Annotated in this window: 53 protein-coding genes and 3 pseudogenes (2 of these 56 cut by a window edge); 25 read left to right on the plus strand and 31 right to left on the minus strand. The window is 72.7% G+C overall.

Annotated features, from left to right (window positions below; translation table 11 throughout):
• A protein-coding gene (locus tag ABZY20_RS05855) for a phospho-sugar mutase (RefSeq protein ID WP_356437090.1) crosses the window boundary here: on the plus strand, positions 1–907 show its 3' portion. The gene continues 725 nt to the left of window position 1, outside the view; 907 of the gene's 1632 nt are visible here — the last part of the coding sequence; its start codon lies off the left edge, out of view; its stop codon occupies positions 905–907.
• Positions 908–1181: 274 nt separating this feature from the next.
• Here ABZY20_RS05855 and ABZY20_RS05860 read toward each other — a convergent pair whose 3' ends face one another.
• On the minus strand, positions 1182–1886 hold the full coding sequence (locus ABZY20_RS05860) for a PH domain-containing protein (protein ID WP_356437093.1): 705 nt from the start codon (positions 1884–1886) through the stop codon (positions 1182–1184).
• A gap of 100 nt (positions 1887–1986) precedes the next feature.
• Here ABZY20_RS05860 and deoC point away from each other — a divergent pair, with 100 nt between their 5' ends.
• From deoC to ABZY20_RS05875, 3 genes are read left to right on the plus strand one after another with little or no spacing between them, the layout of a single operon-like run.
• Positions 1987–2949, plus strand: a complete 963-nt coding sequence (deoC, locus tag ABZY20_RS05865) for a deoxyribose-phosphate aldolase (protein WP_356437096.1) — start codon at positions 1987–1989, stop codon at positions 2947–2949.
• Between the two features lie 5 nt (positions 2950–2954).
• Positions 2955–4412 carry an aldehyde dehydrogenase family protein gene (locus ABZY20_RS05870; RefSeq protein ID WP_356437099.1) on the plus strand — a complete coding sequence of 486 codons (1458 nt, stop codon included), beginning with the start codon at positions 2955–2957 and terminating at the stop codon, positions 4410–4412.
• A complete protein-coding gene (locus ABZY20_RS05875) occupies positions 4413–5303 on the plus strand; it encodes an aldehyde dehydrogenase family protein (RefSeq protein WP_356437102.1) in 891 nt (296 codons plus the stop codon). It begins immediately after the preceding gene.
• A 70-nt stretch (positions 5304–5373) separates the two neighbouring features.
• Here the strand turns inward: ABZY20_RS05875 and ABZY20_RS05880 are convergent, their stop codons facing one another.
• On the minus strand, positions 5374–5784 hold the full coding sequence (locus ABZY20_RS05880) for a hypothetical protein (protein ID WP_356437104.1): 411 nt from the start codon (positions 5782–5784) through the stop codon (positions 5374–5376).
• Positions 5785–5909: 125 nt separating this feature from the next.
• Here ABZY20_RS05880 and ABZY20_RS05885 point away from each other — a divergent pair, with 125 nt between their 5' ends.
• Together ABZY20_RS05885 and ABZY20_RS05890 are read left to right on the plus strand one after the other, a co-directional pair.
• Positions 5910–6545 (plus strand): uridine kinase, encoded by a 636-nt coding sequence (locus ABZY20_RS05885; protein ID WP_356437106.1) that lies wholly within the window; start codon positions 5910–5912, stop codon positions 6543–6545.
• 17 nt (positions 6546–6562) lie between these two features.
• Entirely contained in the window at positions 6563–7348 is a 786-nt protein-coding gene (locus tag ABZY20_RS05890; RefSeq protein WP_356437108.1) for a DUF4253 domain-containing protein, read from the plus strand.
• 185 nt (positions 7349–7533) lie between these two features.
• Here the strand turns inward: ABZY20_RS05890 and ABZY20_RS05895 are convergent, their stop codons facing one another.
• A complete protein-coding gene (locus ABZY20_RS05895) occupies positions 7534–8289 on the minus strand; it encodes a SigE family RNA polymerase sigma factor (protein WP_356437111.1) in 756 nt (251 codons plus the stop codon).
• 237 nt (positions 8290–8526) lie between these two features.
• On the opposite strand from ABZY20_RS05895, the gene afsQ1 reads away from it, so the two are divergent.
• The 5 genes from afsQ1 to ABZY20_RS05920 all read left to right on the plus strand — a co-directional run bounded on the left by afsQ1 (position 8527) and on the right by ABZY20_RS05920 (position 12378).
• Positions 8527–9204: a two-component system response regulator AfsQ1 gene (afsQ1, locus tag ABZY20_RS05900; RefSeq protein WP_037757535.1), complete on the plus strand. Its 678-nt coding sequence runs from the start codon at positions 8527–8529 to the stop codon at positions 9202–9204.
• Positions 9201–10814 carry a HAMP domain-containing sensor histidine kinase gene (locus tag ABZY20_RS05905; RefSeq protein WP_356437114.1) on the plus strand — a complete coding sequence of 538 codons (1614 nt, stop codon included), beginning with the start codon at positions 9201–9203 and terminating at the stop codon, positions 10812–10814. Before afsQ1 ends, ABZY20_RS05905 begins: the two co-directional genes overlap by 4 nt.
• Complete coding sequence (locus ABZY20_RS05910; protein WP_356437117.1) at positions 10814–11431, plus strand: hypothetical protein; 618 nt, start codon at positions 10814–10816, stop codon at positions 11429–11431. Before ABZY20_RS05905 ends, ABZY20_RS05910 begins: the two co-directional genes overlap by 1 nt.
• Positions 11432–11517: 86 nt before the next feature.
• The gene (locus ABZY20_RS05915) at positions 11518–12102 is read left to right on the plus strand and encodes a VanZ family protein (protein ID WP_356437120.1); all 585 of its coding nucleotides are present in this window, start codon (positions 11518–11520) and stop codon (positions 12100–12102) included.
• Positions 12103–12165: 63 nt separating this feature from the next.
• Positions 12166–12378 carry a PspC domain-containing protein gene (locus tag ABZY20_RS05920; protein WP_356437123.1) on the plus strand — a complete coding sequence of 71 codons (213 nt, stop codon included), beginning with the start codon at positions 12166–12168 and terminating at the stop codon, positions 12376–12378.
• Positions 12379–12462: 84 nt separating this feature from the next.
• Here the strand turns inward: ABZY20_RS05920 and ABZY20_RS05925 are convergent, their stop codons facing one another.
• Both ABZY20_RS05925 and ABZY20_RS05930 read right to left on the minus strand, forming a co-directional pair.
• Positions 12463–12816: an ATP-binding protein gene (locus ABZY20_RS05925; protein WP_356437126.1), complete on the minus strand. Its 354-nt coding sequence runs from the start codon at positions 12814–12816 to the stop codon at positions 12463–12465.
• Between the two features lie 137 nt (positions 12817–12953).
• A complete protein-coding gene (locus tag ABZY20_RS05930; protein ID WP_356437129.1) occupies positions 12954–14111 on the minus strand; it encodes an adenosine deaminase in 1158 nt (385 codons plus the stop codon).
• A gap of 123 nt (positions 14112–14234) precedes the next feature.
• On the opposite strand from ABZY20_RS05930, the gene ABZY20_RS05935 reads away from it, so the two are divergent.
• Positions 14235–14993: an alpha/beta hydrolase gene (locus ABZY20_RS05935; protein WP_356437132.1), complete on the plus strand. Its 759-nt coding sequence runs from the start codon at positions 14235–14237 to the stop codon at positions 14991–14993.
• 72 nt (positions 14994–15065) lie between these two features.
• On the opposite strand, the gene ABZY20_RS05940 is transcribed toward ABZY20_RS05935, so the two are convergent.
• Positions 15066–16028 carry a LysR family transcriptional regulator gene (locus ABZY20_RS05940; protein ID WP_356437135.1) on the minus strand — a complete coding sequence of 321 codons (963 nt, stop codon included), beginning with the start codon at positions 16026–16028 and terminating at the stop codon, positions 15066–15068.
• A gap of 63 nt (positions 16029–16091) precedes the next feature.
• Between ABZY20_RS05940 and ABZY20_RS05945 the strand changes: the two genes are divergently transcribed.
• A complete protein-coding gene (locus tag ABZY20_RS05945; protein ID WP_356437138.1) occupies positions 16092–17360 on the plus strand; it encodes an MFS transporter in 1269 nt (422 codons plus the stop codon).
• 188 nt (positions 17361–17548) lie between these two features.
• Positions 17549–18565: a sigma-70 family RNA polymerase sigma factor gene (locus tag ABZY20_RS05950; protein WP_356437141.1), complete on the plus strand. Its 1017-nt coding sequence runs from the start codon at positions 17549–17551 to the stop codon at positions 18563–18565.
• Here ABZY20_RS05950 and ABZY20_RS05955 read toward each other — a convergent pair.
• A complete protein-coding gene (locus ABZY20_RS05955) occupies positions 18449–18835 on the minus strand; it encodes an STAS domain-containing protein (protein ID WP_356437144.1) in 387 nt (128 codons plus the stop codon). The genes ABZY20_RS05950 and ABZY20_RS05955 overlap by 117 nt on opposite strands.
• Positions 18836–18971: 136 nt before the next feature.
• On the opposite strand from ABZY20_RS05955, the gene ABZY20_RS05960 reads away from it, so the two are divergent.
• A complete protein-coding gene (locus ABZY20_RS05960) occupies positions 18972–19892 on the plus strand; it encodes an AEC family transporter (RefSeq protein ID WP_356437145.1) in 921 nt (306 codons plus the stop codon).
• Between the two features lie 28 nt (positions 19893–19920).
• On the opposite strand, the gene ABZY20_RS05965 is transcribed toward ABZY20_RS05960, so the two are convergent.
• From ABZY20_RS05965 to ABZY20_RS05975, 3 genes and pseudogenes are all read right to left on the minus strand, one after another.
• Positions 19921–20388, minus strand: coding sequence for a MarR family transcriptional regulator (locus tag ABZY20_RS05965; protein ID WP_356437147.1), 468 nt, complete (start codon positions 20386–20388; stop codon positions 19921–19923).
• 104 nt (positions 20389–20492) lie between these two features.
• Positions 20493–20631: pseudogene (locus ABZY20_RS05970) on the minus strand (MarR family transcriptional regulator); the annotation flags it as partial.
• Positions 20632–20754, minus strand: a pseudogene (locus tag ABZY20_RS05975) (MarR family transcriptional regulator); the annotation flags it as partial.
• A 177-nt stretch (positions 20755–20931) separates the two neighbouring features.
• On the opposite strand from ABZY20_RS05975, the gene ABZY20_RS05980 reads away from it, so the two are divergent.
• The 3 genes from ABZY20_RS05980 to ABZY20_RS05990 are packed head-to-tail and all read left to right on the plus strand — an operon-like array spanning position 20932 to position 23368.
• The gene (locus tag ABZY20_RS05980) at positions 20932–21603 is read left to right on the plus strand and encodes a DUF4097 family beta strand repeat-containing protein (protein ID WP_356437149.1); all 672 of its coding nucleotides are present in this window, start codon (positions 20932–20934) and stop codon (positions 21601–21603) included.
• A gap of 29 nt (positions 21604–21632) precedes the next feature.
• Positions 21633–22586, plus strand: a complete 954-nt coding sequence (locus tag ABZY20_RS05985) for an ATP-binding cassette domain-containing protein (protein WP_356437151.1) — start codon at positions 21633–21635, stop codon at positions 22584–22586.
• Positions 22583–23368, plus strand: coding sequence for an ABC transporter permease (locus ABZY20_RS05990; RefSeq protein ID WP_356437153.1), 786 nt, complete (start codon positions 22583–22585; stop codon positions 23366–23368). The genes ABZY20_RS05985 and ABZY20_RS05990 overlap by 4 nt, the downstream gene beginning before the upstream one ends.
• 188 nt (positions 23369–23556) lie before the next feature.
• Here ABZY20_RS05990 and ABZY20_RS05995 read toward each other — a convergent pair whose 3' ends face one another.
• From ABZY20_RS05995 to ABZY20_RS06030, 8 genes are all read right to left on the minus strand, one after another.
• Entirely contained in the window at positions 23557–24840 is a 1284-nt protein-coding gene (locus ABZY20_RS05995; protein WP_356437155.1) for a thymidine phosphorylase, read from the minus strand.
• Between the two features lie 72 nt (positions 24841–24912).
• A complete protein-coding gene (locus ABZY20_RS06000) occupies positions 24913–25317 on the minus strand; it encodes a cytidine deaminase (RefSeq protein WP_356437157.1) in 405 nt (134 codons plus the stop codon).
• Positions 25314–26588, minus strand: coding sequence for an ABC transporter permease (locus ABZY20_RS06005; RefSeq protein WP_356437159.1), 1275 nt, complete (start codon positions 26586–26588; stop codon positions 25314–25316). The genes ABZY20_RS06000 and ABZY20_RS06005 overlap by 4 nt, the downstream gene beginning before the upstream one ends.
• Positions 26585–27703 carry an ABC transporter permease gene (locus ABZY20_RS06010; protein WP_356437162.1) on the minus strand — a complete coding sequence of 373 codons (1119 nt, stop codon included), beginning with the start codon at positions 27701–27703 and terminating at the stop codon, positions 26585–26587. The genes ABZY20_RS06005 and ABZY20_RS06010 overlap by 4 nt, the downstream gene beginning before the upstream one ends.
• On the minus strand, positions 27703–29274 hold the full coding sequence (locus ABZY20_RS06015) for an ABC transporter ATP-binding protein (protein ID WP_356437165.1): 1572 nt from the start codon (positions 29272–29274) through the stop codon (positions 27703–27705). The genes ABZY20_RS06010 and ABZY20_RS06015 overlap by 1 nt, the downstream gene beginning before the upstream one ends.
• A gap of 212 nt (positions 29275–29486) precedes the next feature.
• A complete protein-coding gene (locus tag ABZY20_RS06020) occupies positions 29487–30536 on the minus strand; it encodes a BMP family ABC transporter substrate-binding protein (RefSeq protein ID WP_356437168.1) in 1050 nt (349 codons plus the stop codon).
• Positions 30537–30870: 334 nt separating this feature from the next.
• Positions 30871–31914 (minus strand): BMP family ABC transporter substrate-binding protein, encoded by a 1044-nt coding sequence (locus ABZY20_RS06025; protein ID WP_356437171.1) that lies wholly within the window; start codon positions 31912–31914, stop codon positions 30871–30873.
• 1147 nt (positions 31915–33061) lie between these two features.
• On the minus strand, positions 33062–34294 hold the full coding sequence (locus ABZY20_RS06030; protein ID WP_356437428.1) for a M20 family metallopeptidase: 1233 nt from the start codon (positions 34292–34294) through the stop codon (positions 33062–33064).
• Between the two features lie 302 nt (positions 34295–34596).
• Between ABZY20_RS06030 and ABZY20_RS06035 the strand changes: the two genes are divergently transcribed.
• On the plus strand, positions 34597–35304 hold the full coding sequence (locus ABZY20_RS06035; protein ID WP_356437174.1) for a class I SAM-dependent methyltransferase: 708 nt from the start codon (positions 34597–34599) through the stop codon (positions 35302–35304).
• Positions 35305–35779: 475 nt separating this feature from the next.
• Here the strand turns inward: ABZY20_RS06035 and ABZY20_RS06040 are convergent.
• From ABZY20_RS06040 to ABZY20_RS06055, 4 genes and pseudogenes are all read right to left on the minus strand, one after another.
• A pseudogene (locus tag ABZY20_RS06040) lies at positions 35780–36823 on the minus strand (hypothetical protein); the annotation flags it as partial.
• A gap of 46 nt (positions 36824–36869) precedes the next feature.
• A complete protein-coding gene (locus ABZY20_RS06045; protein ID WP_356437177.1) occupies positions 36870–37808 on the minus strand; it encodes an N-acetylneuraminate synthase family protein in 939 nt (312 codons plus the stop codon).
• Positions 37809–37822: 14 nt separating this feature from the next.
• Positions 37823–39097 carry an N-acylneuraminate cytidylyltransferase gene (locus ABZY20_RS06050; RefSeq protein WP_356437180.1) on the minus strand — a complete coding sequence of 425 codons (1275 nt, stop codon included), beginning with the start codon at positions 39095–39097 and terminating at the stop codon, positions 37823–37825.
• Positions 39098–39129: 32 nt separating this feature from the next.
• Positions 39130–40500, minus strand: coding sequence for a DUF6716 putative glycosyltransferase (locus ABZY20_RS06055; protein ID WP_356437183.1), 1371 nt, complete (start codon positions 40498–40500; stop codon positions 39130–39132).
• Positions 40501–40698: 198 nt separating this feature from the next.
• Between ABZY20_RS06055 and ABZY20_RS06060 the strand changes: the two genes are divergently transcribed.
• From ABZY20_RS06060 to ABZY20_RS06075, 4 genes are all read left to right on the plus strand, one after another.
• Positions 40699–41685 (plus strand): glycosyltransferase family 2 protein, encoded by a 987-nt coding sequence (locus ABZY20_RS06060; protein WP_356437186.1) that lies wholly within the window; start codon positions 40699–40701, stop codon positions 41683–41685.
• The gene (locus ABZY20_RS06065; protein ID WP_356437189.1) at positions 41685–43016 is read left to right on the plus strand and encodes an alpha-2,8-polysialyltransferase family protein; all 1332 of its coding nucleotides are present in this window, start codon (positions 41685–41687) and stop codon (positions 43014–43016) included. Before ABZY20_RS06060 ends, ABZY20_RS06065 begins: the two co-directional genes overlap by 1 nt.
• Positions 43017–43186: 170 nt before the next feature.
• Positions 43187–44344 (plus strand): acyltransferase, encoded by a 1158-nt coding sequence (locus ABZY20_RS06070; RefSeq protein WP_356437192.1) that lies wholly within the window; start codon positions 43187–43189, stop codon positions 44342–44344.
• Between the two features lie 63 nt (positions 44345–44407).
• On the plus strand, positions 44408–45340 hold the full coding sequence (locus tag ABZY20_RS06075) for a class I SAM-dependent methyltransferase (protein WP_356437195.1): 933 nt from the start codon (positions 44408–44410) through the stop codon (positions 45338–45340).
• 13 nt (positions 45341–45353) lie between these two features.
• Here the strand turns inward: ABZY20_RS06075 and leuE are convergent, their stop codons facing one another.
• Positions 45354–46004 carry a leucine efflux protein LeuE gene (gene leuE, locus ABZY20_RS06080; RefSeq protein ID WP_356437198.1) on the minus strand — a complete coding sequence of 217 codons (651 nt, stop codon included), beginning with the start codon at positions 46002–46004 and terminating at the stop codon, positions 45354–45356.
• A gap of 54 nt (positions 46005–46058) precedes the next feature.
• Positions 46059–47639, minus strand: coding sequence for a methylmalonyl-CoA mutase family protein (locus ABZY20_RS06085; protein ID WP_356437201.1), 1581 nt, complete (start codon positions 47637–47639; stop codon positions 46059–46061).
• A gap of 136 nt (positions 47640–47775) precedes the next feature.
• Here ABZY20_RS06085 and ABZY20_RS06090 point away from each other — a divergent pair, with 136 nt between their 5' ends.
• The gene (locus ABZY20_RS06090; RefSeq protein WP_356437204.1) at positions 47776–48603 is read left to right on the plus strand and encodes a L,D-transpeptidase family protein; all 828 of its coding nucleotides are present in this window, start codon (positions 47776–47778) and stop codon (positions 48601–48603) included.
• 180 nt (positions 48604–48783) lie between these two features.
• On the opposite strand, the gene ABZY20_RS06095 is transcribed toward ABZY20_RS06090, so the two are convergent.
• The 4 genes from ABZY20_RS06095 to ABZY20_RS06110 form a co-directional block, all read right to left on the minus strand.
• Complete coding sequence (locus tag ABZY20_RS06095) at positions 48784–49914, minus strand: hypothetical protein (protein WP_356437207.1); 1131 nt, start codon at positions 49912–49914, stop codon at positions 48784–48786.
• Positions 49914–50588 carry an RNA polymerase sigma factor gene (locus ABZY20_RS06100; protein ID WP_356437431.1) on the minus strand — a complete coding sequence of 225 codons (675 nt, stop codon included), beginning with the start codon at positions 50586–50588 and terminating at the stop codon, positions 49914–49916. The genes ABZY20_RS06095 and ABZY20_RS06100 overlap by 1 nt, the downstream gene beginning before the upstream one ends.
• Positions 50589–51414: 826 nt before the next feature.
• Positions 51415–52359: a hypothetical protein gene (locus ABZY20_RS06105; RefSeq protein WP_356437209.1), complete on the minus strand. Its 945-nt coding sequence runs from the start codon at positions 52357–52359 to the stop codon at positions 51415–51417.
• A gap of 162 nt (positions 52360–52521) precedes the next feature.
• Entirely contained in the window at positions 52522–53139 is a 618-nt protein-coding gene (locus ABZY20_RS06110; protein WP_356437434.1) for an RNA polymerase sigma factor, read from the minus strand.
• 285 nt (positions 53140–53424) lie between these two features.
• Between ABZY20_RS06110 and ABZY20_RS06115 the strand changes: the two genes are divergently transcribed.
• Positions 53425–54603, plus strand: a complete 1179-nt coding sequence (locus tag ABZY20_RS06115) for an N-acetylmuramoyl-L-alanine amidase (protein WP_356437211.1) — start codon at positions 53425–53427, stop codon at positions 54601–54603.
• Between the two features lie 2 nt (positions 54604–54605).
• Here ABZY20_RS06115 and ABZY20_RS06120 read toward each other — a convergent pair whose 3' ends face one another.
• From ABZY20_RS06120 to ABZY20_RS06130, 3 genes are all read right to left on the minus strand, one after another.
• On the minus strand, positions 54606–55001 hold the full coding sequence (locus tag ABZY20_RS06120; protein ID WP_356437214.1) for a hypothetical protein: 396 nt from the start codon (positions 54999–55001) through the stop codon (positions 54606–54608).
• A 148-nt stretch (positions 55002–55149) separates the two neighbouring features.
• On the minus strand, positions 55150–55704 hold the full coding sequence (locus ABZY20_RS06125; protein ID WP_356437217.1) for a hypothetical protein: 555 nt from the start codon (positions 55702–55704) through the stop codon (positions 55150–55152).
• A gap of 107 nt (positions 55705–55811) precedes the next feature.
• Positions 55812–56069, minus strand: the 3' portion of a protein-coding gene (locus ABZY20_RS06130; protein WP_356437220.1) for a hypothetical protein. The gene runs 249 nt beyond the window's last position; only the last 258 of its 507 coding nucleotides appear in the window; its start codon lies off the right edge, out of view; the stop codon is at positions 55812–55814.

Here is a 56069-nt window from a genome sequence, read left to right on the forward strand (position 1 = left end):
CGCCGGCTTCCCGGAGCCCGCGCTCGTCGCGGAGCAGGCCGACCCCGACCCGGACTTCCCGACGGTCGCGTTCCCCAACCCGGAGGAGCCGGGCGCGATGGACCTGGCCTTCGCCAAGGCCCGCGAGACCGCCCCGGACCTGATCATCGCCAACGACCCGGACGCGGACCGCTGCGCGGTCGCCGTCCCGGACGGCGGCGACTGGCGCATGCTCCGCGGCGACGAGGTCGGCGCACTCCTCGCCGCCCACCTGGTCCGCCGCGGCGCTACCGGCACGTTCGCGGAGTCGATCGTCTCGTCCTCCCTGCTGGGCCGCATCGCCGAGAAGGCGGGCCTGCGCCACGTCGAGACGCTCACCGGCTTCAAGTGGATCGCCCGCGCGGAGGGCCTGCGCTACGGCTACGAGGAGGCCCTCGGCTACTGCGTGGACCCCGACGGCGTCCGCGACAAGGACGGCATCACGGCGGCGCTGCTGATCACGGAGCTGGCCTCGCAGCTCAAGGAGGAGGGCCGCACGCTCCTCGACCTCCTGGACGACCTTGCGGTGGAGCACGGCCTGCACGCCACGGACCAGCTCGCGGTGCGCGTGCAGGACCTCTCCCTCATCACCGACGCGATGCGCCGCCTGCGCGAGCAGCCCCCGACCCGGCTCGCCGGTCTGCCGGTCACCCGCACCGAGGACCTCACCCGGGGCACGGAGACCCTCCCGCCCACGGACGGCCTGCGCTACACGCTGGACGGCGCCCGGGTCATCGTCCGCCCGAGCGGCACGGAACCGAAGCTCAAGTGCTACCTGGAGGTCGTGATCCCGGTCGCGGCCCACGCCGACCTCCCGGCGGCCCGCGAACGCGCGACGGCCGTACTGGAGTCGGTCAAGCGCGACCTGTCGGCAGCGGCGGGCATCTGACCCGCAGGCCGCCCGGACCCTCTTCCGGGCGGCCTCGGTCCGCTGTCAGGGGCCTCACCGGGGCCGAGCAAAGCACCACAGCCCAAGGCAAACCACGGCAAGACAAACCAAGGCACGGCAGCGCCCACCCAGGCACCCACCCGGACCCGGCCCCGGCCCCGAACCGGGACGCGGCCCGAACCGGGACCCGGCCCGAACCGACTCCGGCCCCGGCCCCGGACCGGCTCCGCACCCGAACCCGCAGGTCAGCCCAGTCAGCCCAGGGCAGCCCAGGTCAGCCCACCGCCAGCAGCACCAGCACCAGCACCGCCCCGGCGACCGCCGGCCCCATCACCTCGTAGGCCCACCGCACGGTCACCGGCCCCTGCGCCGACTCCGCCCCCTGCCGCGCCTCGTGCAGCACGCGCAGGTCGTCCACGATCCGGTCGGTCTGGGCGCGCACGGGCCCGCCGGGCACCGGCCCCCGGCCGAGGGTGCCGCCGAACCCGGTGCGCGTGCCGGGCACGCCGCCGAGCCCCGCGTCCCGGCCCGGCTCCCGCTGCGCCTCCGCGGTCGCGCGCATCTCGCGCCGCGCGGCCTTCTTGCGGGCGCGCAGCGACACGGGCACGGCCCACAGCTGGTACTTCGCCCCGGACGCGGTGAGGACCTCGTTCGAGTACGCGGACCGCAGCGCGGCGACCTGCCCCCAGGGCACCACGATGACGCGGAAGGGGTTGCGCACGCGCAGCCGGTCCCGGTCCGCGTACACGGCGGGCCGCAGGGTGAAGGCGACGATCACCGGCACGACGAGGAGCATCACGGCGAGCGCCAGCCAGGGCGTACGCCCTTCGCCGGCGACGAGGGCGTCGATCCCGATCCAGCCGACGATGCCGAGCAGCAGCACACCGCCGGCGATCGCCGGAGCCGAGCGGTAGACCCGCTCCCCGGACTCGGGCTCCGAGGGCTGCGGCGCTGGTGACTGGGGTTCGGGGCTCGTCATGTCTCGATTCTGCCGGACCGCTCGGCGCGGCCGTCATCCGCCCGGGACAACCGGAGGGCTGTACAGCCGCTACGCGCGTAGATATGCTCGTCTGGTGACCATGCCCAGTTCTGCACTCACCGCAGCTCACCCTCTCAAGGACGTCACCTCGTCCGACAGCGCGCTGCGCCGCTTCCTCCACGGGCTCCCGGGCGTCGACGCGGTCGGGCTCGAGGCGCGTGCGGCCTCCCTAGGTACCCGGTCGATCAAGACGACCGCGAAGGCGTACGCGATCGACCTCGCGATCTCGATGGTCGACCTGACCACGCTGGAAGGCGCGGACACCCCGGGCAAGGTCCGGGCGCTCGGCGCGAAGGCGGTCAGGCCCGACCCGACGGACCGTACGGCGCCCTCGACGGCCGCGGTCTGCGTCTACCCCGACATGGTGGCCGTGGCCAAGGAGGCCGTCGCCGGCTCCGGCGTGAGGGTCGCCTCGGTGGCCACGGCGTTCCCGGCCGGGCGCGCCGCGCTCGAGGTGAAGCTGGCCGACGTCCGAGAGGCGATCGCCGCCGGCGCCGACGAGATCGACATGGTCATCGACCGCGGGGCGTTCCTCGCGGGCCGGTACATGAAGGTGTACGACGAGATCACCGCCGTGAAGGAGGCCTGCGGCACCTCGGCGCGCCTGAAGGTCATCTTCGAGACGGGCGAGCTCTCGACGTACGACAACATCCGCCGCGCGAGCTGGCTCGGCATGCTGGCCGGCGCGGACTTCATCAAGACCTCCACCGGGAAGGTCGCCGTCAACGCGACCCCGGCGAACACGCTGCTCATGCTGGAGGCGGTCCGCGACTTCCGGGCGCAGACCGGCATCCAGGTCGGTGTGAAGCCGGCCGGCGGCATCCGCACGTCCAAGGACGCCGTCAAGTTCCTCGTGCTGGTCAACGAGACGGCGGGCGAGGACTGGCTGGACAACCACTGGTTCCGCTTCGGTGCCTCCTCACTGCTGAACGACCTGCTGATGCAGCGCCAGAAACTGGCCACCGGCCGCTACTCCGGTCCCGACTACGTGACGGTGGACTGATCACCATGGCACCCGTATTCGCATACGCCCCGGCCCCCGAGTCGCGCGCGATCGTCGACATCGCGCCCTCCTACGGCCTGTTCATCGACGGCGAGTTCGCCGACGCGGCGGACGGCAAGGTCTTCAAGACCGTCTCCCCGTCGACCGAGGAGGTCCTCTCCGAGGTCGCCCGGGCCGGTTCCGAGGACGTCGACCGTGCGGTGAAGGCCGCGCGCAGGGCGTTCGAGAAGTGGTCGGCGCTGCCCGGGTCGGAGCGCGCCAAGTACCTGTTCCGCATCGCGCGGATCATCCAGGAGCGGTCCCGCGAGCTCGCCGTCCTCGAGACCCTCGACAACGGCAAGCCGATCAAGGAGACCCGCGACGCGGACCTCCCCCTGGTCGCGGCGCACTTCTTCTACTACGCGGGCTGGGCCGACAAGCTCGGCCACGCCGGTTTCGGCGCGAACCCGAGGCCGCTGGGTGTCGCGGGCCAGGTCATCCCCTGGAACTTCCCGCTCCTGATGCTGGCGTGGAAGATCGCCCCGGCGCTCGCGACGGGCAACACGGTCGTCCTGAAGCCCGCCGAGACGACCCCCCTGTCCGCCCTGTTCTTCGCGGACATCTGCCGCCAGGCGGGCCTGCCCAAGGGCGTCGTCAACATCCTCCCGGGCTACGGCGACGCGGGCGCGGCGCTGGTCGCCCACCCGGACGTGGACAAGGTGGCCTTCACCGGCTCCACCGCCGTCGGCAAGGAGATCGCCCGCACGGTCGCGGGCACCCGCAAGAAGCTCACCCTCGAACTCGGCGGCAAGGGCGCGAACATCGTCTTCGACGACGCGCCCGTCGACCAGGCCGTCGAGGGCATCGTCAACGGCATCTTCTTCAACCAGGGCCAGGTCTGCTGCGCCGGCAGCCGCCTGCTGGTGCAGGAGTCGATCCAGGAGGAGCTCCTGGAGTCGCTGAAGCGCCGCCTGTCCACGCTGCGCCTCGGCGACCCGCTGGACAAGAACACCGACATCGGCGCGATCAACTCCGAGGAGCAGCTCTCCCGCATCACCTCGCTCGTCGAGCAGGGCGAGGCGGAGGGCGCGGAGCGCTGGTCCCCGGCGTGCGAACTGCCGGAGAGCGGCTACTGGTTCGCCCCGACGCTCTTCACGAACGTCACCCAGGCGCACACCGTCGCCCGCGACGAGATCTTCGGCCCGGTGCTGTCGGTGCTGACGTTCCGCACGCCGGACGAGGCCGTCGCGAAGGCCAACAACACGCCGTACGGCCTGTCGGCCGGCATCTGGACGGAGAAGGGCTCGCGCATCCTGGCGGTCGCGAACAAGCTCCGCGCGGGCGTCGTGTGGTCCAACACGTTCAACAAGTTCGACCCGACCTCGCCGTTCGGCGGTTACAAGGAGTCGGGCTTCGGCCGCGAGGGCGGCCGCCACGGCCTGGAGGCGTACCTCGCCCCGTCGAGCCCGGAGGGCGAGCGTTAAATGAATGCGATTGATCGGCTCAACGTCCTGAAGACCTACAAGCTGTACGTCGGCGGGAAGTTCCCGCGTTCCGAGAGCGGCCGGGTGTACGAGGTGACCGACTCGAAGGGCAAGTGGCTGGCCAACGCGCCCCTCTCCTCCCGCAAGGACGCCAGGGACGCGGTCGTCGCGGCCCGCAAGGCGTTCGGCGGCTGGTCCGGGGCGACGGCGTACAACCGCGGCCAGGTCCTGTACCGCGTCGCCGAGATGCTGGAGGGCCGCCGGGACCAGTTCGTCCGTGAGGTGGCCGACGCGGAGGGCCTGTCGAAGTCCAAGGCCGCGGCGGTCGTGGACGCCACGATCGACCGCTGGGTCTGGTACGCGGGCTGGACCGACAAGATCGCCCAGGTGGTCGGCGGCGGCAACCCGGTCGCGGGCCCGTTCTTCAACCTGTCCTCCCCGGAGCCGACGGGCGTGGTCGCCGTGCTGGCGCCGCAGGAGTCGTCGTTCCTGGGCCTGGTGTCGGTGCTCGCCCCGGTGATCGCGACGGGCAACACGGCGGTCGTGGTGGCGAGCGAGAACGCCCCGCTGCCCGCCCTGTCCCTGGCCGAGGTGCTGGCCACCTCGGACGTCCCCGGCGGTGTGGTCAACGTCCTGTCGGGCCGTACGGCGGAGATCGCGACCCCGCTCGCGGCCCACCAGGACGTCAACGCGATCGACCTCGCGGGCGCCGACGAGGCGCTGGCGAAGGAGCTGGAGATCGCCGCGGCCGACAACCTCAAGCGCGTCCTCCGTCCACAGCCTGTGGATTACAGGGAGACGCCGGGCACCGACCGCATGACGGCGTTCCTGGAGACCAAGACGGTCTGGCACCCCACGGGTTCGCTGGGCGCGTCGGGTTCCTCCTACTAGGGGCCCCCACAGCCGAAGCCCCGGCCCTCCTCCGTCCGGGAGGGCCGGGGCTTCTCCGCGCGGGCCGCGCCTAGCGCGGCGACAGCAGCCCGGCCGCCTGCCCCACCACCGGGATGCTCCCGATCGACTGCGCCTGCGCCACCGGCCCCGTCAGCGCCTGGGACATCAGCGGCGGGAAGTCGGCGAGCTTGGTGCCGACGCCGTTGTCCAGCGGGTCGACTCCCGTGCCGGCGAGCGGGTTGGGCTTGAGCCCGGCGACCGGTCCGGTGACGTAGCCGAGGGTGCCGGTCGCGGCCTGGAGGCCGGACTGCGGGTCGATCTCGCCGAGCGAGGTCGGGCGGGTGTTGACCATGCCCAGGACCGAGTCGGTGCCCGCGGCGGCGGCCGTCGCCGTACCGGCCCCCAGCGCCATGCCCGCGGTCGCGAGAACGGCCAGCGCCCGCTGGGCGGTCGGCTGCTTGGGAGTGTCGTGTCGGGCCATGGCTGCCACCTTCTGATGCACTGGGTGATCGGGTCGGGACCGACAGTAGTTGAGGTGTGACGCGCGCATCAAAGGCGACCCGCGGGGTCGTAAGGCCCCCGGTGGATGCCTCACACTGGTGTCCCGTGAGTTCCCCTGTGCCCATACCGACGCGAGTCGTGCTGCTCTGCGGCCCCTCCGGCTCCGGCAAGTCCCTCCTCGCGGCCCGCTCCGGCCTTCCGGTGCTGCGGCTCGACGACTTCTACAAGGAGGCCGGCGACCCGACACTGCCCCTGGTGGAGGGAAGCTCCGACATCGACTGGGACCATCCGGACTCCTGGGACGCGGACACGGCCGTCGCGGCGATCACCGAGCTGTGCCGCACGGGCCGTACGGACGTTCCCGTCTACGACATCGCCCTGAGCGCCCGCACCGGCGTGGAGCCGGTCGAGATCGGCCCGACCCCGCTGTTCATCGCGGAGGGCATCTTCGCCGCGGAGATCGTCACCCGCTGCCGGGAGCTCGGTGTCCTCGCGGACGCGCTGTGCCTGAGCCGCGGCCCGGTGAAGACGTTCCGCCGCCGCTTCCTGCGCGATCTGAGGGAGGGCCGCAAGTCGGTGCCGTTCCTGCTGCGCCGCGGCTGGCGCCTGATGCGCCAGGAGCGCTCGATCGTCGCCCGTCAGACCGCGCTCGGCGCCCACGCCTGCGACCGCGACGAGGCGCTGATCCGCCTGGCGACGGCGGCGACGGGCCCCTGCGCGGGGCTGGGCACGGCCGCTTGACGCCCCGGGCACGGGCCGTGTCCGCGCTCGCGGCCGAGTCGGGCGCGAGCGCGGAGGACGTACAGCGGGTGCGCACTCCGCGTGGAGGCGACCTCTTCGGTTTCCGGTGTGCGCCGGAGGCGTGCCTGGACGTGTGGCGGCGCGCCCGTGAGCGCCACGCGGTCACGGGGATGTGGCCGTTCGTCACCCACACCCCGCCGTCGGACTGGGAGTGGGCGGACGCACCGGGCGACAGCCACCGCGGAGAAGGCCACGCGTCGTTCCTCGACGGACTGGTGGAGCTGCAGACGGAGGAAGTGCTCCAGGAGGCGGAGACGTTCCGGCCGCCGACGGGCCCCCTCCCCGTGCGCGACCTCGACGACCTGGCCCGGCGTCTCACCGGCGCCGTACCGCACCCCGGGCCGCCCCGCCCCGCTCAAGCACGCCTCGCCGCCTTCTTCGCGGGCCCCCCGGAGTGGATCTGCCTCGTCCCCACCCGGGACCCGGGCGGCCTCCCGGAACTCCTGGACGCGCCCGACACACCGAACCACACGCCCCTGCCCGGGCGGGAGGCACTCTCCTACCGGGACCACGCCCACGTCCTGCGGGAGTGGCACGACCGGTACGGGGCCGAGATCTGCTACCTCGACACCGCCGCGCTCCTGCTGTCGGTCGAGCGCCCTCCGTCGGATCCGCTCGAGGCGGCGCGGGTCGCGATCGAGCACTACGCGTACTGCCCCGACTTCGACCAGCTCATCGGCGGACTGCCGGAGATCGCCGCTCACCAGGCGCCGGCACGGTTCTGGTTCTTCTGGTGGGACTGAGCCGCCCGCGGGCCGGCAGCGCCCGCAGCGCGAAAAGCGGGACTGGACGGACCCCCCGGCCCTCCAGTCCCGCTTCTGCTCCCCCGTGGTGCTCCCCCGCGTCCCCCACTTTCCTGAAGGAGACGCCCCCCAGCGTCTCCTCAGTTCCCCCGTGGGCCCCCCTGGTGGTGCTCCCCCCCGTACCTTCAGGCGACGAGCTCGCCGAAGGCGTCCTCCTCGTCACGGCCGAAGCTGAGGACCTCGTCCTCGCGCAGCCGGCGGAGCGACCGCCAGATGCTGGACTTCACCGTGCCGACACTGATGTCGAGGATCTCCGCGATCTCCGGGTCCGTGCGGCCCTCGTAGTAGCGCAGGACCAGCATCGTGCGCTGGAGTTCGGGCAGCCGGGCCAGCGCCTGCCACAGGACCGCGCGCAGCTCGGTGCCGCGCATCGCGTCCGTGTCGCCGGGCGTCTCCGGCAGTTCCTCGGTCGGGTACTCGTTGAGCTTGCGGCGCCGCCAGGCGCTGATGTGCAGGTTGGTCATGGTGCGGCGCAGGTATCCGCCGACCGCGGCCTTGTCGCTGATCCGGTCCCACGCCCGGTAGGTCGAGAACAGCGCGCTCTGCAGCAGGTCCTCGGCCTCGAAGCGGTCACCGGTGAGGTGGTAGGCGGTTGCGTACAGGGAGGCGCGGCGCTCCCGGACGTAGGCGGTGAACTCCGCCTCCGTCAGTGAGCGGCGCTCCCCCGTGCCCTCCCCGTACGCGGCTCCCCCGTGAGCCGCCCCCGTCCCCTTGTCCTCCCCCGTGTGTGCGTCAACCACCGCCATGAACGCGGTGTGCTGACGCCCGGCGCCGCGAGCGCACCCCCGCATGCTCGCAGCACCGGACTTCTCCGGACCCCGGTGCACGTCGTGCAGACGCGTGACCACTGCGCTGGTGCTGGTGCCGTGCAGCGTGTTCATCTCGCGCCCCCCGTCGTGGACTTCCGGTCTGCGGCCCGCCTGCCGGGCGGGCTTCCTTGCTTGTGCCGAAAAGCTTGCCGCGGCACTTTCATGGCCGTGTCCGCCGACTGTCACAGACCTGTCACAGGGGCCGGACACGCGTCCGTCACGCTTCATCCACGGGCCGCGGCGGTACTCGCGCCATCGTCTCGGCCCCACAGGTCGAACCCCGAGGCACTCATGGGCCAGAATGAGCCCGTGCCTTCCCTGTTGCTGATCGAGGACGACGACGCCATCCGGACGGCCCTGGAGCTCTCTCTGACGCGCCAGGGCCACCGCGTGGCGACCGCTGCCAGTGGTGAGGACGGTCTGAAGCTGTTGCGCGAGCAGCGGCCGGATCTGATCGTGCTGGACGTGATGCTGCCCGGCATCGACGGGTTCGAGGTGTGCCGGCGCATCCGGCGCACGGACCAGTTGCCGATCATCCTGCTGACCGCGCGCAGCGACGACATCGACGTGGTGGTCGGGCTGGAGTCCGGTGCCGACGACTACGTGGTGAAGCCGGTGCAGGGTCGGGTGCTCGACGCCCGGATCCGGGCCGTGCTGCGGCGCGGCGAGCGGGAGTCGAACGACGCGGCCGCCTTCGGCAGCCTCGTCATCGACCGCTCGGCGATGACCGTGACGAAGAACGGCGAGGACCTCCAGCTCACGCCGACCGAGCTGCGGCTGCTGCTGGAGCTGAGCCGGCGGCCCGGGCAGGCGCTGTCCCGGCAGCAGCTGCTGCGGCTGGTGTGGGAGCACGACTACCTGGGCGACTCCCGGCTGGTGGACGCCTGTGTCCAGCGGCTGCGCGCCAAGGTCGAGGACGTCCCCTCGTCCCCGACGCTGATCCGTACCGTGCGGGGTGTCGGCTACCGGCTGGATCCGCCTCAGTGACCCAGCAGGACCCAGGGGGGAACCGCGGCTGGACCGCGGAACGCAAGGGAGTTCTGTCGCGGCTGCGTTTCACCAGCCTGCGGCTGAGGCTGATCCTCGTCTTCGGCCTGGTGGCCCTGACGGCGGCCGTGTCCGCGTCCGGCATCGCGTACTGGCTCAACCGCGAGGCCGTGCTCACCCGCACCCAGGACGCCGTGCTGCGCGACTTCGAGCAGGAGATGCAGAACCGGGCGGGCGCGCTGCCCGCGCGTCCCACGCAGGACGAGCTGCAGCACACCGCGGGCCAGATGGCCGGCGGCGACCAGCGCTTCAGCGTGCTGCTCGTCGCGCAGAACCCCGACGGCCGGACCGTCTACGGCAGCTCCGGCGGGCTGAGCGGCTTCTCGCTGCAGGACGTGCCGGTCTCGCTGCGCAAGGCGGTGAACAAGGCGCAGAAGGTCGACGGGCCCGACAAGCACCCGTACCACCTGTACTGGCAGCGGATAGTCGACCACGACACCCCCTACCTGGTGGCGGGGACGCGGGTGATCGGGGGCGGCCCGACCGGCTACATGCTCAAGTCGCTAAAGCCGGAGGCCAAGGACCTCAACTCGCTGGCCTGGTCGCTGGGCATCGCCACCGGGCTCGCGCTGATCGGCTCGGCGCTGCTCGCGCAGGCCGCGGCGACGACCGTGCTCAAGCCGGTGCAGCGGCTCGGGACGGCCGCGCGGCGGCTCGGCGAGGGCAGGCTGGACACCCGGCTGCGGGTGTCCGGGACCGACGAACTGGCCGATCTGTCAAGGACGTTCAACAACGCGGCCGAGGCGCTGGAGAAACGGGTCGCCGACATGGCCGCGCGTGACGAGGCGTCCCGGCGGTTCGTGGCGGACATGAGCCACGAGCTGCGTACGCCGCTCACCGCCATCACCGCCGTGACGGAGGTGCTGGAGGAGGAGCTGGAGGCCGAGACCGGCAGCATGGACCCGATGATCGAGCCCGCCGTCCGGCTGGTCGTCAGCGAGACGCGGCGGCTGAACGACCTGGTCGAGAACCTGATGGAGGTCACCCGCTTCGACGCGGGCACCGCCCGGCTCGTCCTGGACGACGTCGACATAGCCGACCAGATCACCGCCTGCATCGACGCCCGCGCCTGGCTGGACGCGGTCGAGCTGGACGCCGAGCGCGGCATCCACGCCCGGCTGGACCCGCGCCGGCTGGACGTCATCCTGGCCAACCTCATCGGCAACGCGCTCAAGCACGGCGGCTCCCCGGTGCGGGTGTCCGTGCGCGAGGAGGACGACTCGCTCGTCATCGAGGTGCAGGACCACGGCCCGGGCATCCCCGAGGACGTCCTGCCGCACGTCTTCGACCGCTTCTACAAGGCCAGCGCCTCCCGGCCGCGCTCCGAGGGCAGCGGCCTGGGGCTGTCCATCGCCCTGGAGAACGCCCACATCCACGGCGGCGAGATCACCGCGGCCAACTCGCCTGATTCAGGCGCGGTGTTCACCCTGCGCCTGCCCCGCGACAGCGCCCCGGCGGAGCAGCCCGCCGACGACCGGCGGCAGCCCGCGGACGACAGCGGCAAAGGCACCGGCCGGGGCCGGGACGACGATGCGCAGGGGGAGGCCTGATGACCGGCCGTTTCACGGGTACGTCCCGTCTGCTCGCGCTGCCCGTGCTGGCGCTGGCGCTCGCCGGCTGCGGGATCCGGGCCACCGAGGTGCCGACGAACTTCGGGCCGGCGCCCTCGCGGGTGCGGTGTTCCCTGGCCGAGCCGAACGTGTCGACGCAGGCCGCCCGGGGACTGCCGGTCCAGGTGTTCCTGCTGTGCGGCTCGCAGCTGGTGACCGTGGACCGGACCGTGCGGGTGCCGGACGGTGCCGCCGACTCCGAGCGGCGCATGCTGGTCGCGCAGGGCCTGCTGGACCAGCTCGCGCGGCAGCCGTCGCCGGCCGAGAAGGAGGCCGGGTACAGCACGGACGTCCGCGGCGGGATCGCCGTGTCCGGGCCCCGCTCCGGTGACCCGGAGGACACGCTGCGGCTGAGCACCGCGCCCGACGGCCTCACCTCGTACGCCCTGGCCCAGATCGTCTGCACGTTCTCCGACTCGGCCGCCGCCGAGGGCGACGGCTCGGTGGTCCTGGGCGGCCCCGGTGCCGGTCCCCCGCGCCGCTACGAGTGCACCGACGAGGTGCGGGCCCGCCCGGGCAGCACGGAGCCGCCGTCGAAGGACGTGGCCGCGGAGTAAGCCGGAGCGGCCTGTGGCGCATGCCTCACGGGCGTATCGGGGAGCCTCCCGGAACCGATCCCGGCGGCGGCGGCGTCTTGGGGGGCGTGCAGCGTCAAGGCTCCATCGGCGGCAGCGCCGCGTTCCGCGTCCGTGCGACAGGGGGTGTCCTCCTCGTCGCACACCTGGCGTTCGTCGCCTGGTTCACGCTGCGGCCGCTGGACGTGCCCTGGGTGATGCCCGCCAATCTGCGGCCGCTCGCCGGGGTGAGAGCCGAACTCGCCCTGGGCTGGCCCGAGGCGGCCCGCCACATCGGCGGGAAGCTGGCCCTGCTGGCCCCGCTGGGCGTGCTGCTGCCGATGGCGAGCGGCCGGCTGGTCGTCTCGCCCCTGGCGTCCCTGCTGCGCACCGTCGCGGCCGGCGCGCTGCTGTCACTGGGCATCGAGCTGCTGCAGACCGGCGTTCCCGGCCAGGTCGTCGACGTGGACTCGCTGTTCCTGAACACCGCGGGCGTGGCCCTCGCGCACCTCGCGCTGGTGCCGGCCGGCCGTTCCCGGCTGCGCCGCCGCGCCTTCGCCCGCCCGCCCCGTACGCCCCTGACCCCGGACGAGCCGGCTCAGGGTCGGACCCCGACGATTCCCAGGGTCGGGATCGCCCCGTGGAGCGACGCTTTGCCCCCTTCGTCTCCGTAGCGTGGAGCGCAGATGGGGTACTCGTCCGACGTGCCTCACACACCGACGCTGAAGGAGTCGCACATGTCCCGCCTCGCCCGCCCCACCCACGGCCGCATGATCGGCGGAGTGTGCGCCGCGCTGGCCCGGCGCTTCGGCACCTCCGCGTCCACGATGCGGGTGATCTTCCTGGTCTCGTGCCTGCTGCCCGGCCCCCAGTTCCTGCTCTACATCGCGCTGTGGATCCTCCTGCCCTCGGAGGACCGCACGCGGGGCAAGGCGCAGACCGCCTGGTGACGCCCCGCACGCGAGAACGCCGATGGGGCGCACCCCGTGTCCGGGGTGCGCCCCATCGGCGTGTGTCCGCCTCGGCGGGCGGGGTCAGCCGACCGGAACGCCGTTCACCGGCAGGCCGTGCGTGGGCAGGCCCTGCACCGGGAGCCCGCCGAGCAGCTTGGCGGCCGGGCCGGTCGGGCCCTCGGCGAGCAGCTGCTCGGCGACCGGCTGGGCGGCGGCGAGGCCGGCGCCCGCCGCCGTCTGCCCCTGACCCAGCGCCTCGCCCGAACCCGGCAGCGTCTTCGAGAGCTGCTCCGCCGGGAGGGCCGCGGTCACGGTCTCCAGCGTCTGGGCGGTGTCCGGGAGGGCCGGGGCGGCGTTGGCGGCGCCCGCACCGGCGGCGGCGAAGGCGGCACCGAGAGCGGCGGCACCGAGGGACTTGGCAGCGGACTGCTTCATGAATTACTTCCTCGAATGGGATGGCGGGGAGTGAGCGGTCCAGCGACCGTAAACACGCGGCGCCACCTGCCGCAAACATCGAAATGCGGACGGATTGTGAAAGCCGTCCGCATTCCCTGTGTGCCGGATCTTCGCGGTCAGTCAGCCGATTCGGCAGAACCGCTGGTCGAGGCGGCCTGGCGGAACAGCCATTCGGATTTCAGCTCGGCATATCCGGGCTTGATCACGTCATTGATCATGGCCAGTCGTTCATCGAAAGGAATGAACGCTGATTTCATCGCATTGACGGAGAACCACTGCATGTCGTCGAGCGTGTAACCGAAGGCCTCGACAAGGTGCTCGAATTCCCGGCTCATGCTGGTGTGGGACATCAGCCGGTTGTCCGTGTTGACCGTGGCCCGGAAGTGCAGCCGGCGCAGCAGCCCGATGGGGTGCTCGGCGTACGAGGACGCGGCCCCCGTCTGGAGGTTGGAGCTGGGGCACAGCTCCAGCGGGATGCGCTTGTCCCGGACGTACGAGGCGAGCCGGCCCAGTTCGACCCGGCCGTCCTCGTGGACCTGGATGTCGTCGATGATCCGCACCCCGTGCCCGAGCCGGTCGGCGCCGCACCACTGCAGGGCCTGCCAGATGGACGGCAGCCCGAAGGCCTCGCCGGCGTGGATGGTGAAGTGGTTGTTCTCGCGCTTGAGGTACTCGAACGCGTCCAGGTGCCGGGTGGGCGGGTAGCCGGCCTCGGCACCGGCGATGTCGAAGCCGACGACGCCCAGGTCGCGGTAGCGGTTGGCGAGTTCGGCGATCTCCAGGGCACGGGCCGCGTGCCGCATGGCGGTGAGCAGGGCGCCGACGCGGATGCGCCGGCCGTTGTCCCGGGCGCGCCGCTCGCCTTCCCGGAAGCCCTCGTTGACGGCCTCGACGACCTCCTCGAGGCTGAGCCCGCCCTCCAGGTGCTGCTCGGGGGCGTAGCGGACCTCGGCGTAGACGACGCCGTCCGCGGCGAGGTCCTCGGCGCACTCGGCGGCGACCCGGACCAGGGCGTCGCGGGTCTGCATGACGCCGACGGTGTGGGAGAAGGTCTCCAGGTACCGCTCCAGGGAACCGGAGTCGGCGGCCTCGCGGAACCAGACGCCGAGCTTCTCCGGATCGGTCTCGGGGAGCTGGGAGTAGCCGCTGTCGCGGGCGAGTTCGACGATCGTGGCGGGGCGCAGGCCGCCGTCGAGATGGTCGTGCAGCAGAACCTTGGGCGCCCGGCGGATCTGGTCCGGTGTCGGGGTGTTCGCGATGGTCTGGCTCGTCATTTCCGCACTCTAACTCCTACGCGCGTAGACGGCGCGTCCCCGGTTGCTTTACGTTTCCGTCGATACGTAACGGTGACCCCGAGGACGGGTCGTGTACACCGACCCTTCTGACACTGTTCTGTCATGGCACACCAAGCGACGCCGGCTCGCAGGGCCCGGCTGGGCAGGGCACTCGGTCCGGAGCCGACGGCGGTGAGCGGCGTGGTGCTGCTGCTCCCCGGCGGTGACGAGGTCTCCGGCCGCAGACCCTCGCCCGTGCTGGCGACCGCCTCCGTCCGTGCCCTCGGCCGCCGGCTGGCCCGCTCCGGGCGTGAAGAGGGCCTGGCAGTGCACGTGGTGCACTACCACTGCCGCGGCTGGAACGGCGGCGAGGCGAACCTGGCGCGGGACGCGACGTGGGCGGCGGACGAGGTCGTACGGCGGTACGGGGACGTCCCCGTCTGCCTCGTCGGACTCGGCATGGGCGGGCGGGCCGCTCTGCGGGCGGGCGGGCACGAGGCCGTCAACTCCGTGGTGGCGCTCGCTCCTTGGCTGCCGGAGGAGGACGTCGCCGCCCCACCCGAACCGGTGAAGCAGCTGGCGGGACGGCAGGTGCTGATCGTGCACGGCACCAACGACGGGCGGACGGATCCGGAGCTGTCGTTCCGGCTGGCGGCGCGGGCGAAGAAGGCGAACCGGGACGTGTGCCGGTTCGAAGTGCACACGGACGGCCACGGGTTGCACCAGTACCGCGACGAAGTGGTGGCGCTGACCGAGGACTTCGTGATGGGCGTGCTGTTCGGGCGGGCCATGTCGCGGCCCGTGCGGGACGCGCTGGCCGCGCCGCCGCCGCTGGGGCTGCGGATGCCGCTGGCGGCGGGGTTCAGTCCTTCGCGGCGGTGAGCGCAGGGCGGAGCCCCGGCGGTCTCCGGGGTGCGGGTCGTGCGTGGTACTCGCGCCGTTCCCCGCGCCCCTTCAGGTCGCGAGCAGGCTGCCTCTTCTGGAGAGCAGGAACTTCTTGAAGGCCGCCACCGGGGGCGTGTCCGGGTGGCCCTGCAGCCAGGCCACGCCGATCTCGCGTACGGCCCGGGGCGCCGTGACCGTCAGTTCGACCACGCCCGGGCGGGCCACGGCCGGCGGGGGCAGGAGGGCGACTCCCAGGCCCGCCGCCACCAGGCCCCGCAGGGTCTCCGCCTCCTCGCCCTCGAAGGCGATGCGTGGCCGGAAGCCCGCGTCCTCGCAGAGGTCGTCGGTGATGCGGCGCAGGCCGTAACCCGGTTCGAGGGTCACGAAGTTCTCGTCGGCCGCCTCGGCCAGGCGGATGCGGCGGCGGCCCGCCAGGGCGTGGTCGGCGGGCACGACCAGGCGCAGCTTCTGCTCGTCGAGCCGGCGGGCGACCAGGTCGGGGGCGTCGGGCACCGGCGATGTCAGGCAGAGGTCGAGGTCGCCGGCGCGCAGGCGTTCCAGCATGGCCTCGCCGTAGTTCTGGACCAGGCTGAAGCGGACCCGGGGGTGGTCGGCGCGGAAGGCCTGCAGGAGGCCGGGGACGGTCTCGGCGCCCATGGTGTGCAGGAAGCCGAAGGCGACCTTGCCGGTGGTGGGGTCGGCGTCGGCCCGCACCTGCTCGGCGGCGCGCTCGATCTCGGCCAGGGCCCGTTCCACGGTGGTGAGGAAGGTGCGTCCGGCCGGGGTGAGGGAGACCGTGCGGCCGTGGCGGGCGAACAGGTCGACGCCCAGGTCCTGCTCCAGGCGGGCCATCGACCGGGAGAGGGTGGACTGCGGGACGTTCATCTCCTGGGCGGCACGGGTGACGTGCTCGGTGCGGGCCACGCCGGCGAAGTACGCGAGGCGGGGCGCCAGCACCCTCGACATCTCCGCCGTGTCTTGTGTGTCACTGTTCGGTGACAGGCGGGGCCGTGAACTCGGTTGATGCACCATGGGAACGATTATGGCCGTTCCATGCATTGGACGGATCAGTTGCGGTCTCCGTACGTTCGAGGCATGTCTCCCGCCAGTACCGGGGCGTCCACCGTCGTGGGCGCCGAAGCCTCTGTCCCTGCCGTCGATTCCCGGGTCTCCCCGGGCGGGCCCGGCTACCGCCGGATGAGCCTGGCCCTCTTCCTCGCCGGTGTCGCGACCTTCGCGCTGCTGTACTCCACGCAGGCGCTGCTGCCGCTGATCTCCGGCGAGTTCGCGGTGGCGGCGGGCGACGCGAGCTGGACGGTGGCCGCGGCGACGGGCGGACTGGCGCTGTTCGTGCTGCCGATGAGCGCGCTGTCGGAGCGCTTCGGGCGGCGTACGGTCATGACGGCCTCGCTGGCCGTGGCGGTGACCGTCGGGCTGCTGGTGCCCTTCGCGCCCTCGCTGGGCGCGCTGGTGGCGCTGCGGGCCCTGCAGGGCGCGGCGCTGGCCGGGCTGCCGGCGTCGGCGACCGCGTACCTCGCGGAGGAGGTCAGCCCCAGGGCGCTCGTCACCGCGATCGGGCTGTTCGTCGCGGGCAACAGCGTGGGCGGGATGAGCGGCCGCGTCATCACCGGCTGGGTCGCGCAGGAGTGGGGCTGGCGGGTCGCTGTCGGTGTCATCGGCGTGATCGCGGTGGCCTGCGCGGTGGCCTTCCGGGTGCTGCTGCCCGCCCCCAGGCACTTCAAGGCGGGTTCGCTGCGGCCCGGCGATCTGGCCCGGACGGTCCGTGCCCACCTGTCCGACCCGCTGCTGCGCCGGCTGTACGCGATCGGCGCGCTGTTCATGACGGTGTTCGGCGGCGTGTACACGGTCATCGGCTACCGGCTGACCGAGGCGCCGTTCTCCCTGCCGCAGGGCGTCATCGGCTCGATCTTCCTCGTGTACCTCGTCGGCACGGTGTCGGCCTCGACGGCCGGGCGCCTGGTGGGCCGGCTGGGCCGCCGGGGCGCGCTGTACGCGGGCGGCGCGACGACGGCGGCGGGGCTGCTGCTGTCCCTGGCCGGGTCGCTCCCGCTGGTCCTGCTGGGTCTGGTCCTGATCACGGCGGGCTTCTTCGCGGGCCACGCGGTGGCGTCCTCCGCCGTCAGCAAGACGGCCACGCACGGCCGCGCCCAGGCGTCCGCGCTGTACCAGTCGGCGTACTACATCGGCTCCAGCGCGGGCAGCACGGCCGGCGCGATCGCCTTCCACACGAGCGGCTGGGACGGCACGGTCGGCGTCGGGCTGCTGGCGGTCCTGGGCGTCGTGACGATCACACTGGTCGGCACCCGGGCGGCCCGACTGCGGGGCCCGGGGAGGGGGGCCTGAGGCCGGGCGCGGGGCTGGTTGTGTTGTAGGTCAAGCAGCTCGCATGAAGGGGGCCGACCCGGCCCGGGCCACCTGCCCCGGCCTGCGGTTTCGTGTGCTCGGGGGGCCGTTGTCAGTGGGCTGCGGTAGCTTCCGAAGTGCTGGGGCGCGAAGGCGCTTGAACAGAACGTCCACAGGGGTGGGTGGAGATGGCGAACAGCACGGCGGCACCGACGGACCTGGACACCAGACTGGAGGCGCACCGCACCGAGCTCACGGGGTACTGCTACCGGATGCTCGGCTCCTCCTTCGAGGCGGAGGACGCGGTGCAGGACACGATGGTCCGCGCCTGGCGCAGCTACGACAAGTTCGAGGGCAGGTCCAGCCTCCGCTCCTGGCTCTACCGCATCGCGACCAACGTCTGCCTGGACATGCTGTCCGCGGGCAACAAACGGGCCCGGCCCATGGACCTGACCGAGTCCACCCCCCTCGCCCAGGCCGCCCTCTCCCCCCGCCCGGACAACACCTGGCTGGAGCCCATGCCCGACGCCCGCGTGCTGCCCACGACCGACGATCCGGCGGAGGCGGCGATCGCCAAGGAGTCCGTGCGGCTCGCGTTCATGGCCGCCCTGCAGAACCTGCCGGCCAAGCAGCGGGCCGTGCTGATCCTGCGCGAGGTCCTGGCCTGGAAGGCCAGCGAGGTCGCCGAGCTGCTGGACACCTCGGTGGCGTCGGTGAACAGCGCCCTCCAGCGCGCCCGCGCCACCCTGGCCGAGCGGCAGCAGCCGGGCGCCGACGCGGCCGTCTCCGACCCGCTGGACGAGGACCAGCAAAAGCTCCTGGACCGCTACATGGCGGCCTTCGAGGGCTACGACATGACGGCGCTGACGGCCCTGCTGCACGAGGACGCCATCATGACGATGCCGCCGTTCGACCTGTGGCTCACCGGCGCCGGCGACATCACAGGCTTCATGACCACCCTCGGCGCCCCCTGCGCGGGCTCCCGGCTGGTGCCGGTCAAGGTCAACGGCCTGCCCGGCTTCGCCCAGTACAAGCCGGACCCGGAGCGCGGCGGCTTCACACCGTGGGCGGTCCAGGTGCTGGAGATCTCAGGCGGCCGGATCACCGGGTTCCACTGCTTCCTCGACACCGAGCGCTGGTTCCCGCTCTTCGATCTGCCCCTCCATCTCGATGGGGAGTCCGACCAGGTCGAGCAGGGAGCGTAGGGCGGGATCGGGGTCGCGCAGCCGGATCCGCCCGCCGGCCCTGCGGGCGGCCAGCTGGAGCCGCGCCAGCAGTTCCACGGCCGCGAGCCCCGGCGGCCCCAGGCCCCCGACATCGCACACCACGACCCGGGCACCGCTGCTGTGCAGCAGTGCCCGTACCTCGTCGCTCAGCCCTCTCACCTCGTCCCGGTCGACAGGGCCGGGCAGTACGAGCACGGGCGGTGTCATGGCGTCCACGATCGGTAGACCGGGCGGCCCTCCGTAACTCATCGGGGCTCTCCGCCCGTCCGGCGCCGTGAGGATCACATTGACCGGGGTGCGGCTTTGACCGGAGGGTTAGCTGCATGCCCCATGCATCTGCCCGTCCCGTGCCGTGTGCCCGTTCCCTCGCCGGCCGGGAGGTGCCGTGCAGGGGGTGCTGAGCGGGTTCGCGGTCATCGCCGTCGTCATCGCGGTGGGCTATCTGATCGGCCGCCGGGGGTATCTGGGCGAGGGCGGGCGCGAGGTCCTCACCAAGCTCGCCTTCCATGTGGCCTCCCCCGCGCTGCTGTTCACGACGCTCGCCCGGGCCGACCTGTCGGTGATCTTCTCCGACCGGCTGCTGGTCACGGCGCTGAGCACGGCGGCGGTGGCGGGCGTCTTCGTGGCGGTGGGTGCGGTCCGCGGCTGGGGAGTGGGCCGGACGACGATCGGCGCCCTGTGCTCCAGCTACGTCAACTCGGGCAACCTGGGCATCCCGATCGCCGTGTACGTGCTGGGCGACGCGTCCCTGGTCGCGCCGGTGCTGCTGTTCCAGCTGGTCGGTGTCACACCGGTGGCGCTCACGATCCTGGACCTGGCGAGCGGCGGCGGCAGACGGCCCCTGTGGCAACGCCTGCTCACCCCGTTGCGCAATCCGATAGCCCTGGGCTCCCTGGCCGGGGTCGCGGCGTCGGCCTCGGGCCTCACGATGCCGGGCCCCCTCATGGACCCCCTGGTCCTGATCGGCAACATGTCGGTCCCCGCGGTCCTGCTCGCCTTCGGCATCTCCCTGCGCGGCAGCACCCTCCCGCTGCGCGGCGCGGAACGGGGCCCGGTCCTGCTCGCCGTGGCCCTCAAGTCCGTCGTCCAGCCCTTGGTGGCGTGGGCGCTGGCCGCGGGCGTCTTCGGCCTGCACGGGGCGCCCCTGCTCGACGTGGTGGTGACCTCGGCACTGCCGGCGGCGCAGAACCTGTTCACGTACGCGAGCAGCTACCGGACCGGCGAGGTGCTGGCCCGTGAGGCGATCCTGCTGTCGACGGTGCTGGCCGTACCGGTGCTGGTGGTGGTCGCGGCGCTGCTGGGGTGAGGGGGGCGGGGGAGGAAGCGGCGGGGGCTCAGCGCTCGGGGGCGCCGTCCGCGGGTGATCGGGCCGCACCGCCCGGAGCCCGCTCCGCAGCGGCTCCCCCGGCGGGCTCCGGCTGGGCGGAGAGGATGTCGCGTGCCTGTTCCGCCGCACGCGCCATGCTCTCCGTGACGAAGTCGACGAAGCGGGCGATGACTTCCAGGCGGACGGCGGCCGGGGTGCCCGGGCCGAGGACGGTGACGCCCTGCCGTGCGGCTTCGGCGAGCTGCGCGCTGCTGCGGGCCGCGGCGATCATCGACTGGTACCAGACGTCGTTGTCGACGACGTACCGCTCGCGCCGCCCTTCGTCCCGTTCCCGGCGGATGAGGCCCTGGCTCTCCAGGAACGCCACCGCCTTGGAGACGGAGGCCGGGCTGACCTGGAGGCGCCGGACGAGTTCGGCCGCGGTGAGGCTGCCCGCGTCGGTGGTGTAGAGGCAGGTCAATACCCGGGCCACCATTTTGGGCAGGCCCTGCTGGATGAAGAGGTTCGTGAAGACCTCCTCGTACGCGCGTACCGCCTCGGGGTCCCGGCCGTGAGGGAGCGGTTGCGTCTGGGGGCCCCGGGGCGCGGCCTTCCTGCGGCGGTGGGCGCGGTGTTCCGTCGCGCGGTGGGCGAGGTCGGCGCGGTAGGCGGTGGGGCCGCCGTTGCGCATGACCTCGCGCGTGATGGTCGACGTGGGGCGGTCGAGGCGTCTGGCGATCTCCGCGTAGGCGAGGTTGTCGGCCAGGCCCTGCGCGATCTGCCGGCGTTCCAGCTGGGTGAGCCTGCCTCCCGGCATCGCGCCCTCCTTCGTGGTCCTTGAGGGCGTCAGCATAGCGTTCATTTTCCTCTCATTGCAACGAGAGACTCGGGCGGTGTTGCGTTGAACTTCGTTCCGATGCAACGATTTCAGCGCTTTGAACTGCAGATTTGCACCTGCCGAGCAATCAATTCATTGCTCGATCCATGAACGCAACGTAGCGTTTCCGGTGTCAGAAACTACGCACCCCAGGAGCGCACGATGCAGAAGTTCGACACCCCCGCCGCCGTCACCGCCGTGCTGGAGATCCCCGCCGGACACATCCGGCTCATCGCGGCCGACCGGGCCGACACCACCGTCGAGGTGCTGCCCGCGGACGCCTCGAAGAGCCGGGACGTGCGGGCGGCGGAGCAGGTCACGGTCGCCTACGCCGACGGCGTCCTGCGGATCGAGGCGCCGGAGGCCGCGCACCGGGTCCTCGGACACCCCGGCGCCGTCGAGGTCACCGTCCAGCTGCCCGCCGGGTCCCGCGTCGAGGCCAAGGCCGCCGCCGCCGAACTGCGGGGCGTGGGACGGCTCGGCGACGTCACCTACGAGGGCGCGCAGGCCACGGTCAAGCTCGACGAGACCGCGGACGCCCGCGTGGCCCTCTCCGCCGGCGACGTCTCGGTCGGCCGCCTGGGCGGCGCGGCGGAGATCAGCACCCAGAAGGGCGACATCAGCGTCGCGGAGGCCGTGCGCGGCACCGTCACGCTGCGCACCGAGCACGGCGGGATCACGGTCGGCGCCGCCCGCGGCGTCTCCGCCTCCCTGGACGCCGGCACCTCCTACGGCCGGATCCACAACTCCCTGCGCAACGCCGACGGCGGGGCCGCCGCGCTCACCATCCACGCGACCACCTCCTACGGCGACATCACCGCCCGCAGCCTCTGAACACCCCAGCCGGCAAAGGAGCCCCGCTCATGACCCACTCGGCCATCGTCGCGAACGGACTGCGCAAGTCCTTCGGCGACAGGACCGTCCTGGACGGCATCGACCTGGCGGTCCCGGAAGGAACGATCTTCTCCCTGCTCGGCCCGAACGGCGCCGGCAAGACCACCGCCGTCCGGATCCTGTCCACGCTCATCTCGCCCGACCCCGGCAGCGGTGCCCTCCGCGTCGGCGGTCACGACCTGGCGACCGGCCCCCAGGCGGTGCGTGCCGCGATCGGCGTCACCGGGCAGTTCTCCGCCGTCGACGGGCTGATCACCGGCGAGGAGAACATGCTCCTCATGGCGGACCTGCACCACCTGCCCCGGCGCGAGGGCCGGCGGGTCGCCGCCGAGCTGCTGGAGCGCTTCGACCTCACCGAGGCGGCCCGCAAGCCCGCCTCGGCCTACTCCGGCGGGATGCGGCGCCGGCTGGACATCGCCATGACCCTGGTCGGCAGCCCGCGGATCATCTTCCTTGACGAGCCGACCACCGGCCTCGACCCGCGGTCCCGGCACACCATGTGGCAGATCATCCGGGAGCTGGTCACGGGCGGCGTGACCGTCTTCCTCACCACCCAGTACCTGGAGGAGGCCGACGAACTCGCCGACCGCATCGCCGTGCTGCACGACGGGAGGATCGCCGCCGAGGGCAGCGCCGACGAGCTCAAGCGGATCGTCCCCGGCGGGCACGTCCGGCTCCGCTTCACCGACCCGGCCGCCTACCGCGGCGCGGTGGCGGCGCTGCCCGGTGCGGCCGGCGACGACGAGGCGCTGGCGCTGCAGATCCCCAGCGGCGGCAGCCAGCGCGAGCTGCGCGCGCTCCTCGACCGGCTGGACTCGGCCGGGGTCGAGGCCGACGAGCTGACCGTGCACACCCCCGACCTCGACGACGTGTTCTTCGCCCTGACCGGCGGCTCCGACCAGCCCGAGGAGGCAGTCCGATGAGCAACCTCTCCCTCGCCCTGCGCGACGCGTCCACCATGCTGCGCCGCAACCTGCTGCACGCCCGGCGCTACCCGTCCCTCACCCTCAACCTGCTGCTCACACCGATCATGCTGTTACTGCTCTTCGTCTTCGTCTTCGGCGACACGATGAGCGGCGGCATCGGCGGCGGGGACCGCTCCGACTACCTCGCCTACCTCGTCCCCGGCCTGCTGCTGATGACCATCGGCTCCACGGCGATCGGCACCGCGGTCTCCGTCTCCACCGACATGGCCGAGGGCATCATCGCCCGCTTCCGCACCCTGGCCATCCACCGCGGCTCCGTGCTCGTCGGGCACGTCGTAGGCAGTGTGCTGCGGTCGGTCGCCAGCGTGGTCCTGGTGGGCGCCGTCGGTGTGGCCATCGGCTTCCGGTCCACCGACGCCACCGCCCTGGAGTGGCTGGCCGCGTTCGGGCTGCTGGTGCTGTTCTCCCTGGCGCTCACCTGGATCGCCGTCGGCATGGGCCTGGTCAGCCCGAACGCCGAGGCAGCGAGCAACAACGCCATGCCGCTGATCTTCCTGCCGCTGATCTCCAGCGCCTTCGTCCCGGTCGACTCCATGCCCGGCTGGTTCCGGCCGGTCGCCGAGTACCAGCCGTTCACGCCGGCCATCGAGACCCTGCGCGGCCTGCTCCTCGGCACCGGGATCGGCAACGACGGCTGGCTCGCCGTCGGCTGGTGCGTGGGTCTGGCGGTGCTCGGGTACGTGTGGTCGACGTCGAAGTTCGCCGAGGATCCGAAGTAGCCGCCGTGACCACGCGGGCCGGCCCCCGCCCGACCTCCGCCCGGGCACACGAACGGGGCGGCGTACCCGACGACCGTCGGTGTACGCCGCCCCGCTCGTGTTCGTGGCCCGCTCGTGTACGCCGCCCTGCTCGCGTGCGGGCCCCGCTCGTGTACGCCGGCCCCACTCGCGTGCGGGCGGGACGCGGCTCAGGCGATGCGCTCCAGCACCACCGGCGACGGCGTGAAGGCCGTGCCCGGGGCCGCGATGTCCCAGGCGCCCTCGACCGCCTGGAGCGCGTAGTCGAAGCGCTCGGGGGTGTCGGTGTGGAGGGTCAGCAGCGGCTGGCCCGCCGTGACCGTGTCGCCCGGCCTGGCGTGGAGTTCGACGCCCGCGCCCGCCTGCACCGGGTCCTCCTTCCGGGCCCGGCCGGCGCCCAGCCGCCAGGCGGCCACGCCGATGTCGTAGGCGTCGAACCGGGTCAGGACGCCGGAGGACGGGGCCTTGATCACGTGCTGCTCGCGGGCCACCGGCAGCTCCGCGTCCGGGTCGCCGCCCTGGGCCGAGATCATGCGCCGCCAGACGTCCATGGCGGAGCCGTCGGCCAGGGCCTTCGCCGGGTCGGCGTCCTTCACCCCGGCCGCGTCGAGCATCTCGCGGGCCAGGGCGATCGTCAGCTCGACCACGTCCGCGGGGCCGCCGCCGGCCAGCACCTCGACCGACTCGCGGACCTCCAGGGCGTTGCCGGCGGTCAGTCCGAGCGGGGTGGACATGTCCGTGAGGAGCGCGACCGTCCTCACCCCGTGGTCGGTGCCGAGGCCGACCATCGTGGAGGCCAGTTCGCGGGCGTCCTCGATGGTCTTCATGAAGGCGCCGGTGCCGACCTTCACGTCCAGGACCAGCGAGCCCGTGCCCTCGGCGATCTTCTTCGACATGATCGAGGACGCGATCAGCGGGATCGCCTCGACCGTGCCGGTGACGTCGCGCAGCGCGTAGAGCTTCTTGTCGGCGGGGGCCAGTCCGTCGCCGGCCGCGCAGATCACCGCGCCGGTGCCGTCCAGGACGTTCAGCATCTCCTCGTTGGAGAGCAGCGCGCGCCAGCCGGGGATGGACTCCAGCTTGTCCAGGGTGCCGCCGGTGTGGCCGAGGCCGCGGCCCGACAGCTGCGGGACGGCCGCGCCGCAGGCGGCGACCAGGGGCGCCAGCGGGAGCGTGATCTTGTCGCCGACGCCGCCCGTGGAGTGCTTGTCGGCGGTCGGGCGGGACAGGGACGAGAAGTCCATGCGCTCGCCCGAGGCGATCATCGCCGCGGTCCAGCGGGCGATCTCACGGCGGTTCATGCCGTTGAGGAGGATGGCCATCGCGAGGGCCGACATCTGCTCGTCGGCCACCTCCCCGCGGGTGTACGCGTCGATGACCCAGTCGATCTGCGCGTCGCTGAGTTCGCCGCGGTCCCGCTTGGTGCGGATGACGGAGATGGCGTCCATGGCCATGGCTTGGCTTCCTTCCGAGGGTTCCAGAAGCCGTGCGGCCCCCCTGAGCAACTCAGGAGGGCCGCACGGGAGTTACTTGCTGAGGTGGCCCGGCCCGAAGGCCTGCGGCAGCATCTCCGACAGCGGCAGGATCCCCGCCGGGGTCTCCATCAGGAGGTCAGGGCCGCCGAACTCGTACAGCAGCTGGCGGCAGCGGCCGCACGGGACGAGCGCTGCGCCGTCCCGGTCGACGCAGGTGAAGTGCGTCAGCCGGCCGCCACCGGTGTTGTGCAGCTCCGAGACGAGGCCGCACTCGGCGCACAGGCCCAGCCCGTACGAGGCGTTCTCGACGTTGCAGCCGGAGACGATCCGGCCGTCGTCGACCAGGGCCGCCACGCCCACCGGGTAGCCGGAGTACGGGGCGTACGCCCGGGACATGGCGTCCCGGGCCACCTCGCGCAGCCGCTCCCAGTCGACGGCGGGGCCGGCGTCGGTCACTTGCCCTGCCCCTTCCGGTACGGCATGCCGTTCGCCTTGGGCATCCGCAGCCGCTGCGCGGACAGGGCCAGGACGACCAGGGTGATGACGTACGGCGTCGCGGAGACGACCTGGTTCGGGACCTCGTCGGTGCTCGCGTACCAGGCGAACACCAGGGCACCGGCGATCAGGGTGACCACGGCCGGGACGTACTTCTTGCGGACCACCAGCCAGATCGCGCCGATGATCAGCAGCAGCGCGCCGAGCAGCAGCAGGGCGTGGACGTTGGCGGAGCCGCCGCGCAGGTTGAGGCTGTCGGTGTAGCCGAACAGGCCGGCGCCCAGGGCGAGTCCGCCCGGCATCCAGTTGCCGAAGATCATCGCGGCGAGGCCGATGAAGCCGCGTCCGCTGACCTGGCCCTCCAGGTAGAAGGGGTTGGCGACGATGGACAGGAAGACACCGCCGAGGCCGGCCAGACCGCCGGAGACGACGACGGCGATGTACTTGTACTTGTAGACGTTGACGCCGAGGGACTCGGCGGCGATCGGGTTCTCACCGCAGGAGCGCAGGCGCAGGCCGAACGCGGTGCGCCACAGGATCCACCAGGTGGCGGGGATCAGCGCGACGGCGACCAGGGTCAGCCAGGAGACGTTGGTGACCAGGCCGCCGAGCAGGCCGGCGATGTCCGAGATCAGGAACCAGCCCTTGGCGTTGAGGTCGCGCAGGGCGTCGGACAGACCGGGCACCGTGAAGTGGCCGAGGGAGTCCACCGCCGGGGACTGCTTGGCGGAGCCGCCGGTGTGGCCCTCGAAGGCGAGGGGCGCGAGGTAGCGGGTGGCGCCCAGGGCGAGGATGTTGATGGCCACACCGGAGACGATGTGGTTGACGTTGAAGGTGACGGTGACGAAGGCGTGCAGCAGGCCGCCGATCGCGCCGCCCGCGATGCCCACCAGGACACCGGTCCACGGGCCCCACTGGAAGCCGGCCCAGGCGCCGAACCAGGTGCCGAGGATCATCATGCCCTCGAGACCGATGTTGACGACACCCGCCCGCTCGGCCCACAGGCCGCCGAGGCCGGCGAGGCCGATCGGCACGGCGAGCTGGAGCGCCGTGGACATCTGGCTGACGTTGGTGATGCCGTCGGCGCCGGTGATGATGCGGACGATCGACGTGAGCGCCAGTCCGCCGGCGATGACGAGCAGCAGGACGGGCCACGACAGGCGGCGGCCGGTCGGCGCCGCGGGCTGCAGCGTGGGCTGGTTGACGTCGATCGCCGAGGTAGGAGCGGTCATCGGCCAGCCACCTCCTTCGTGTTCTGAGCGCCGAGGACGTGACCGGCGGCGAGTTCCGCGCCGACGCGGCGCTGCTGGCGGCGCAGGCCCCATTCGCGCACGGCTTCGTAGGAGACGACGACCGAGAGCACGATCAGGCCCTGCATGATGACCGCGATCTCCTTGTCGTAGCCGTGGAAGTCCAGCTCGGGCGAGGCCTTGTCGAGCCAGGCCCACAGCAGGGCGGCGAAGGCGATGCCGACGGGGCTGTTGCGGCCCAGCAGGGCGATGCCGATACCGAGGAAGCCGATGCCGGTGGGGAAGTTGAGGCTGTAGGTGTGGGTGTCGCCGAGCAGGATCGGCAGGCCGGCCAGGCCCGCGATGCCGCCGGAGATCAGCATGGCGCTGAGCACCATGCGCCCCGGGTCCACGCCGCTGGCCGCGGCGGCGGTCTGTGAGGCGCCGGAGGCGCGCAGGTCGAAGCCGAAGCGGGTGCGGTTGAGGACGATCCAGTACCCGATGCCGAGCAGGACGGCGAGCAGCACCAGGCCGTAGATCTCGCCGGCGGCGCCCATGGGGATGCCGGGGATCCAGCCCGACTCGTACATCTCGCCGGTGGTGTTGTTGTTGCCGACCTTCACGCCGAAGACGTCCGGCAGCCACAGGTAGGCGATCACGGAGGTGGCGATCGCGTTGAGCATGATCGTGGCGACGACCTCGCTGACGCCGCGGGTGACCTTCAGGACACCGGCGATGCCGGCCCAGAAGGCGCCGGTGAGGACGGCGGTCAGCAGGAGCAGCGGGACCTGGATCGCGGCGGGCGTGTTCACGTGGGCGCCGACGATGGCGGCCATCATGGCGCCGAGCTGGTACTGGCCGTCGACGCCGATGTTGAACAGGTTCATCCGGAAGCCGATGGCCACCGCGAGGGCCGCGATGTAGTACATCGAGGCCTGGTTGATGATCAGGACCTGGATGTCCGAGAAGCCGAGCTGCTCGAACATCAGGGCGAAGGGCTCGAACGGGCTCTTGCCCGACGCGATCAGCACGATCGCGCTCAGGACGAAGGCCACGGCGAGCGCGATGACCGGTCCGGCCACCGCGAGGAGCACGCGCTCCTTGTCGAACTTCTTCATCAGCGGGCCTCGTCTTCACCAGACTCGGGGGCATCGCCCTTCGAGGTCTCGGGGGTCTCGTCGTGCTCGAGGTGCCCGGTGGCGGCACCGGTCATGGCCGAGCCGAGCTCCTCGGGGGTGATGGTGGCCGGGTCGGCGTCCGCGACCAGCGTGCCGTTGTAGATCACGCGCAGCGTGTCGGACAGGCCGATCAGCTCGTCCAGGTCGGCGGAGATCAGCAGCACGGCCAGGCCCTCGCGGCGGGCCTCGCGGATGTGGTCCCAGATGGCGGCCTGGGCACCGACGTCCACACCCCGGGTGGGGTGGGCGGCGATGAGGAAGCGGGGCTTGTGGCTCATCTCCCGGCCGACGATCAGCTTCTGCTGGTTGCCGCCGGACAGGGAGGCCGCGGTGACGTCGATGCCGGGGGTGCGCACGTCGTAGGCCTCGACGATGCGGCGGGTGTCCTCCTGGGCGGCCTTCGGGTCCAGCCAGACGCCCTTGGCGAGGGGCTTCTCGGTGACGTGGCCGAGGATGCGGTTCTCCCACAGGGGCGCCTCCAGCAGCAGGCCGTGGCGGTGCCGGTCCTCGGGGATGTAGCCGATGCCCTGCTCGCGGCGCTTGCGGGTCGGCCAGGCGGTGATCTCCTCGTCGGCCAGCCGGATGGTGCCGGAGTCGGCGTGCCGGAGGCCGATGAGGGCGTCGACGAGCTCGGTCTGGCCGTTGCCCTCGACACCGGCGATGCCGAGGACCTCGCCCGCGTGGATGGTGAAGCTGATGTCGTCGAGGAGGGCCTTGCCGCCGGGGGCCGCCAGGCGCAGCTTGTCGACGGCGATGACCGGGCGGTCGGTGACCGTGGACTCGGCCGTCTCGGGCGTGGGCAGCTCGCTGCCGACCATCATCTCGGCGAGCTGGCGCGGGGTGGTCTCGGCGGGGACGGCCGTGCCGACGGTGGTGCCGCGGCGGATGACGGTGATCTCGTCGGCGACGGAGAGCACTTCGCCGAGCTTGTGCGAGATGAAGATGACCGAGAGGCCCTCGGACTTCAGCTCGCGCAGGTTGGCGAAGAGGGCGTCGACCTCCTGAGGCACGAGCACGGCGGTCGGCTCGTCCAGGATGAGGGTGGTGGCGCCGCGGAAGAGGACCTTGAGGATCTCCACGCGCTGGCGGGCGGCGACGCCGAGCTCCTCGACCAGGAGGTCGGGTTCGACGCCGAGGCCGTAGCGCTCGGAGAGGTCCTTGATCTTGCGGCGGGCCTTGGCGCCGATGCCGTGGAGCTTCTCGCTGCCGAGGACCACGTTCTCCAGGACCGTGAGGTTGTCGGCGAGCATGAAGTGCTGGTGGACCATGCCGATGCCGCGGGCGATGGCGTCGGCCGGCGACGAGAAGCTGACCTGCTGCCCGTCGACGGCGATGGTGCCCTCGTCCGGCTTCTGCATGCCGTAGAGGATCTTCATCAGGGTCGACTTGCCGGCGCCGTTCTCGCCGACGAGGGCGTGCACGGTGCCCTTGCGGACGCTGAGGTGGATGTCGTGGTTGGCCACGACACCGGGGAAACGCTTGGTGATCCCGGCGAGTTCGACGGCGGTCACCGATTCGTTGACCGCCGCTCCGGCCGGAGGGCTGCTGGACGCGTTGATGGCGCACTCTCCTGGGGACGGGGGTCGTCTACGCGCGTAGCGCCCCTACGGCATGCAAAGGGGCCGGTGCACCGCGGCAAACGGGGTACGGGGAGCAGCCTCCCCGTACCCCGCCGAGCGAACGCAACCCCGGGGTCACCGCCTCGTGTCGAGGCGGTCGGTCGTCAGCTGCTCTTGACCTTGATCTCGCCGCTGATGATCTTCTCCTTGGCCGTCTTGATGGCTTCCTGGAGCTCGGCATCGTCCGCGAACTTCGGGTTGGAGTTCGACAGGCTCACCTCGCCGGTCTTCAGATCGCCACGAACGATACCGGTCTCGGGCTTGCCGTCCTCGACCGACTTCGCCAGGTTGTACACCGCCTTGGCGACGTCCTTCATCGCCGAGGTCAGGATCGAGTCCTTGTACTTGGCGAGGGCTTCCTGCGCGTACTGGTCGGAGTCGACGCCGATCGCCCAGACCTTGTTGGCGGCGGCGGCCTCGATGACGCCCTGGCCGGAGAGGCCGGCGGCCGCGTAGACCACGTCCGCCTTCTTCTCGATCTGGCCCTCGGCGGCCGTCTTGCCCTTGTCGGGGCTGGAGAAGCCACCCTCCTCCGCCGTCTGCGTCAGGTACTGCGAGAGCACCTTCACCTTCGGGTCGGTGTCCTTGACGCCCTGCTCGAAGCCCGCCTGGAACTTGTGGATCAGCGGGATGTCCACGCCGCCGACGAAGCCGACCGTCTTCGTCTCGGTGCTCTTCGCGGCGGCGACACCGGCCAGGTACGAAGCCTCCTCCTCGGAGAAGACGAGGTCGGCGACGTTCTTCGCCTGGACCGTGGAGTCGTCCACGATGCCGAAGGTGGTGTCCGGGAACTTCTCCGCGGCGCCCTTGATGGCCGAGGCGTACGCGTAACCGACGCCGATGACCGGGTTGTAGCCCTGCTTGGCCAGCGACGCGAGCCGCTGCTCCTTGTCGGCGTCCGTCTCGCCCTCGGTGGGCTCCACGTCGGCCGTCTGGTACCCGAACTCCTTCTTCGCCTGCTCCAGGCCCGCGTAGGCCGCGTCGTTGAAGGACTGGTCGCCCTTGCCGCCGACGTCGTAGGCGATGGCGAGGCCCTTGTCGCCCTTCGAGTCGGACGACCCGGCGGAGGTCGAGGTGCCGCCGCAGGCGGAGAGAGCGAGGGCCAGGGAGGCGGTCGCTGCGCCTGCGACCGTGATCCGGGAAATCCGGCGCATGTGTGGGTGCTCCTGTCGTACTAGCGCCGGACGGTACAGCTCGGGACGGCTTCACAGCTACGGCGCTGGCTTCCGCCGCAGATTAACGCGCGTAGACCTGCCTGAAAACCCCTTCTGTCCACCTTGTTATCCGCCCGTGGCCAAGCCCTCACCGGCGCCCGGCCGGGGGTTGCCGACCGCGACGGCGCGTGGCTCAGGGTGATGCGCCGCGCGGTCCGTCCGCCCCCGGGACCGCGATCCGCCGTCCCGGGGAACGCGATCCGCCGCCCGCGGAAAACGAAGCGGGCGGGCACCTGGGGTGCCCGCCCGCCGCGTTGCCGTACGACCGGCTGTGTCACTCGGTGTTGACCTTGATGGAGCCGTCGTCGATGCCCTGCTTGGCCTTGTCCACGGCCTCCTTGAGACCCTCGACCTTGGCGTACTCGGGGTTCGACTCGGACAGGCCGACGCCGTTGACCTTCAGGTCGAAGGTCTGGGTGCCGCTCAGCGGCTTGTCGTCGTGGACCGACTTGCTGAGCGCGTAGACCGCGCCGCCGACATCCTTCAGCGCCGAGGTGAGGATGTAGTTCTTGTACGGCGCGAGAGCGGCCTGCTTGTACTGGTCGGAGTCGACGCCGATCGCCCAGACCTTCGCCTTGGCGGCGGCCTCGATCACGCCCTGGCCGGACAGGCCGGCGGCCGCGTAGAGCACGTCCGCCTTCTTCTCGATCTGGCCCTCGGCGGCGGCCTTGCCCTTGTCGGGGCTGGAGAAGCCGCCCTCCTCCGCCGTCTGCGTCAGGTACTGCGACAGCACCTTGACCTTGGGGTTGGTGTCCGTGACGCCCTGCCTGTAGCCGGCCTCGAACTTCTGGATCAGCGGGATGTCCACGCCGCCCACGAAGCCGACGACGTCGGACTTGGTGGCCTTGGCGGCGGCGACACCGGCGAGGTAGGAGGCCTGCTCCTCGGCGAAGACCAGGGAGGCGACGTTCTTGCCCTCGACCACGGAGTCCACGATGCCGAAGGTGGTGTCCGGGTACTTCGGGGCCACCGCCTTCATGGCCGGGCCGTAGGCGAACCCGACGCCGATGACGGGGTTGTAGCCCTGCTTGGCCAGCGACGCGAGCCGCTGCTCCTTGTCGGCGTCCGTCTCGCCCTCGGTGGGCTCGATGTCGGCCGTCTTGTAGCCGAACTCGTCCTTGGCCTTGGTCAGACCGGCATAGGCGGCGTCGTTGAAGGACTGGTCACCCTTGCCGCCGACGTCGTAGGCGATGGCGACGCCCTTGTCGCTGCTGTCGCTGTCGCCACTGTCACTGCTGGTGCCGCCACAGGCCGTGGCGACGAGGCCCAGCGACGCGACCCCCACCGCGACGCGGGTCAGTTTCGAAATCCGACGCATCTGAAGTTCCCCATTCTCCGAAGCTCCGCAGCGGGTGCTCAGTTCGGCGCACATTAACGCGCGTAGACACTCCTGGGAACGGGTCGCCGCGGTGCCGTTATCCATTCGTGCCGCTGGCCGGTTACGCCCTTGTGAACCGTGGGATCGAACGGGGTCGAAAGGTGCGCTCGGGGACACGGCGTGTGCCTGCTCGTCACGCGCACCAGGCTCTCCCGAGGGTGCGGGGGGCGCAACCGGAGGGTGCTGGGGGGTGGGGTGGGGTGAGGTTGGGGGTGCATAGAGGTGCCCGGGAGGTGCGTGGGGGCCGGGTTCGTGGTTCGGGAGCGGTGGGGTGGGGCTGGTCGCGCAGTTCCCCACGCCCCCCAAGAAGGGGGAGTTGGCCGCGTCGGCCGGGAGGCTGAGGGGGTGCCCCCGCTGCCGCCGCGGGGGCGGATCGGATACGGGCCGTGGCGCGATCCAGGGTCGCGACACGGGAACCGCGAGACGACGAGGCCGCCCGCGCCCCGAGCGGACGGGGGCTGCCAGGCTGCCCGTCCGCCGAGACGGTAGGGGCCCGCCTCGGTCCCCGAAGCAGGGCCCGCCCGGGTCCCCCGAGACGATGACGACGACGACCGGACGCCACGAGATGCTGAGGTCCGCCCGCACCCCCCGAACGGATGGGGCTGCCCGCCCTCCGAGGCGATGGGGCTGTCGCCCCGGCCGGGCGGACGAGGCCGGGCCCCCGCCCTCGAGACGAATACCCCTGCCGAGCAGAGAGGACGGGGCGCCCTCCCGCCCTCGGGAGGATGCGGGCTGCGGGCCGCCTCCAGCCGAGTGACGGGGCCGCGCACCCTCCCCCGGGACGATGAGGGCTGCGGGCCGCCGCCAGCCGAGCTGAGGGGCCGCGCCCGCCCCCGAGACGATGAGGGTTGCCGGCTGCGGGCCGGCCGGGCGGAGGAGGCTGGGCGTGCCCCCGGGATCAATCAGAGCTCTCCCCGGCCGAGCCGAGAGGCGCGGGTGTGCACCCGGGACCACGAGAGCTCTCCGGCCGAGCCGAGAGGCCTGGGCGTACCTTCGGGGCGATGAGGGACGCGGGATGCGGGCTGCCCCCGGCCGAGCTCCCCCGGCCGAGCCGACGGGGGCTGGGCGGGCCCCCCGGTCGCGGGGGTCAGCGGAGGCCGTCGACCAGGGCCGCTGCCGTGAAGAGTTCCACTCCGACCGTGATCGCCGACTCGTCGACGTCGAAGTCGCCCTGGTGCAGGTCGCGGACGTGGCGCTCGCCGGGGGTGCGGACGCCCAGTCGGGCCATCGCGCCGGGGACGTGCTCCAGGTACCAGGAGAAGTCCTCGCCGCCGAGGCTCTGCTCGGTGCCGATGACGGACTCGACGCCGCGGCGGGCGATCATGGCGTCGCGCAGCAGTTCCGTCACGCCGGGCTCGTTGACGACCGGCGGGACGCCGCGGACGTAGTTGATCTCCGACTTGGCGCGGTACAGGTTCGCGATCTCGTCGATCGCCGCGACCACCACGTCCGGCGCCTGCCGCCACGCCTCGATGTCGAGGCAGCGCACGGTGCCGGACAGCTCCGCGTGCTGCGGGATGACGTTCGGGGCGTGGCCCGACTCGATGCGGCCCCAGGTGATCGCGAGCCCGCTGCGGCTGTCGAAGCGCCGGCCGACCAGGGCCGGGACGTCGGTGACGACGCGGGCGGCGGCGGTGACCAGGTCGGTCGTGAGGTGCGGGCGCGCGGTGTGGCCGCCCGGGCCGTCGAGGCCGATCTCCAGCCGGTCGCAGGCGGAGGTGATGGGCCCCTCCCGCAGTCCGATCTTCCCCGCGTCCACCCGGGGGTCGCAGTGCAGGGCGATGATCGCGCCGACCCCTTCCAGCGCCCCGCCCTTGATGGCGTCGGCGGCGCCGCCGGGCAGCACCTCCTCGGCGGGCTGGAAGACCAGCCGGACGGGACGCGGCAGCTGGCCCCGCTTGTGCAGTTCGGCGAGGACGAGACCGGCACCGAGGACGACGGTGGTGTGCACGTCGTGGCCGCAGGCGTGCGCGCGGTCGGGCACGGTCGAGCGGTACGGGCAGTCGGCCTTGGTGTCCGGGATGGGCAGGCCGTCGATGTCGGCCCGCAGGGCGAGCATGCTGGGACCGCCGTCCCACTGCGCGCCGGAGACGCCGATGTCACAGACGAGGCCGGTCCCGACGGGGAGGACGCGCGGCTTGAGCCCGGCCCTCTCCAGCCGCTCCTTGATCGCGGCCGTCGTGCGGAACTCCTGGTTGCCGAGCTCCGGGTGCATGTGCAGGTCGCGCCGGAACGCGATGAGCTCGGCGCGCAGAGCGTCGGGCAGCGCGCCGGGGAGCACCGCTCCCCCGGGAAGATCGACCTCGGACTCCAGTGACATCAGTGGCTTCACCCTTTGAAGGGTAGGGCGCCGCGGCGGTTGCCTGACCCTGGATCAACAAAACTTCAGCCCGTTAGGGGAAGAAAATATGACCGCCGGACGCATAGCTGTCAATTGAGATGGGTACACTCGCCCGTCTTTTGGGGGCCGAGCCGGTCGCCGCGACCCGTGGAGTGTGACATCGAGCACACCCGGGTCACAGCTCCGGTATCCATCCATACTCCTTCACGGATACCACGCCGTGCGCGGCGAACACCGGCGCGTTCGTCTGCCGGACGCCCGGCGCCGATAGGGTGCGCCCCGTGCGCGCCGACAGCCCCGGGTTCCTGAAGTCCACGCAGGCCTCGTACGACGCCATCGCGGAGGCCTACACCGCCGAGCATCCCGACAGTCTGGCCGGGAGACCGCTGGAGGAAGCGCTGCTCACGGCCTTCGTACGGCTGGCCGGGGCGCGCGGGGCGGTGGCGTCCGGGCCTCCGGTCGCCGACCTCGGCAGCGGTCCGGGGTACGTGACGGCCCGGCTGCACGCTCTGGGCCTGCCGGTGTTCGGGATCGACGTCTCGCCCCGCATGGTGGCTTTGGCGCGGCGGGCGCACCCCGGGCTGCGGTTCCACGTCGGTTCGATGACGTCCCTGGACCTGGCGGACGAGACCCTCGGCGGCGCAGTCGCGCTGTACTCGGTCATCCACGTCCCGGACGATCACCTGCCGTCGGTCTGCGCCGAGCTGCACCGCGTCCTGGTGCCGGGCGCACCCGTCCTGCTCGGCTTCCAGTCCGGCGACGAGAACGGCCGGCTGCGCCTGACCGAGCGCTACGGCCAGGAGATCCGCCTCGACTTCCACTGGCGCACGCCGGACACGGTCGCCGCGCTCCTCACGGCGGCGGGCCTGGAGCTGTACGCCCGGGTGCTGCGCGAACCGGAGGACGGGGAGAAGATGCCGCGCGCGTTCCTGCTGGCCCGCAAGCCTGCGGGCGGCGGCGTCCCGGCCGCGAGGCCTCGAACGGACTGAGGGGTCCCGGCCGACCACGGCGGGCACGGAAAAGCGGGCGAAGGGCGGTGGTGCACAGGCCGAGGTCCGCCGGGCCGCCACACGCAGTCGCCGGCGCCGTAAGCGCCGGTTCCCCCTCCTAGCCCGCGGCCACCGGCGTCCCGGCCGGACCGGCCGGACCGGTCAGGTCCACGGGGCCGGGCGATGCCGCGAACCTCGTCCTCCCCGCCCTGCCGGGCAGTCCCGCGGCGGGCGCCTCGCCCACCGCATCCACCGCACCCGCCGACCCCGCGGTGCCGGATGTCTCCGCGGGCGTCGCCCTGCCCGTCGCGCCCCCGGGGTCCGTCTCGCTCGTCGGGTCCGTCGCCTGAGCCGGGCCGCCGGAGGCGTCCGGGCCGCCCGTGCCGCTCGGCCCACCCGGGCCGGGCGGATCCTCGGTGTCCGTGACCGCCGCCTTCTCCGCAGCCTCAGCCCCGGCCTGCGCCCCCGACCCCGCCACCCGATCCACATCGCGGGCCGTCCCCGTCACGCCCGACAGGAAACCCTGCGCGCGGGGTGAGGCCGTTCGGGTCAGCCAGGACGGGTCGATGTCGCAGACCGCCACGCGGACCTCCGTGCCGGAGAGGGCGAGGGGGAGGGTGTGGACGACCGTGGACGGGAAGCTGAGGATCGTGCGGCCGATGGGGCCGCGGCGGGCGATCAGCTCCAGGGGGAGTTCGGGGCGGACGATCTCCAGGCCGGTCTCGACCGCGAGGCGGTGGAGCTTGTCGGTGTTCTCGCGGCGGTGGGCGAAGTAGCGCGTGGCGCCGTGGGTCCTGGCCAGGGCGCGGACGGCGTCCAGATAGCGGTCGGCGTCCACCACGCCCGTCTCCACCAGGGACGTGCCCACCAGGTCCGCGCCCTTGGTGATGCGCGGCGGACCGAAGCGGGCCCGGGTCCAGGCGAACTCGTTGGCGGTGACGGTGACGCCCGCCGGGGTCTCCTCCATCGGCATGGAGGAGAAGATCGCGACACGGCGGCCGCCGCCGGGGGTGAGGCGGCGGCGGGCCCGGGCGGACACCGGGGCGAAGAGCAGGTCCCGCGGGCCCGGGCGGCCGCCCTTGCGGTGCCAGCGCACCAGGCGTTCGCCCCGGGCCAGCTGCCCGACGAACTCCATCGTCGCCGTGCCGTCGTCGACGACGACCAGGTCACGGGCGCGGGTGATCGTCAGCAGCAGCTGGACGTAGCGGGAGAAGGGGTCCCCCAGCACGATCCGGCGCGCCCCGCGGAGCAGGCCGGTCAGGCCGCCGATGGTCCGGAAGGGCGCCAGGGGCCCGCCGCGGGCCTCCTCCCAGCGGACCTCGTGCCCCTCGTCGCGGGCCAGGTCGGACATCCGCCGCAGCTGGCCGCGCGTCATCGGGTCGACGGGTGACAGCACCACGAGGGTGAGCCCCACGCCGGGCGCGTGCGCGTGCGCCCACTCCAGCACGTTCAGCAGCTGTACCGGGCTCTCGACGAAGGCGAGAGTGTGGGGGCCGGCGTTCCCGGCGCGGGGGCTCATCGACGTACGACCGTCCCGTCGTAGGGGGGTGGTGGGGGTGGTGCGCTCAGACGCCGACCGGCTCGCCCGCCGCGGCGGCGATCTCCGCCTCGGCGACCACACCGGTGACGCGGCGCAGCTTCTTCATCGGGCCCAGCTCGGACTCGTAGACCTTCTTCACGCCGTCGCCGAGGGAGGCCTCGATCGTGCGGATGTCGCGGACGAGGCGGGTCAGGCCCTGCGGCTCGACGGAGGCGGCCTGGTCCGAGCCCCACATGGCGCGGTCGAGGGTGATGTGGCGCTCGACGAAGGTGGCGCCCAGGGCGACCGCGGCGAGGGTGGTCTGCAGGCCGGTCTCGTGGCCGGAGTAGCCGATCGGGACGTTCGGGTACTCCTGCTGGAGCGTGTTGATGACCCGCAGGTTGAGCTCCTCCGCCTTCGCCGGGTAGGTCGACGTGGCGTGGCACATCAGGATGTTGTCCGAGCCGAGGACCTCGACCGCGTGGCGGATCTGCTTCGGCGTCGACATGCCGGTGGAGAGGATCACCGCGCGGCCCGTGGAGCGCAGCGCCTGCAGCAGCTCGTCGTCGGTGAGGGAGGCGGAGGCGACCTTGTGGGCGGGGACGTCGAACTTCTCCAGGAAGGCGACGGCCTCGGTGTCCCACGGGGAGGCGAACCAGGCGATCCCCTTCTCCTTGCAGTACTCGTCGATCTGGCGGTACTCGTCCTCGCCGAACTCCACGCGGTGGCGGTAGTCGATGTAGGTCATCCGGCCCCAGGGGGTGTCGCGCTCGATGTCCCACTGGTCGCGCGGGGTGCAGATCTCCGGGGTGCGCTTCTGGAACTTGACCGCGTCGCAGCCGGCCTCGGCCGCCACGTCGATGAGCTTGAAGGCGTTCTCGAGCTCGCCGTTGTGGTTGATGCCGATCTCGCCGCAGACGTAGACCGGCTTGCCCGGGCCGACCTCACGCGAACCGAACTGGCGGATACGGGAGTTGGTGCTCATGGCAGGAGATGTCCTTACTTGGTGAGGGAATCGAGAGAGGGGCCGAGGATCCAGCTGGCGATCTCTCGGATCGCGCCGTCGCCACCGGGGACGGTGGTGACCGCGCGTGCGGCGCCGCGCACGACGTCGTGGGCGCTCGCGACCGCCACGGGCCAGCCGACGAGGGCGAAGCACGGGAGGTCATTGACGTCGTTGCCGACGTAGAGCACGCGCTCCGGCGCGATGCCCTGCTCCTCGCACCACTGCTTCAGCGCGAGGTCCTTGCGGTCGATGCCGTGCAGCACCGGGAGCCTGAGCTTCCGGGCCCGGGCGGCGACCACAGGGTTCTGTTCCGTGGACAGGATCAGCATCTTCAGGCCGCTGTCGCGCAGCGCGGCGATGCCGAGTCCGTCCCCGCGGTGCACGGAGACGAACTCCCGTCCCTCGGAGTCGATCAGCACCCGGTCGTCGGTCTGGGTGCCGTCGAAGTCGAGGACGACCGCGTCGATGTCGCCGGCGGCCGGGAGGGCGCCGGGCCGGTCCGCGTCGAAGAGCGGGGCCAGGGCCCGGGCGCGGGCCAGGTCGTGGGGGTCGTCGATCTCCAGGACCCGGGCGGGGTCGGTGCGCACGAGTTCCGTGCGGCCGAAGAAGCGGTGCCGGTGCTCGCGGAAGCCGCCGGCGTCCATGCCGTAGACGGCGCCGGTCTCCAGGAAGTCCTGGGGGCGGTCCTGGCGGCGGGGGCGGAAGGACTTGTCGTGGTTGATGCCGTAGCCGCCGCCGACGGCCGCGTCGGCCTCCGCGACGGTGCCGGCGGTCGCCTCGTCGGCCTCGTCGTCGGCGTTGCGCCACACGAAGCCGTGGAAGGGTGCCACGGTCAGCGCGGTGTCGGCGCCGCCCGCGGCGACGGCCTCGACGACGCCGTCCACGTCCTCGCGGACGATGAACGGGCTGGTGCACTGCACCAGCAGGACCACGTCCACCTGCGCCCCGTGCAGGGCCTCGTGCGCGTCCATGGCGTGCAGCACGGCGGCCTCGGAGGTGGCGGTGTCGCCGGCGATCGCGGCGGGGCGCAGCACGATCTCGGCGCCGGCCTCGCGGGCGGCGGCGGCGATGGCCTGGTCGTCGGTGGAGACGACGACGTCCGTCACCAGCCGGGAGGCGAGGCACTCGCGGACCGCGCGGGCCACCAGCGGCACGCCGCCGACCGGCAGGAGGTTCTTCGCGGGCACGCCCTTGGAGCCGCCGCGCGCGGGGATCACCGCGAGGACGCGGCGCACCGAGGCGCTGTGGCCCGCTTCCGGGTGGGACATGGTCTTCGCTCCTTGACGAGGGATCGGGCGGCTCACAGCTCGCCCATCCGCCGGATGACGGGCGCCACGCGCTGCACGCCGTGCCGGTAGGCGCCGCGCGCCGCCCGGCGCACGATCTGCCGGACCGGTCCGGGCTCCTTGTCGGCGGCGGGCGCGCCGGGCAGCGGCGTGCCGTCGGGGCCGAGGTGGTGGCGGGCGAGGATGCCGGGCAGATAGCCGGGCGCGGTGACGGGGGTGTAGTACGGCGTCAGCGGGGGCAGCCCGCCGGGCCGGTCGAGCAGCTTCGCGATGCGTGTCCGGGCCGCGTCGAAGGCCGAGTCGTAGGAGCCGTCGGCCACCACGCCCTGCCGGGCGACCCACTCCGCGTCCGGTTCGGGCAGGTGACCGGCGTCGAGCTGGTCCCAGGAGGCGAGGCAGCCGGAGCCGACGAAGTGGTGGTTGCCGAGGGACTCGCGCACGCCGAGGTCGGTCAGGACGACCGTGGGGATGCGGCGGTGCAGCGACTCCAGGGCGGCCGTGGAGCTGACCGTCACCAGCAGGTCGGTGCGGTCGAGGACCTCGCCCATGTTTCCGTACACCAGGCGGAAGTTGGCGGGCGGGTCGAGCCGCTGCACCAGCTTCTGGTACGGCAGCTCCTCGATGTGGGTGGTGTGTTCGCCCGGCCGGGAGCGCAGCTTCAGCAGCACCTCGCGCTCGGGGTGCCGGCGGGCGTGCTGCACCAGGCGGTTCAGCAGGTACGTACGGTCCTTGCGGCTCTCGGGGACCGAGGGCTGGGCGGCGAAGACCACCGTGTAGGGCCTGCGGCCTTGTTGTGCAGGGGCGTCGTGTCCGCCTGCGTACGGCGCGCCGCCGAGGAACGGCAGGGCCACCTCGGTGACCGAGGAGGCGTCGGCGCCCACTCCCTCGTAGACGGCCCGGAAACGCTCGGCGTCCTGGCGGGAGTTGGCGAGGACGAGGTCCGCGCCGTGCCGCAGCAGCAGGCCGTCGGCGAGCTTCTCGTAGACGACGCCGACGTAGCCGGTGACGACGACGGGCCGCGTGGTGCGGTGCTCCCAGACGCGCCCGAGGCCGTGCAGCATCGCCTGCACACCGCCGCCGACCAGGGCGAGGACGAGGACGTCGTAGGACTCCTCCGCCATGGTGCGCAGGAACTCGACCGCGGTGACCTCCCGCAGCGAGTCGGCGCGCACGCCCACCTCCCGGAGCTGGCGCGGGGTGGGCGTCGCCCGGCCGCGCAGCAGGAATCCGTCGAGGGCGGGGCCGACTTGCGCGCTCTCGCGGGCTCCGGTTTCCATGGACGGTCCCGGGGCGATGCGGTCCGCGGTCAGCGCACCCCATTTCCATCGGGTGTCGCTGTCCGCGAGGACGGCGATTCGCGGGCGCTTCGGTGTACTTGCTGGCACGTCGATGACGCTAGGAAGCGAATCCTAGGTATGGCGGAACCGCGACTCAACGAAACGTTAACAACACCCCACCGAGAGCCGAACTGGCCCGCTGGAAAGCGGGAAGTACACGGGGTGCACCGTTCTGACACATTGAGTTCACCCGGCGTACGTCCATCGGAAAGTTGCGCTGCCGGGCAGGCTCCTAACGTTTCGCGGGTGCCTAAGCTTTCCGTGATCGTGCCGTTCTACAACGTGCGCCAATATGCCCCGGACACCCTCAGAAGCCTCCGGCTGAACGCCGACCCGGATTTCGAGTTCATCCTGGTCGACGACCATTCGAAGGACGAAACCCCGGCCATTCTCGAACGGGCGGCCGAGGAGCTTTCGGATGTCGCGCAGGTGCGTTACATCCGACACGAGCAGAACGGCGGTCTCGCCACCGCCCGCAACACCGGTCTGGACGCGGCCCGGGGCGAGTACCTGACGTTCCTGGACGGCGACGACTGGCTCGCCCCCGGCTACCTCACCGAACTGGTGTCCGCCATGGACACCTTGGGGTGCGACTTCGTGCGCACCGACCACGTGCAGGCGACCGCGCGCGCCCGTTCCGTGCACCGGGTCCCGGTCGGCCGCCGCTGGGAGGCGTTCGACCCGCGCGAGGCGATCCTGCCCGCCCACCGCTCCACCTCGGTCGACTACGCCTACGCCTGGGCCGGCGCCTATCACCGCCGCCTGCTCGACAAGGGAGTGCTGCACTTCACCGACGGGCTGCGCACGGCCGAGGACCGGCCGTGGATCTGGAAGCTGCACCGGGAGGCGGACTCGTTCGCCGTGGTGAGCCTGCTGGGCGTGTTCTACCGGCGCGGGGTGGCCTCGTCCCTGACCCAGATCGGCGACGTCCGCCAGCTCGACTTCATCCGGGCCTTCGACCAGGTGATCGAGGAGACGGCCGCCGACCGGGAGGCGGACCGGCTGCTGCCCAAGGCGGTGCGCACCTACTGCGCGATCATCGCCCACCACCTCTCCAACGAAGACAGGTTCGAACCGGCCGTGGCGCGGCAGCTGCGGTCGATGAGCGCGGCGGCCATCAAGCGGATGCCGCAGGACGCGCTCGCTGACGCACTGGAGGCCATGGACATGGACCGTTCGGCGAAGCTGCGGCGGCTGCGGCGCCGGGTGACCGCGACGGGAGCGGCCGCCTGATGCCCGGGACGACCCAGATCTTCTGCGCCTCGACGCTGTACGGCGTCGCCACCCTGGCCGCCGCGATCGACTCCGACCTCTTCGAGGAACCGGACCGCCGGGTGCTGCTGGTGTTCAACAACTCCGCGACGCCGGAGACCACCCCGGCCCTGGACGAGATGCCGGGCTTCGAGCCGCTGCGCTCGCACTTCGACGAGGTGCTCTCCTGGAACGAGGCCATCCGCCCCTTCCACCCGGGCGCCTGGGCACCCCGCGCCGACGACGTCCCGCTCTTCGAGCGCTACCTGCGGATGCTGTGGGGCCTGGGCGACGACCGGGTCAGCCTGGTCCTGGAGTCCCTCCAGGTCGCGCCCGCCCTCACGGTGGCCCAGCTGTTCACCGACGCGCCCATCGACGTGTACGCCGACGGCCTGATGAGCTACGGCCCCACGCGCAACAAGCTCGACCCGCTGGTCGGCACGCGCGTGCGGCGGCTGCTGCACCTGGACCTGGTGCCGGGGCTGACGCCGATGCTGCTCACCGAGTTCGGCGTGCCGGCGCGGCTGGTGCCCACGCCCGCGTTCCTGAAGGTGCTGGGCGAGGTCACCGAGACCGTGCCCGAACTGCCCGCCGTCCCCGGCGACGCGGCGCTGCTGCTCGGCCAGTACCTGTCGGCGCTGAACATCCTCTCCCCCGAGGAGGAAGAGGACCTGCACGTGCGGATGATGCGGGGCGCCGTCGCCCGCGGCCACCGCACGGTCGTCTTCAAGCCGCACCCGACCGCACCGGCCCGCTACAGCCGCGCCCTGGAGACCGAGGCGGACAAGCTCGGCGTGGACCTCACCGTGCTGGACACGCCCGTACTGGCCGAGGTGCTGTTCGACCGGGCCCGGCCCGCCCTGGTCGTCGGCTGCTTCTCCACCGCCCTGTTCACCGCCTCCTCCTTCTACGACCTGCCGGTCGCGCGCATCGGCACGGAACTGCTGCTGGAGCGGCTGACGCCGTACCAGAACAGCAACCGGATCCCCACCACCCTGGCGGACGCGCTGCTGCCCGATCTGGGCGGCGGCGGGGACGGCGACGTACTGCCCGCCGAGCGGCTGCCCGGACTGCTCACCGCCGTCGGATTCACCATGCAGCCGCAGATCTACCCCGAGCTGCGCCCGCAGGCGGAACAGTTCCTTTCCGGCCATCTGGGGCCGCGCACCCGGCGGTATTTCAAGAAGCGCCGGCTCACCTCGCTGGGACTGCCGGGCGGAATTCCGCAACGGCTGGCGTTCCTGCCGCGCAATTCCACGGCACGCCGGGTGGTCCGGCGGGCGCGGGCCCTGCGCAAGGCGGTACGCCGCTGAAAAGGCATGCCCGGCGGCCCGCCCGGCGGCATCCAGATGAACCCGTGGAAACCGGCAGGCGAAGCCTGTTGCCATCGAACGGAATTGCGTCCCTTCCCGTCCTAGGGTGACAGGCGCCCTGCCCGCCCACAGGCGGCTCAGGACGGACGAGCCACACAGAGGTTTTCAGCGTGACCGAGACGGTCGTCAGCACCCCCACCGCCCAGCCCGGTGCCACCGCGCCGGCCGAACGACCCGGCGCCACGACCGTCCCCCGGCGGCGCCGCGAGCGGTCCGCCGGCCGGCTGCGCGCCCTGGACGGACTGCGGCTGGTGGCCGCGCTGATGGTGGCGGCCTACCACTACGGCGGGCGCGACGGCGAGGTCACCGACGCCTGGGGCACCTCGCCCAAGGAGCAGTTCCCCACGCTGCACGAGTACTTCGCCTACGGCTGCCTCGGTGTGCAGGTCTTCTTCGTCATCAGCGGGTTCGTGATCTGCATGAGCGGCTGGGGCCGGCCGCTGACGTCGTTCTTCGCCTCCCGCGCCTCCCGGCTGCTGCCCGCCTACTGGGTGGCGGTCGTGCTGGTGACGGCCGTCTTCGCACTGCCGGTGGTGGCCTACGAGGCGGTCTCGCCGAGCGACGCCCTGGTGAACCTGACCATGCTGCAGATGCCGCTGGGCGTGGACCGGGTGCTCGGCGTGTGCTGGACGCTGTGGGCGGAGGTCCGCTTCTACGCCCTGTTCGCGCTGTGCGTGGTGCTGCCCGGGGCGACGCGCCAGCGGGTCATCCTGTTCTGCGCGGGCTGGACGCTGGCGGCCGTCGTCGCCGAGAACGCGCACCTGCCGCTGCTCGACATCGTCCTGATGCCCGAGTACGCGCCCTTCTTCATCGGCGGTGTCGGCCTCTACCTGGTCCACCTCGACCGGCGGGACGTCCACGGCTGGGGCATCGTCGCGGTGAGCTGGCTGATCGGGCAGCACTACGCGGTGCAGGGGCTGTGGCACGCGCCCGACGCGGGCGGCTTCTCGTTCCGCTCCTCCACCGGCATCGTCCTCGTCGTCACCTTGGGGTTCGTGGCGGTCGCGGCGATCGCGCTGGGCTGGCTGCGCTGGGCGAACTGGCGCTGGCTGACGGTCGCGGGTGCGCTGACGTACCCCTTCTACCTGGTCCACGAGCACCTCGGCTGGGTGGCGATCCACGCCCTGCACCGCGGTCTCGGTCTGCCATCGGCGGCGACTTTCCCGCTGACGGCGGGGTCAATGCTGCTGCTGGCGTGGTTGCTGCACAAGTATGTGGAAAAGCCGCTGACACCACGGCTGCGGGCGGCGCTGGCCAGGGCCCGCTGAGCTGTTCACGGGACGTTCAGCCGGCCGTCGCTCAGGGCAACGCTCAGGGAGAAGGCTCGCCTCATGACCCACGCACAAGCCACCGACAAGCACCCCGGCGAACTCGCCGACGTCCCGGGCTGGTTCCCGCCGCTGGACCAGATGCTCTTCACCTGGTTCCTGGAGCGGCAGCAGAACCACCGCACGCACGGCGACCTGCTGGAACTCGGCGTCTACCTGGGCAAGAGCGCGATCCTGCTCGGCCACCACCTGAACGACGGCGAGACGTTCACGGTCTGCGACCTGTTCGAGGGCGACGCCCCGGACGAGGCCAACCGGGCGGAGTCCTCCCAGTCGTACGCCACGCTCACCCGGCAGGCCTTCGAGCGGAACTACCTCTCCTTCCACGACACCCTGCCCACGGTGATCGCGGCCCCCAGCTCGGTGGTGTCCGAGCGGGTGGCCCCCGGCAGCTGCCGCTTCGTCCACATCGACGCCTCGCACCTGTACGAGCACGTGCACGGCGACATCGGCGCGGCCCGCGAACTCCTGCGGCCCGAGGGCATCGTGGTCCTCGACGACTTCCGCTCCGAGCACACCCCGGGTGTCTCGGTCGCCGCCTGGGAGGCCGTCCTCAACCGGGGCCTGCGCCCGATCTGCCTCAGTACGCAGAAGATGTACGGCACCTGGGGCGACCCCGGGCCGCTGCAGGAGGAGCTGCTGGAGATGCTGCGGCCGCGCACGGACGTGGGAGTGAGCGTGCAGGAGGCCGCCGGGCACCGGCTGATCCGGACCCGGTCCCGGGGCATGAAGCCGCCGCCCTTCCCGACCTCCCGGCACTACGTGCCTCCGGTGCCGCCGGTGCCGGCGCAGTCCGCGGCCCCCGAGGCCACGACCGAGGCCCACGCCGCCCGCCCGGCCCGGCCCGCCCCCTCCCGGACCCGCCGGCTCGTCAAGGACCTGCTGCCGCCGGTGGTGACCCGTGCGGTGCGGCGGGCCCGGGCGCGGCGGGCGTGACGCAGGCGCCGTCTCAGCCGCTCGTCAGCGACAGCTTCACCGCGAAGCCGAGGAACAGCGCGCCCGCCGCCGAGGTCGCCCCCGCCGACAGGCGCCTGCGGCGGCGGAAGGCGGCGGCCAGCCGGGTGCCGCCGAAGATCAGCGCGCTGAGGTAGAGCACGCTGGCGAGCTGCGCCAGGACGCCGAGGACGACGAAGGACAGGGCGGGGTAGGCGTACGCCGGGTCGACGAACTGCACGAAGAAGGCGACGAAGAACAGGATCGCCTTGGGGTTGAACAGGCTCACGACGAAGGCACGGCGGAACGGCCGCTCCGCGGCGGGCGCTGCGGCCTCACCTGCGGCGGCCGCCCGCTGACCGCGCGTGCGCCACATGCCCCACGCGGCCCGCAGCATCCCGAGGGCCAGCCACGTCAGATAGCCGGCCCCCGCGTACTTCACGATCCCGAACAGCACGGCGTTCGCCTGGAGCAGCGAGGCGACCCCGGCCGCGGACAGTGTCATCAGCACCGCGTCCCCGCACCAGACCCCCGCGGCGGCGGTGTACCCGGCCCGCACACCGCGGCGGGCGGCCACCGACAGCACGTAGAGCGAGTTGGGGCCGGGGAGCAGGATGATCAGGACGAGGCCCGCCAGGTAGGTGGGCAGATCGATGACGCCGAACATGCACAGGAGTGTCGCACGGGGGTCCGGCGCCCGGATACGGTCCGCCCCGGCCGGTCAGAAGGCGTCCGACGGGACGTGCGTGCCCCACACCTCACGCAGCGCGTTGCACACCTCGCCCACCGTCGCCCGGGCCCGGAGCGCCTCCTTCATCGGGTACAGGACGTTGTCCTCGCCCTCGGCGGCCTTCTTCAGGGCGGCCAGGGCCGTGTCCACGGCGGGCTGGTCGCGTTCGGCGCGCAGGGCGGCCAGGCGCTCGGCCTGCCGGGCCTCGATGGCGGGGTCGACGCGCAGGGGCTCGTACGGCTCCTCCTCGTCCAGCCGGAAGCGGTTGACGCCGACCACGACCCGCTCGCCGGAGTCGGTCTCCTGGGCGATCCGGTAGGCGTTGCGTTCGATCTCGTTCTTCTGGAAGCCCCGCTCGATGGCCTCGACGGCGCCGCCCAGGTCCTCGACCTTGCGCATCAGCTCCAGCGCAGCCGCCTCCACGTCGTCGGTCATGCTCTCGACGGCGTAGGAGCCCGCGAAGGGGTCGACGGTGGCGGTGACGTCGGTCTCGTGGGCCAGGACCTGCTGGGTGCGCAGGGCCAGGCGGGCGCTCTTGTCGGTGGGCAGGGCGATGGCCTCGTCGAAGGAGTTGGTGTGCAGCGACTGCGTACCGCCGAGGACGGCGGCCAGGCCCTGCACCGCCACCCGCACCAGGTTCACCTCGGGCTGCTGGGCCGTCAGCTGCACCCCGGCCGTCTGGGTGTGGAAGCGCAGCATCAGCGACTTGGGGTCGCGGGCGCCGAACTCCTCGCGCATCAGCCGGGCCCAGATCCGGCGCGCGGCACGGAACTTGGCGACCTCCTCCAGCAGGGTCGTCCGCGCCACGAAGAAGAACGACAGGCGCGGGGCGAAGTCGTCGACGTCCATGCCCGCCGCCACCGCGGTGCGCACGTACTCCACCCCGTCGGCCAGCGTGAACGCGATCTCCTGCGCGGGCGAGGCGCCGGCCTCGGCCATGTGGTAGCCGGAGATCGAGATCGTGTTCCAGCGCGGCAGTTCCGTCCGGCAGTACCGGAAGATGTCCGCGGCCAGCCGCAGCGACGGCTTCGGCGGGAAGATGTACGTGCCCCGGGCGATGTACTCCTTCAGCACGTCGTTCTGGACCGTCCCGGTGAGTTTCCCCCCCGGCACGCCCTGCTCCTCCGCGACCAGCTGGTACAGGAGCAGCAGCAGGGCGGCGGGGGCGTTGATGGTCATGGACGTGGACACCTGGTCCAGCGGGATCCCGCCGAACAGCACCCGCATGTCGTCGAGGGAGTCGATCGCCACCCCGACCTTGCCGACCTCGCCGTGCGCGAGCGGGGCGTCGGAGTCGTGGCCCATCTGGGTCGGCAGGTCGAAGGCGACCGACAGTCCCGTGGTGCCGTGGGCGATCAGCTGCCGGTAGCGGGCGTTGGACTCCGCCGCCGTGCCGAAGCCGGCGTACTGGCGCATCGTCCAGGGGCGGCCCGTGTACATGGTCGGGTAGACGCCCCGTGTGTACGGGTACGCACCGGGCTCCCCCAGCTTCTCCGCCGGGTCCCAGCCCTGGAGGGCCCCGGGCCCGTAGACCGGCTCGATCGGCAGTCCGGACTCCGACTCGCGCGTCATGGTGTGATGCCTCCCGCAGAGTGACCTCGCTCACCACCATGCCCCCTGGTTCGCGACGGGTCACGTCCGGGGAACATCTCAGGTGGCATCCGGGTACACCGGTGAGACGACGGGGGGCCGTGTGCGTACCACGGGCATGGGGAGAGGGACCGCGGCGGCAGTCGCCGTACTGGCCGCGCTGACCGGCTGCACGGTGCAGACCCCGGGCGGGGACGGCGAGCCGGGCTCGCCGGTGCGCATCGAGCTGCCCGACGGCACACCGTCACCCGCGCGCACACCGGCCGGCGGGGGCGGGACGGCCGGCGCCACGCCCCGCGACGGCAAGGCCCCGCCCCGCGTGCTGTGGGCGCCCGGCGACTCCGGCCGCGGCGTGCGCGAGCTGCAGGCGCGGCTGCGGCAGGTCGCCTGGCTGTTCGAAGGGCCGACCGGGACGTACGACGAGGCGACCGAGCGGGCGGTCAGCGGCTTCCAGGGCAAGCGCGGACTGCCCCGCACCGGGCGCACCGACACCGTCACCTGGCAGCGGCTGCTCGGGATGACCCGCGAGCCGGGCCGCTGGGACCTGTACCTGATGGGCGGCCAGCCCGCCGATCCGCCGGACGCGCGCTGCCGCACCGGCCGGGTGCTGTGCATCGACAAGACCAGCAGGACACTGCGCTGGATGGTCGACGGCAGGACCCTGTCGACGATGGCCGTGCGCTTCGGCTCCGAGTACACGCCGACCCGCGAGGGCGTCTTCTCCGTCTACTGGAAGTCCCGCGACCACGTGTCGACGCTCTACGACTCGCCCATGCCGTACGCGATGTTCTTCAGCGGTGGCCAGGCGGTGCACTTCTCGGCGGACTTCGCCGCCCGGGGCTACGCGGGCGCCTCGCACGGCTGCGTCAACGTCCGGGACGAGGCGGCGATCGCGGATCTCTACGCCCGGGTCCGCGACGGCGACAAGGTCGTCGTGTCCTGGTGAGACGCGGGGAGGGAGGATGGGGCGCGGGCGGGACCGGGGGAACGTGTCCCGCCCGCGCTCAGGTGCACGAGCCGTAGGTACGGGGGGAACCCCGGCTCTGTGCGACGGCCGATGACCAGTCGGCTCACTCATTACTGCGCCCGGGCGGCCGAAAACGTCACACCCTCGGCCTGGGAATTTTCACGGACCAGGAAACCGCAGGTCAGAGACGTGTGAGGAGCGGCGGCCGAAGCCCTGCTCCCCTTGGTCCCCGCCGGTGTCGGGCATCGCGGCCCGCTGGCCGGCCTTGCGCGCGGCCCGCTCCTGGCCGCCCTGACCCTGGTCCTGGCCCCGGCCCTGCGGCCGGCCCTGGCCGGCCTGGCCCTGGCCTTCGCTCCGGCCGTTGCTCCGGTCGCCGCCGTTGCCTTGGTTGCCTTGGTTGCCTTGGTTGCCCTGGTTGCCCTGGTTGCCGTGGTTGCCCTGGCCGCCGTTGCCCGTGCCGTCGGTCTTGCGCTCGACGGAGCCGTGCGTCGTTCCGGACAGGACGTCCTTGCAGTACTTTCCGACGCCGGAGTCGCCCGCCGCGTCGCGCAGGGCGCGCCTGCGGTCGTCGTCCAGCGGCTGTCCCGCGCGCAGGTCGCGGCAGGCGGAGGCGATCTCCTCGCGGCTGCCGCCGTCCTGGCCCCGCTGGTCGCCGGAGCCGTCACCGGGTGCCGCTTCCCTGTCGGGCCCGGAGCTGCCGGCACCGCCCGTCGCGCTGTCGCCCGGGGTGACGCCGCCGGCCGTGGAACCGCCCTGCACGGCGTCGCTCGGCGAGGGCGACATCAGCAGGCGGTCGGGAGGCGTGACGACGGACGAGACCGACGCGGCGGGCTCGGGCTCGTTCCGGCCGAACGGCGTGTCGATGGCTCCGGTTCCGGCCGCGACGGCGATCCCGCCGGCCATGCCGACCGCCAGCGCGGCGGCCAGGGCGAGGCGCGCGGGCCGGACCCGGCGCTTGCGCCGCACGCCGTCCGAGCCGCTGCCGCGCGTGGTTCCGATCCGGACCAGCCCGGCCTCGCCGGTGGGCGCGGCGGCCTGCCCGCCGTCCGCCGCGTGCGCCGCCGCCGCGTCCGCGCGCTCCGCGCGGGCCTTGCGGAAAGCGGCCACCGCGGCTGCCTCACCGGGGAGTTCCTCGCTGGTCAGCGGGGGTGTGGCGGACAGTGCGCCGAGTGTCCTGGCGAGTCGTTCGGCCTGGTCGCGGGCGGCACCGTCGACAGCTTCCGGTGGCTCTCCGCTCAGCAAACGCTCCGCCGTTTCGCGGTCCAGCCACCTGTACTGCTCGTCGGCCATCACACATCCTTCTGCGTCCGCGCAACGCTGTGCGTCACACCTGCGGACGTCACGGCACCGCCGCGCGGTTCTCGCTGGGGCGGCAGGGCATCGAGCACTCCGGCCGATTCCGGATCGGCCTGCGCGGAGTCGCCGAGCAGCTCGGCGAGGCGCTTCAGGCCGCGGTGCGCCGCCGTGCGGACGGCGCCCGGGCGCTTGCCGAGGGTCTCGGCCGCGGTCTTCGCGTCCAGCCCCACGACCACGCGCAGCACGACCGCCTCGGCCTGGTCCTGCGGCAGCCGGGATATCAGGGAGAACGTCCCGTCGGTGGTGAGCGCCTCGATGGCCTCGCCCGCGGTGTCGGACGCCGCTGCCCGGCCGGTCAGTTCGGTCTCGTCCCCGCCGATCGCGGGCCGCCGCCCGCGCATGCGTATGTGGTCCAGCGCGCGGTTGCGGGCGATCCGGGCGGCCCAGCCGCGGAACCGGTCCGCGTCGCCGGAGAACCGCTCCAGGTCCCGGGCGATCTGCAGCCACGCCTCCGACGTCACGTCCTCGGCGTCGGGGTCGCCGACCAGCGTCCGTACGTATCCGAGCAACCGCGGGTGCACGGCGCGGTACACAGTCCGGAAAGCGGTCTCATCTCCGTCCTGTGCCGCGCGCACCGCGGCGGTCAGCTCCGCGTCGTCCCCCAGCACCGCGCGCCCTTCTGCGCCTTGACCGGCGCCGCTGACGCGGGCCGGGTTCTCGCCGTCGTGATTGCTCATTGGGTGTTGCGGTCACAAGCCCGCAGGTCGTTGCGGTGGTCCTACCGCCTCCGGTGTTGGCGCGAAAGGCACGTTACGACCTCAAACCACTCGCCGTCCATGTCCGCCCGAGATGCAACTTAGCCGTGACACGCAGGGGTGTGACAGAAAACGCACCCCCGACGCTGTAGGAAGTACGGGTCGCCGCGCGGCCCGTGCCGCGCGACGGCCGGGGCCTCTCCTGTGGGGGGTGGCGGCCCCGGCCGTCTCCGGCCGTACCGGTCTGACCTGGGCCGATGTGACGTGAGCCCGGTCGCCGCACCCCGCGCGCGACTGCCCGTCCAAGCACCTGCTCCGCTCCCCTTCCGGCGGCTGCGCCGAGCCGCGCCGGCTGTTCCCCGGTCGGCGCGAAGCCGCACCCTCGACACCGGTTCACGGCGGATCCCGATGAGGGCTGTCTCACACGGACGGGGTCCTTTTGCCGGGGTCCGCACGTCGAGTTCCCCTTGCCGGGGTCCGCACGTCGAGTTCCCCTTGCCGGGGTCCGCATGTCGAGGTCCCCTTGCAGGGGTCCGCATGTCGAGTTCCCCTTGTCGGGGCCCTCTTGTCGGGGTCCCCTGTCGCGACGCCCGGATGCGGGGCGGTGACGGCGTTCGGCGCCCCCGAAGAAGGCCGTCCCGACGGCGGTACCGGCAGCGGAAGTTGCCGGGCGGCCGTCACTTCACAGCCGCTCGCGCGTACGCGGCACACACCTGGCACGCGGCACGCACCCACCACCTCACGGGCGGGCCTCACCCGACCGTCCGGACTGGCCCTCGCCGGCCTCGGTGGCGGCGCCGCTGCCGGTGTTGCCCGCGGTGCCCGCGGTGCCCGAACCGTTGTCCGCGGCTCCCGAGCCGTTCTCCGCGGAACCCGAACCGCTCTCCGCGGATCCCGAGCCGTTCTCCGCACGGCCTTCTCCGTTGCCGGTGCCGCCGGTTGCCGGGGTTGCCGTGCTCTTCTCGGGCCCGGCGCCGCCGCCGGGCTTCTCGTCGGCACCGTCCAGTTGCCCGGCGCAGTACGCCGTGACGTTCCTCTCACCGCCCGCGGCGTCCACGAGACGCTGCCAGGCCGTCGCGTCCATGGCCTTGCCCCGGCCGTCGACCTTCTCGTACGCGCGGCAGTGGGCCTCGGTGTCCTGGGCGGAGGCGGGGCGGTCCGGGGAGGGGGAGGCGGACGCGGAGGCGGACGGGGAGCCCGGCGCGGCGCCGGGGGCGTTGCCCGCCGAGGCGCCGGGGGCGGGGCCTGAGGCGGGCGGACGGGGGCGTTCGCCGGGGTCGTCCGGGGAGTCCGACGAGCCGATCGCCGCGACCGCGACACCGCCCAGCGTGAGGCTGGCGAGCAGGACGGACAGCGTGGCCTTCAGCGAACGGCCCGGATGCCGCCGCGCCCGGGGCGTCCAGTCGTCCCCGCTGCGGGAACGGGCCCGGTGCGCACCGGCGTCCCGGGCGGCCCGGAACGCCGCCACGGCCCGCTGCTCGCCCTCGGCGTCGATCGGGGCCCGCAGGAAGGCGGCGGCGAGGAGCGCCCGCAGTTCGGTGTCGTCGAGGGCGGGAGCCGAGCCGGGACGGGCAGCGCTGCCGGGACGGGCCGCCGTGGGGTCGCCGGGCGGCAGGCCGTCGGCGTCCCCGAGGTGCACACGCCGACGGCCGGAGGGCCCACCGTCGCTCTGATGTTCACCCATGTCCGGTTCCGTCCCTGCTCGATCCACGCGTCCCGCATGGCCGTCCGTGTCCCCACGACCCGGCCGGCCGGCCCGGCGTTCCGGGCCTTTTCCATACGTCTCGCCCGTCCGCCCTGTTCAGGGCGGCGGGCCCGGCGGCCAGGTGCGGTCCGCCGAAGTCGCTCATGTCGACTCCCCCAGCGTCCGGGGAGCCTCATCCGTCACACCCGCGCCGCCCAGTTGGGCGGCGAGACGTTTCAGCCCCCGGTGGGCGGCCGTCCGCACGGCCCCCGGCCGCTTGCCGAGGACACGGGCGGCGGCGGGTCCGTCCAGTCCCACCACGACCCGCAGCAGCACGGCCTCGGCCTGGTCCCGCGGCAGCCCGCCGACCAGTTGGAGGGCGCGCTCGGTGGACATGGCCTCCAGCGCCTGCTCGTGCGTGCTGTGCGGCCCCGGCAGGTCGAGCACGTCCTGTTCCAGCGCGGCGGACTGCGGCCGGACCCGCCGCCGGCGCAGATGGTCCAGCGCCCGGTGCCGGGCGATGGTCGCCGTCCAGCCGCGGAAACCGGCCCCGTCGCCCTTGAACCGCCCGAGGTCCCGGGCTATCTCCAGCCAGGCCTCGGACGCCACGTCCTCCGCGTCCTCGCCCACCAGTCCGCGCAGGTAGCCGAGCAGTCCGGGCTGCACGATCCGGTAGGCGACGGCGAAGGCCGCCTCGTCACCGTTCTGGGCCCGCGCGACGGCCGCGCCCAGTTCCCCGTCCCGTGCGTGCACGCGGCGGGGCTCCCCTCGCTGGCCCAAGAACCGTCCTCGTGTCTGTGCCATGTCCTCCACGGTCTTCAGCGCCGGGCCGCGGAGAAGTGTCACAGCGTGCGGTGCCTCCCCCGCCCCGGGGTCGCCCCGGCCGCGACCGATGTCCGGACACGGCCGGACACACCTCACCCCGGCGGCGGCCGGGCCCGGCGGACCGGCGGACCGTCCTCCGTTCGCCGGATTTCCCGGGGCGGGCGAACGGACGGCACGGCCGGGGGGAATGACGGTCAGGTACCTCACCGCCGCCCCCGACGGACCGGAGACGAGCACCACATGACACGCCTTCTGCTGCGCACCGCCGTCGCCACGGCCCTGGCCCTCGGCACCCTCGGCCCGGCCCTGCCCGCCACCGCCTCGTCCTCCTCAGGCGGCGTGCAGACCGTCCGGGTGCCGGACGGCGATCCCCGCAAGCGGTCCCTCGCCCCGCGCACGACCGAGCCGTTCAGCCTCCTCGGCGTCACCTGGGACGACCCGGACGCCGTCCTGGACGGCACCGCCCGGGTGCGCACCCGGTCCCGGGAGAGCGGCGCATGGAGTGCGTGGCGCCCCCTGGACACCGACGTGCGCCCGCCCGAGACGGGCCCCGACGGCACCCGCGCGGGTGTGCGGGGCAGCACCCAGCCGCTGTGGACCGGGCCGTCGGACGGCGTCCAGGTGCGGGTGTCGGGCACGCGGCTGCCCGAGGGGCTGCGGGTGGAGCTGATCGACCCCGGCAGCGGACCGGCCCCGGTCGTGCACACCGTGGAGCGGGGCGCCGCGGAACCGGCCCCCGGACCACTCGCCGCCGAGCGCCCCGCCGTGACGGCCCGTTCCACCTGGGGCGCCGACGAGTCCCTGGTGAAGGACCCGCCCACCTACACCGGCGCCACCAAGGCGATGTTCGTCCACCACACCGCGGGCACCAACGACTACGCCTGCTCCGAGTCGGCGTCCATCGTGCGCGGTGTGTTCCTGTACCACGTGAGGAGCAACGGCTGGAACGACATCGGCTACCACTTCCTCGTCGACAAGTGCGGCACCCTCTTCGAGGGCCGTGCGGGCGGCATCGACAAACCGGTCCTCGGCGCGCACGCCTACGGCTTCAACACCGCCACCAGCAGCGTCTCCGTGCTCGGCGACCACTCGGCGGCGGCGGTCAACCCGGCGGTGCGCGAGTCCGTCGCCAAGGTGGCGGCCTGGAAGCTGGGCCTGCACCAGCTCGACCCGACCGGGACGGTGGAGCTGACCGCGGGTGCCGACAACGGCAAGTACAAGCTGGGCGAGAAGGTGACGATGCATCGGATCCCGGGCCACCGCGACGGCTACCCGACCGAGTGCCCCGGGCAGCACCTCTACGACGACCTGCCCGAGATCCGCACCCTCGCGGGGAACGCCGGAAAGCCCGCCGAGCCCGCAGAGCCCACCGCCCCGGAGCCGGCCGAGCCCTGGGACGAGGACGCCCTCGCGGGCTGACGCTAGGGCCGGGAACCGGCGCTCACCGCGTCCCGGCACAGCAGCCGCAGCGAACCGTTCCCGGCGTAGCAGCGGCGCGCCTCGTCGATCGGGTCCCACAGCCGCCCGTCGGGCGTACGGATCCAGTGGTCGCCGCCGGACGCCCACCACTCGGCGCCGGTCTGACGGACCACCACCTCGCCGGCGTAGGCGCCGAAGCCGCGCAGCACCTCCTGCACGGCGGCAGCCGGCGCGCCCTCCCGCCGTATCTCCTCGATCATCCGGTCGATGCTCCACAGACTCTGTGCCGAGTAGTCGAGGCGGAGCCGTGCCCCCTCGCGCATCGTCGCCACCATGTCCGCCGCCCACCGCCGCGGCTTCGCCGCCGCCGAGGGCCTGGTCTCCGCTTGAGTCGTCACATCCCGGAAAGCGTGCCGGCCGGGTGTTTCGTCACACGGAAAAGGCGACTCCCCGGAAGCGGCGCAGGACCGCCCCAGCTCACCCGAGGGACCGTCACAGCACTTTCCCAGAATCGGGGTTTGGGCCGGTGGGCGTACCGGGTGGCGCTCAGCCCTGCTGCCGGCTGCGGCGGGAGACCACCGCGCGCAGCACCCGGCGGCCCTCCGTGGACAACTCCAGTGCCCGGCGCAGTCCGGCCGGACCGTGTCCGGCCAGGACCTCCAGGACGGTGACCTGGCGGCGCAGCTCGGCGGCGACCAGCGGTGACATGCCCTCCGTACGGCCCTCGCGGCGCGCGTCGACGGACGAGGCGTCGTCCTCGGCGGTGTCGAGGAGGCGGTGGATCTGCAGGGAGGCGACGGAGCAGGCGTCGGCCCAGACCCGCAGGCCGGCGGCGGACCGCTCGGCGGGCGCGGCCTGGAGCATCCGCTGGGCGAGCGTGGCCGCCTCGTCCTCCTCGGCCGCGGCGTCGACCTTCCCGCGCACCTGCTCCAGGCAGGCGCCCCACTCGTCGGCGGCGGCGCCGTCAGCGAGGCTCGCCCACAGCGGCCGCAGCGTCTCGTCGTCGCCGCCCAACAGGGGCACGCACCGATCCAAACAAGCCAGCCCGCTCGCGGCCAGCCCGCGTTCGTCGGCCTGTGCGATCAACTCCACCAGGCTCATCCACGCCTCCCTCCGCGGGCCTTCTCCAGGGCCCTGCCAGGCCGCTACCAGCCCTACCCCTCACGGAACCCGCACCTCCCCTTACTGCGTGCGATGGCCCCGGAGTGTCACAGGGGCACCACGCCGAGTCGGCCGAGGAAGCGGAACAACAGGTTTTCGGCCAGCGGATCGGGGTCCGAAGTCAGTACGTCCACGAGGTCGTCGGCGTTCACCTCGTGCCCCGCCTCGGCGGCCCAGCGCGCCGCGCGCCCGGCGGCGTCGGAGGGTTCCAGGAAGTAGTCCTCCAGCGTGAGGCCCTCCTGCCCGGCCGCCAGGTACCGGGCGGTCGCGGCCCGCGCGAGGCAGGTGGTCCACGCCCCGCTCTC

It is taken from the genome of Streptomyces sp. NPDC006624, assembly GCF_040611555.1.
GTDB lineage: Bacteria > Actinomycetota > Actinomycetes > Streptomycetales > Streptomycetaceae > Streptomyces.

Coding starts and splice junctions, on each gene's coding strand:
- ABZY20_RS05870 (WP_356437099.1), top strand. CDS start 2,955: ATGGCACCCGTATTCGCATACGCCCCGGCCCCCGAGTCGCGCGCGATC.
- ABZY20_RS05925 (WP_356437126.1), bottom strand. CDS start 12,816: ATGAAGCAGTCCGCTGCCAAGTCCCTCGGTGCCGCCGCTCTCGGTGCC.
- ABZY20_RS05965 (WP_356437147.1), bottom strand. CDS start 20,388: ATGGTGGCCCGGGTATTGACCTGCCTCTACACCACCGACGCGGGCAGC.
- ABZY20_RS05920 (WP_356437123.1), top strand. CDS start 12,166: ATGTCCCGCCTCGCCCGCCCCACCCACGGCCGCATGATCGGCGGAGTG.
- ABZY20_RS05995 (WP_356437155.1), bottom strand. CDS start 24,840: ATGGCCATGGACGCCATCTCCGTCATCCGCACCAAGCGGGACCGCGGC.
- ABZY20_RS05945 (WP_356437138.1), top strand. CDS start 16,092: ATGTCTCCCGCCAGTACCGGGGCGTCCACCGTCGTGGGCGCCGAAGCC.
- ABZY20_RS05860 (WP_356437093.1), bottom strand. CDS start 1,886: ATGACGAGCCCCGAACCCCAGTCACCAGCGCCGCAGCCCTCGGAGCCC.
- ABZY20_RS05910 (WP_356437117.1), top strand. CDS start 10,814: ATGACCGGCCGTTTCACGGGTACGTCCCGTCTGCTCGCGCTGCCCGTG.
- ABZY20_RS06085 (WP_356437201.1), bottom strand. CDS start 47,639: ATGACGCGCGAGTCGGAGTCCGGACTGCCGATCGAGCCGGTCTACGGG.
- ABZY20_RS06065 (WP_356437189.1), top strand. CDS start 41,685: ATGCCCGGGACGACCCAGATCTTCTGCGCCTCGACGCTGTACGGCGTC.
- ABZY20_RS05980 (WP_356437149.1), top strand. CDS start 20,932: ATGCAGAAGTTCGACACCCCCGCCGCCGTCACCGCCGTGCTGGAGATC.
- ABZY20_RS06095 (WP_356437207.1), bottom strand. CDS start 49,914: ATGGCCGACGAGCAGTACAGGTGGCTGGACCGCGAAACGGCGGAGCGT.
- deoC (WP_356437096.1), top strand. CDS start 1,987: ATGCCCAGTTCTGCACTCACCGCAGCTCACCCTCTCAAGGACGTCACC.
- ABZY20_RS05935 (WP_356437132.1), top strand. CDS start 14,235: ATGGCACACCAAGCGACGCCGGCTCGCAGGGCCCGGCTGGGCAGGGCA.
- ABZY20_RS05990 (WP_356437153.1), top strand. CDS start 22,583: ATGAGCAACCTCTCCCTCGCCCTGCGCGACGCGTCCACCATGCTGCGC.
- ABZY20_RS06010 (WP_356437162.1), bottom strand. CDS start 27,703: ATGAAGAAGTTCGACAAGGAGCGCGTGCTCCTCGCGGTGGCCGGACCG.
- ABZY20_RS06050 (WP_356437180.1), bottom strand. CDS start 39,097: ATGTCCCACCCGGAAGCGGGCCACAGCGCCTCGGTGCGCCGCGTCCTC.
- ABZY20_RS05940 (WP_356437135.1), bottom strand. CDS start 16,028: ATGGTGCATCAACCGAGTTCACGGCCCCGCCTGTCACCGAACAGTGAC.
- ABZY20_RS05875 (WP_356437102.1), top strand. CDS start 4,413: ATGAATGCGATTGATCGGCTCAACGTCCTGAAGACCTACAAGCTGTAC.
- ABZY20_RS06090 (WP_356437204.1), top strand. CDS start 47,776: ATGGGGAGAGGGACCGCGGCGGCAGTCGCCGTACTGGCCGCGCTGACC.
- ABZY20_RS06045 (WP_356437177.1), bottom strand. CDS start 37,808: ATGAGCACCAACTCCCGTATCCGCCAGTTCGGTTCGCGTGAGGTCGGC.
- ABZY20_RS06025 (WP_356437171.1), bottom strand. CDS start 31,914: ATGCGTCGGATTTCGAAACTGACCCGCGTCGCGGTGGGGGTCGCGTCG.
- ABZY20_RS06115 (WP_356437211.1), top strand. CDS start 53,425: ATGACACGCCTTCTGCTGCGCACCGCCGTCGCCACGGCCCTGGCCCTC.
- ABZY20_RS06030 (WP_356437428.1), bottom strand. CDS start 34,294: ATGTCACTGGAGTCCGAGGTCGATCTTCCCGGGGGAGCGGTGCTCCCC.
- ABZY20_RS05880 (WP_356437104.1), bottom strand. CDS start 5,784: ATGGCCCGACACGACACTCCCAAGCAGCCGACCGCCCAGCGGGCGCTG.
- ABZY20_RS06075 (WP_356437195.1), top strand. CDS start 44,408: ATGACCCACGCACAAGCCACCGACAAGCACCCCGGCGAACTCGCCGAC.
- ABZY20_RS05955 (WP_356437144.1), bottom strand. CDS start 18,835: ATGAGTTACGGAGGGCCGCCCGGTCTACCGATCGTGGACGCCATGACA.
- ABZY20_RS06005 (WP_356437159.1), bottom strand. CDS start 26,588: ATGACCGCTCCTACCTCGGCGATCGACGTCAACCAGCCCACGCTGCAG.
- ABZY20_RS05895 (WP_356437111.1), bottom strand. CDS start 8,289: ATGAACACGCTGCACGGCACCAGCACCAGCGCAGTGGTCACGCGTCTG.
- ABZY20_RS05930 (WP_356437129.1), bottom strand. CDS start 14,111: ATGACGAGCCAGACCATCGCGAACACCCCGACACCGGACCAGATCCGC.
- ABZY20_RS05950 (WP_356437141.1), top strand. CDS start 17,549: ATGGCGAACAGCACGGCGGCACCGACGGACCTGGACACCAGACTGGAG.
- ABZY20_RS06125 (WP_356437217.1), bottom strand. CDS start 55,704: ATGAGCCTGGTGGAGTTGATCGCACAGGCCGACGAACGCGGGCTGGCC.
- ABZY20_RS06020 (WP_356437168.1), bottom strand. CDS start 30,536: ATGCGCCGGATTTCCCGGATCACGGTCGCAGGCGCAGCGACCGCCTCC.
- leuE (WP_356437198.1), bottom strand. CDS start 46,004: ATGTTCGGCGTCATCGATCTGCCCACCTACCTGGCGGGCCTCGTCCTG.
- ABZY20_RS06105 (WP_356437209.1), bottom strand. CDS start 52,359: ATGGGTGAACATCAGAGCGACGGTGGGCCCTCCGGCCGTCGGCGTGTG.
- ABZY20_RS05985 (WP_356437151.1), top strand. CDS start 21,633: ATGACCCACTCGGCCATCGTCGCGAACGGACTGCGCAAGTCCTTCGGC.